A 57,671-nucleotide genomic window follows, 5' to 3' on the forward strand; every position below is an offset into this window, starting at 1 on the left:
CTGTATGTATTTTTCTTAAAGTCTAGATTTAACTTATTACCAAAAGTTTTTTCCCATATAAGAGTAAAACCACTTGCACTTATCTCAACAGGAATTTTTAATTGGTTTACGGTAGAATTAACAACAACGTCTTCTGGTACATTAATAAAGTTAACATTAAACTCAATTTCTTCCTTATAAACATCTTTATACTTTGAGATAAACCACAAACTAGCCACTACAATTACAACTAATGGAAAACCGACATATTTTTTATACCTCATTCTAATCTATTTAAAAAAAAGTTTTGGGAATGCTTTTTTCTCATCTTGACCTAAAAGTTTAATTTTTAACCAAGAATGTAAAAAACCTGTTCCATAACCCAATAACTGAATCATAGCTGCTACAGTAGCACCTAGACCTACTTTTAATCCATTTTTGATACCTGCATGTATAAAAATAGCGAGTACATATATGAGGTACAACAATATAGGGAACCCATATCCTAATGTACTTAAAATTAAAGAAACTATAAAAAAGAGGCTAAATAAGGTAGGGAACCAATAAGTTATTTTTCTAGTCTCTGGATGCCATTTATTTAATATCACCCTGACTTTACCAAATTTATTGACTTGCTTGTAAAACAATTTCCATGAGATGCGTCTTTCATGATAGACATAAGCATCTTTAATCAATACAGTTTTAAAACCCTTATTCCATAATCTAATACTTAAATCTGGGTCTTCACCTGGGTGGATTTTACCAAAACCTCCAGTAGCAATAAATGCCTTTTTACTTATTCCCATGTTAAAGCTGCGAGGCTGGAATTTACCTAACTGCTCACCTCCACCTCTTATACCTCCAGTAGTAAGAAAAGAGGTCATTGAATAATTAATAGATTTTTGTAAATCAGTAAATGTAGCATGTGCAGCATCAGGACCGCCAAAACAGTCTACATAATTTTGCCTTAAATACCGATCAACATTTTGTAAATAATCTTCTGGAAGTATGCAATCACTATCTAGAACTAAAAAATAATTGCCTATTGCATGATGCATACCATAATTTCTAGAATCACCTGGGCCAGAATTAGGTTTAAATATATAGTTAATGTTTACGCTTTCGCGAAAGCGAGAACAAACAGACTCACTACTTAAAGTAGAGCCATCTTCTACAATAACAACCTCAAATTCATTGTCAAAATTTAAAACAGAAATACTATCGAGAAGTTTTTCAATCTCGTCAGGCCTGTTAAAAACAGGAATTATAATAGAGTAATTAATCACATTCACAATGTCAAAAATAGTCAATAAAAAAAGGCCATTCTGTAAAGAATGGCCTTTTTATTATTTAAGTATAAGAATCTAATTTCTCAACACTTTCACCGTTTTGTTTTGCTCTCCAGATATTACCTCTATAAGATACATTCCAGAAGGGAAAGTAGATAAATCTATTCTAGTAGAAGTCGCATTAGGGTTTACAACTAATAGTTGTTGTCCTAACAGGTTTCTTACTACTAAACTATCAATAACTTGTTGACCATTAAAGTCAACTATATTATCTGTAGGGTTAGGATAATATGTGAAGTCTAAACCTTCTACATCATTAACACCAGCCGTACCATCTACAGTAAAGTTATCTACAAAGAAGTGAATATCTTCACCATCTGCCACAGTACCATTAGTAGCACGGAAACCAAATCTCACAACACCAGAATAAGCATTAAGAGGGAAAGTCTCTAATTGACCAGTTGCAGATACATTATCAGAAGCTTCAAAAGTTTCTATTATACTCCAAGTAACACCACCGTCTGTAGTAATCAAGAATTGAACCTGATCATCACTACCGAAGTTACTAGCAAATGTATCGTCAAACTCAGTTAACGCAACATCAAAACTAGCAGTAAATGAACCACCAGCAGCTCCTAAATCAATTTCTGGAGATACTAACCAGTCACCATCACCACCGTTGTTCCAAATATTGATACTTGCAGCTTGACCAAATACATTAGTTGGATCGTTTGCAAAATCAACATTAGTCCAATCACTATCTAAACCATTAGGACCGGTAGCTACATCTGTATTATCACCTTCTCCCCAACATACTCCAGGGAAAGTTGCAAAATCATTACCTGGTGCACCAGCAGTTGTTCCATAAGGCGCTACAAAAGCAACACAATCTGTAGAGAAGCTCTCTACTACTGACCAATCACTAAATAATCCACCACCACAGTCTGCACGAACATATACATCATACACTGTACTAGGAGATAGCGCGGTTACTGAATAAGGATTAGTAGTTACACTTGTACCACTACTTGTAGGCACTCCACTTCCTGAAGTTACAACAGCAACTTCCCAAGTTGTCGCATTACCATTTTCTGTCCAATCAACTATCGCAGAATCACCAGTGATAGCAGAAACAGAAACACCATCAGGAGCTAAACAGAAACTACCACAAGTTTGAATTCTCATTAAATCAACAGCAAAATCACCTTGGAAAGCAGTTTCATTACCAGGCTCTTCCGTACCAGTAATTTGGATATAGATCGTTTGACCTATTAAAGAAGAAGGTAACATTGCACCAACTTCGGCATAAGCATCAGTCTCAGCAGTTTGTAATTGACCAACATAAGAAAACACACTTGTAAATGGACCAGTAGCACTAGTACCATAAGCTACATCAAAAATAGTTTGATTTCCACCAAATGAATGAATGAATAAAGAAAGTTCTAATTCAGCATTTGCTCCAGTTGTTAAATTAATAGGAGGAGAAACGATAGATGCTGGACCTACATTTGTTGAAGATGTTTCAAAGAATAAATACCCTACTCCATCATGTGGACCACTAGGACCTGTACTACCTGAAGTTGTTGCACTTGTTCTACCAAAATTCCAATCACCACCTGTAGTACCTGTACCGACATCACCAGTCCACGCAGTAGCAATAGTATCAAAACTATCTTCCCAAACATATCCAGGAGCTCCTGTAGTACATGAAACTCCTTGTGGAGCAGCCGGGAACGTTCTCGCTGTTGTTGTATTACTAAGTGGGCTTATGTCCGTAGGACTACAAACTGCAGATACTCTTACTTCATAAGGAGAATTTGGAGTTAATCCACTAAGTATATAATTAGTATTACTCATAACACCAGTAACAGAAGTTGCCGTACCTGTACTAAAGTCAGGTGTTGCATATTCTACTATCCATTCCGTTTCTGATAAACCAGCATTCCATGATAAATCTAAGTTATCATCACCAGGAACATTAACTACAAGTCTAGTTGGATTAGGACATGATGGAATTAATTCATAATTAATATCATCTAAATAAATCGCATCAAATGTACTAGTCTGTATAGATCTAAAAGCAATATGTCCACCAGTTGTTGTAAGAGAATTAAAGTTTACAGTTTGCTCTTCATAAACATCGTCTGGCAAATCTGCATCTAAGAATGTTTGCACAACAGTAAAAGTTGTAAAATCATTAGGATCAGACATAACACCTACTTCTAAAGAACTATTATCTCTATCATAAGCAAAAAATCTAACACGTTTAGTAGCATCAAGATCAGAGAACTCTGGCATTACATAATAAACACCTGCAGAAGTATCATTACCATTATATAGATAAATGTGTTGATTACCACTATTAGCAATTAAATCCTCTACCTCCACTTCTGGCGGTGTTGTTGTCGCAGTTGTGATATCAAATACAGCATTATCACATACGAATAAACCATCTAATGGGTCTGACTCATAATCTGTAAAGTAAGGTGCCGTAAAAGGTAGACAATTAGTAGAAAACTGTAATGGCCCTATCCAATCACTTGATGCCGTAGCGTTACAAATAGTTCTATAATAGATTTCATACTCTGTACCTGGCATTAAAGAACTATCAGTAAAGGAAGTAGTCGCTACAGCTGTTCCAGCTGCAGTAGGCACTCCTGTACCATCAAGTTGTATAGCATATTCATAAGCACCTGCTGGTGTTCCTGCAGTATCAACAAAACTAAAGTCACCACCTGTGGTAGTTAAGTTAGTTACACTCATTGAATTTGGGTTAGAACAGAAATTACCACATGTTTCAATTCTCATAAAATCAAGAGCTAAATCTCCTGCAAAGCCACTATCTGAATCTGTACCTGTAATTTGAATGTGCACCGTACTACTTCCTAGAACTGAAGCTGGAAGCATTGCTCCAACTAAAAGAAAAGGATCAGCTTGCGCACCTTGTATTTGACCAGTAAAAGCAAATATAGGAGTAAAAGGACCAGTAGGTGAAGTACCTACCGCTACTTCTAACTCAGTAGGATCACCACCAAAACTATGAATGAAGAAAGAAAGTTCTGCTTCGTCTGTTGCATTAGTTAAATTGATTGCAGGAGAAACAATAGATCCTACACCAGTAGTTCCTGAAGTTTCAAAATAAACAAAACCAGCACCTTCTTGTTGTGCTAATGGACCTGTTCCAGTCGAGGTTGTAGTAACTCTACCAAAGTTCCAATCACCACCTGTAGTGCCTGTACCGACATCGCCTGTCCATCCAGCACTATTATCATCAAAAGTTTCTTCCCATGCAAAAGCACTATCATTATTAGGACATGAAACACCTTGTGGCGCGCCTGGAGCAGTAGTAAATGCTACTGGCCCAACCCAGTTAGAGAAGCCACCTGTTGCACAAACAGATCTTACATATACATCATAAGAAGTCGATGATGTAAGACCAGAAATAGCATTCATAGTATTATCTGCACTTGTTTGAATACCAAACACTCCTGAACCTTGAGTAAATCCAGAAATATCATACTCGTACTCCCAAGCCGTTGCCATTTCATTTTCTGTCCAACTTAAATTTGCTGAAATATCAGTTACCATATCTAATGTAACCGCAGAAACATTTGTACAATCTGGTATTGTTTCTACCAACACATCGTCAATAAAAATCTCCCATCCATCTTGACCAATTGTAGTAGGTACATGCCATGATAAATAAACAGTCCCGGTATAAGCAGATAAATCTATAACTTGCTCCACATAAGTAGTATTAGAATAAGTAGCTTGTGGTAAAATCACATTTGTAAGACCAGCTATATCCGGAGTTGTTGTTGATAATAGCACTTCAAAATCATCTGGCTCACTTGCACTTCTCACTCTATACTGGTAAACTAATCTTTCATTACCGGTTAAAGCAATTGCTGGAGAAATCAAATAATCATCATTATCACCTCCATTAAAATCGGTATCCATCATAGCTGATTGATCTCCTGAAAATGTATTAGCTGTATTATCTAAGTTCCATTCATCACCATCAGCATTTTCATTAATAACTGTCCAACATTGTTCACTACTACTAGTTGAATCAAAAGTTTCAAAAAATGGTAATCCAAACGTATCACATTGAGTTCTAACAGTTATAGGTCCTACCCATAAACTTTCATCCATAGCTCCACAAACCGTCTTCAAATAAGCAGAATAGAATGTTGCAGGAGACAAACCGGTTAATTGTGTGTTTAAAGTTGTTATACCGGATATTGTATTAATAAGTGTGGTTGCATCTCCTTGAACGTGTCCAAAAGTACCATACTCTACCTCATATCCTGCCTGAGCAAATGAATCATCCCAAGAAAGGTCTGCTGTTGTAGTTGCAGATAATGAGTTCTGAAAATTTTCAGGAGCGATACATGAAGGATTTAGTTCATAATTCACATCATCAATAAACATATCATCAAAAGCTCCATTAGGATTAAACTTAAATGCAATAAAGCCACCTGTGGTTGTTAATGAATTAAAATAAACTATTTTTTCTTCATAAACATCATCTGTTAGCTCAGCATCTGTAAAGGTTCGTAAAGAGTTAAATGTAGAAACATCAGAAGGATCTGTCATTGTACCTACTTCTAAACCACCATTATCTCTATCATTCACATTAAATCTTACCCTCTTATCAGAAGATAGATCTGAAAACTCTGGTAAAATGTAAAACAATTCTGCGGTAGCACCGCCTCCTTCACTAGACATAGTAATATGATTACTACCAGAAGCAGAAATAAAATCGTCTACTCTAACAAAAGCAGCCGTACCTGTCCCATTTGCAATAAAGTCATCACAATTATTTAAAGAATCAACAGCATCAGACTCATAGTCCGTAAAATAAGGAGCTGTCAATGCCACACAACGAGTTCTAAACTCAAATGGACCAACCCAGTTACTTGTACCATCAACTCCACAATTAGACCTTACATAAAATTCATAAATACTATCTGGAGATAATCCAGATGCATTATAAGGATTAGTTGTTGAAGAAGCTGCGATAATTGCAACTCCAGAATCTACTACAAAACCAACTGAACCTATTTCTAAATCCCAGTTAGTCGTTGATCCTAATTCCGACCAAGCTAAATCTGCTGAATTACTAGTTGATGAAAGAACATTTAAATCATAAGGATCTACACAAGGTGGAGATTCTAAAACTAATAAATTATCTATCGCCATATCACTAGTAAATGAAGTACCACGTGTACTTCTAAATATTACCTGAATATTTTGTGATGAAAATGCTGCAATAGGAATAATTACAGTTGTGAAAGGATCATCTTCATCTGTTTGTTGTTCTCCAGATAAAGTAAATACGGTAGTATCAACACCACCAGATCTAACTACGACATCCAACGTACCCATATCTGCACCATACATATGGTAGTCAAAACTAATTGCAGGAGTAGTAAGAGAAGTTAAGTCTATAGATGGAGAGATTAAATCAGTAACATCACCTGCCCCTCCTCTAGAAGCTTCAGTTATGAAATAATTTCCATTAGAAACACCAGGACCAGTAGAACCAGAACCTGTCACTGCTGTAGCTACAGCAACCCAACTATACGCAGAAGGACTATCTGCAGACCAGCAATTTTCTTCCTCAAAATTATCAGCAGCGGCTGGCGAGCCTGTAGCGCGTACTGTAAAACCAGTTTCAAAATCTTCACTAAATGGAGTTGTAAAAGCTAAGCACAAAGTAGAAAAAGATTCTTGAACCCAACTACTGTAATCTGGTTGTAAAGGATCACAAACCGCACGAATAAATACATCGTAATTTGAAGAATCTGCTAAAGCGTCAATTAAATGAGACGGGCTTGTAGGATTAGGAGAAACAGTCGTTCCTTGACCTGTACCAGGAGCAGTTATTGTACCTGCCAGAGCATATTCTACTTCCCATTCAGTTTCTGTACCACCTGCTGACCAAGAGATATCTAAAGACGAATCAGTAATAGTATTAGCCTGAATACCTGAAATAGCTGGACATGAAATTAACGTTGTTGTCATGTAAGGACCTTGCCAAAGACTAAAGTCTCCCATTCCACAGTCATATCTTACATAAAACGCATACTCTGTATCAGACATTAAGTTATCTACAGAAGCGAAAGTCCCAAAACTACCTGCTGCAGTTGTACCTGAAGGATCACCTTGATTAAATGGAGTTGGACCATAATTAACTTCATAATTAGGACTAGGATTCCCATTTGAATCCCAAGCAAACTGAACATTATTTGCCGTTTGAGTAATTGGTGAAAAATTAGAAGGAGAAGGACAAGATTCTGTAGTAGTAAAAGTCACAGGACCTACTGGATTACTAACATCTGAACCAGGTACACATACCGCTCTAATATAAACATCATAAGTACTTATACTACTTAAGCCAGTAATAGTAAATGGGTTTGTAGAAGCAGGAACAACCTGACCTCCTGATCCAGGAGTATAAGGGCTGATTCCATATTCTATTTCCCATTGAGTTTCTGAACCACCATTAGTCCAATCTATGATTGCCTCATTTGCGGTAACTCCTGAAAATCCAGGATTAACGATAACTGGACATGTAGGACAAGAAGCAGATCCAACAAAAATATCCATCATAGATACTTGTGCAATAGGAGTTTGATAAACCAATAAATCCTCAGAATCTATTAATTTAAATTCACCATCTCCAGAAAGATCTGGAGCACGGTAATCTATATCTATAGTAGACATATTGTTAACCGAAATAACATAAGTTTCGGTCACAGGATTACCTGTAGCACTGGCATTTAATACTCGATAGGTAGTTAAAACACCATCAATGGTGACATCAACTCCTGCGTTAGCGGTGGCATTATTCCCACTAACCCAATCATTACCAAAAAAATCTGTAACCTCTAACGTATAATTACACTGTGCTTGTGCATTAAATGAAAAGGTTAACAGAAATAAGGTAATTACAGTAACATAAATTTGTTTCATAATTATTATTTAAGGTTTTTTTTAAGAAGGCCCTTAAACTAAATAAATAAGTTCAATTAACCACCTTAATTGTTAATTTATCGTTAACCTGACTTTAATTTAGGTTAAAAAAAAAAGGATCACCGTTAAGTGACCCTTTTAAAATAAAGTTTAATTAGTACTACTCCTTAATAAATCTAAAAGTTTCAGTGGCTGTATCACCATTAATTTCAATTAGATATACACCAGAAGGTAGTTCCTGAACATTAATTTCTGCTCTATTATTTATTTCTCTAGACTTTATTAATTGTCCCACGAGATTGTAAATAGTCAGTTTTTTAACAGAAACATCAGCTTGCACATATAGTACTGTAGAAACTGGATTAGGATAGATTACAAATTCCGCTTTCGCGAAAGCGTCATTACTAGCAGTACCATCAATTTCAAAAACACCCACATGGAAATCATAATCTTCAGTGTCATCTATATCTCCATCACTAGCTAAGAATGCAAATTGAACTGTACCTGTATAAGAAGACAGATCAATAGTTGAGCTAGTTCCAGTAACAGCTGGTTGATTAGCTAGATTCCATGTCATTAAAGAACTCCATGTAACCCCATTATCTGTAGTTATTAATAGATCTACTTGATCATCAGACCCCATAGCATCAATATCATTTGCAGTAGAAGGACCTGTAAAGGAATAATCAGTAACCGCTACTTCTACAGTCAACACATCATTACTTGAACCAGACATATCAAATTGCTCTGAAATCAACCATTCTCTATCGACATTTTGCCATAGGTTTATAGTATTAGAAGGCACAGCTACACCAGCCGCATTTTCATAAGACCTTCCATCAGTCCAGTCAGAACTTCCTAATCCGATAGGACCGTCTACAATCTCACCGTCAATAGCCTCATCCCAACATTGATTAGGCACATTAGTTGTAAAGTCAGTAACGTATGGATACTGAGTAACAACATCACATAAAGTAGTAAAAGTTACTGGGCCAACCCAGTTTGAAAAATCACCTGATCCACAATCAGCTCTTACGTAAAGATCATAAGTAGTTTGTGCCGATAATCCAGAAATTACTTGTGGATTTGTAGAAGTAAGGTTTTCATAAACAGCACCAACTGTACCTTGAGCTACAGTTGCAGGTTGTACTTCAACTTGCCAAACTGTAGCAACACTTAAGGAAGTCCATGATGCATTTGCTGATGTAGAAGCTACTGCATCAACTACTAAACTTGTAGGCTCTAAACAAGAAGGAGGTGCAGAACAAGTATATAATGCTTCCCAACCTGCATTAGCTATAGAACCATCAGAAGTAAATCTAATAGTTATTGCGCCATCTGCATTATTAGCTCTAAAAGTAGCAGGACTTTCTAAATCATTAGTAAACGGAGTAGCTGTAACATCTATTCCATCAAAAACCTCTAACGTATCACAACAATTTTCTACATCTACCAAAGAAAAATCTAATGTTACTAGATCCCCAACATTATCAGGAAAATAAGTAATAGTGTAGCTCTCGTTATTTTGATAATTACCAGTTGAACCACCTGTATCATAAATAGTATCGCCACAAGCAGCAGTGGTTGTAAAACTCAAAGGTCCAGTAAATACACTTGTTCCACTACCACAGTCAGCTCGTACATAAAAGTCGTAAGCTGTGGCAGTAGACAACCCTGTAGCAAGATATGAAGTACTAGTAACTACATCAGTTGGAACACCTGTAGGAGTAATTCCTGCAGGAACAATCTCGACATCCCATGAAGATTCTCCACTTCCGCCAGAAATCCATGAAAAGTCTGCAGAATCGGATGTAATATTTGCCGCTGTTAAACCAGAAGGCTCTACACAAGCTGGTAAATCTTCAACAATAAATTCATCGATATACATGATCCAACCATCTGTACCATTAGGCGGTATTCTAAACGCTATATAAACATCACCAGTATAAGCAGATAAATTAATTACCTCTTCTTGATAAGTTGTATTCCCATACTGTGCTGTTGGTAATAATGTTACAGTAAAATCTGCAGCATCAGTTCCCGTAGTAGAAAGTAGCACTTCCATATCATTAGGTTCTCCAATAGATTGAGCTCTATACATATATCTTAACCTCTGAGCACCTGTTAGCGTTAGCGCTGGAGAAATTAAATAATCATCATCCACTCCACCATTAAAATCTGTATTAATAGAAGCCGCTTCGTCACCAGCTGCAGATGTTGCACTGTTAAGAATCCACTGATCACCATCTCCATTTTCATCTAGCACTGTCCAACATCCTTCTGTCGTACTAGTAGAATCAAAAGTTTCTGTAAACGGAACTGCAAAGGCATTACAAGCTGTCTGGAAATTACTTACCGCTGACCATGGACTAAAACCCCCTGAAGCACATGCTGATCTTATATAGAAATCATATGAAGTGTTATCAGTCAAACCACTTAAAGTGTAAGGATTTGTTGTTGCTGTAATTACAGTACCAGAACCTGGTATAAATCCTGGAGCACCATATTCAATTTCCCATGAAGTAGCAGTTCCTCTTTCTGTGAAAGCTATATCTACTGATGAAACTGTAAATCCAGAAGTATCAATCATTACCGGCTCGTCACAATCAGGAGTTATTTCAAAACGCACATTATCAATATACATTCTCCATCCATCTGTTGTTGTAGGAGGAATTCTCCATGCTACATAAACATCTCCTGTATAAGCTGAAAGATCGACGACCTCTTCAGCATATGCTTCGTTAGAATACAATGTAAGCGGCACTAACGTTGTAGTAAAATCTGCAGCAGCATTACCTGTAGTCGAAATTAAAACTTCCATTTCATTAGGTTCTCCATTTGATTGTACTCTATACTCATATCTAAGTCTATCAACACCTGTTAATGTAATAGCAGGTGAGATTAAATAATCATCATCTGCACCTCCATTGAAATCTGTATTCATTGCAGCCACCTGATCTCCTTCACTAGAATTAAACGCATAATTTAGATCCCATTGATCACCATCACCATTTTCATCCAATACTGTCCAACAATCTTGAGTTGAGCTAGTAGAATTAAAACCTTCAGTAAAAGGCACTGTGAATGCAACACAAGTAGTTCTTCCTGTAACAGGACCCAACCATATGCTTTCGTCCCCTACCGAGCAAACTGCTCTCAAATAGAAATCGTAAGGTGTATTTGCAACTAAACCAGTTACAGTTGCTGGGTTAGTTGTTACAGGAACTAAAGTACCTGAACCCTGAGCTGCCCCTTCATCTACATATTCTATCTCCCAAGCAGTTTCAGAACCACCGTTAGTCCAAGATAAACTTATACTATCAACAGTAGAAGAATCCACAGTAAGTCCTAAAGCTGCAGGACAAGATGGAGCTTCATCAATTGCAACGTTATCAATTGCTATGTCAGATTCAAAACTAGCTCCTCTTGTTGCTCTAAAAACAATTTGAAAAGTCTGACCTGAAAATGCACTTAACGCAACATTGAAATTAATATAAGGATCTGTATCCGCAAGTTGTTGCTCACCAGTTATTGTAGCAACTAGAGTCTCACTAGCTCCTGACTTTACCAAAATTTCTAAAGACCCTATATCAGATCCTGTCATATGATAATCAAAACTTAAAGCCGGAACAGTCAACGCGCTAGTATCAAAAGTTGCTGTAGCCAATTCTGCAATATCACCTGTGACTCCATTAGAACCCTCTGCATAAAAATAATTCCCTGTTGTAATAGATGGGGAAGGACCTGTATTTCCAGAAGCCGTAAGCGTTCCTGGTGCCGCAACCCATGCGTATCCGGAATTTATGGCAGAGTAACAATTTTCAGAATCAAAAGCTTCTCCTGCACCAGGAAAAGTACTTGTTGTAGTTGTAAAACCTGTTTCAAAATCTTCAGAATAAGGCGCTACAAAAGGATCACACTGAGTGCTTCCAGTTACAGCTCCTACTTGCGTACTTTCATCTCCAACACCACAAAAACCTGTGATATAAAAATCGTAAATAGAGTTTTGAGTTAAACCAGTTATCGTTACTGGATTTGTAGTAGAATTAACAACCGTCCCCATTCCTGGTGTGAAGCCAGTAATACCATACTCAATATTCCACTCTGTCTCAGAACCACCTGCGGTCCAAGATAGATCTGCTGTAGTATTAGTCGACCCATCAAAAGAAAAGTCAAAAGGCGCAGGACATGTAGGAGGCAAAGCACAGGTCACATCAGCTGTAAAACCAGCCAATTCTGTAAAACCACTTGATTGAAACACAAAAGTCAAGCAACCAGAAGGCAACTTACCTATTAATTGCATTCCCGCTAGATCACCTGTACCAGATCCATTATCCCAACACCATGTAGTCCCTCCTCCTGGAGGATTAATAGTAGCTGCAGTAGTGTCTGCACCATCGTAAATTGTCAAACTATCTGTACAACCAGTTGTAAAACCTGCTTGAACAACGAAAGTTAAGAAATCAACATAAGCCACATCACCAGCATTATCTGGACATACCGTATAAGTTATATTTTCATTTGAAGAATAATTACCAGTTAAACCACCGCTATCTATCAATTGATCACCATTACAATAATCTGCTGGTGTTAATAAACTATCACAAACTGGTGTAGACCTATCTGTAGGAGCACAAACTGCTATTACACAAATATCATATGATGTCCCAGAGGAAAGACCTGTTAACGTAAAAGGATTAGAAGTAGCAGTAACTAAAGTACTAATACCTGCGTCTGTAGTGTATTCTATTTCCCATTCTGTTTCTGTACCACCATTAGACCATGCAATATCAACACTAGTTTGATCAACATTACTAAAAGCTATTCCAGAAATATCTGGACATGATTGCAATGTAGAGGCAGTATAAGGACCTGCCCAACCGCTAAAGTCACCCATTCCACAATCTATTCTTACATAAAAATCGTAAGATGTATTTGAAGTCAAACCAGTTACTGATGCAAATGGAGCTGAAAAACCAAGAACAGTTGTCCCACCTGCTCCTTGCACATAAGGTGAAGGTGCGTACTCAATTTCATAATTGGCAGAAACGTTACCATTTGTATCCCAAGTAAACTGAACAGCATCTGCTGTCTGAGTTATAGGATTGAAAGCACTAGGTACTGGACAAGAGTCTGTAGTTGTAAAATTTAAAGGGCCCTGATTGCTACTTATATCGCCCATTCCACAATCAGCTCTTATATATACATCATAAGATGTGCTCGCAGATAATCCATCGATAGTCCAAGGATTTGTAGTTGCGTTATCAATAGTACCTGAACCTGGTGTAAAACCTACCGGTCCATATTCTACTTCCCAAGCTGTTTCTGTACCAGTTGCTGTCCATCCTATCTCTGCTCCTGTAGCAGTTAGATTATTAGAAGTTAACATGGTTACAGCAAAACATGTAGGACATGTAGCAGTTCCCACATAGATATCCATCATGGATGCTTGATTTATAGGAGAAGCATAAACCTCTATTCCCTCTGAATCAATAAATCTAAAACTACCATCTCCAGAAAAAGCTGTTGCTCTGTAATCTATATCGATTGCATCACCATCATTAACTGTTATGATATAATTCTCTACAGCTGGCGCACCACTAACTGCTGCTGGATCCATAACTAAATAAGTTGTAGTAATTCCTGCGATGGTTACATCAACTCCAGTATTTGCAGTTAAGTTTGCACCGGAGTCCCATTCGCTACCGAAATTATCGGTAAGTTCTAGTGTATAATCACATTGCGCCGTAGACACTGTTGTAATTAAAAACACTAATATTAATAGTAGTTTTTTTGTCATTTCGTTTTGGGTTAAATTATTGAGCTTCTAATGTAATGATTTTAGCATAATTAACATTAACTTAATAGTATATTTTAATGACTATATAATATTTTAACATTTACGCTTTCGCGAAAGCGTAAAAAACAAAAAAAAGCCTTATCATATGATAAGGCTTTTAATTATTTAAAATGAAATATTCTACTTAGAACTTTTCAATCACTTCTTGACTTACTCCAGTATTAGAAAAACCTCCATCATGGAAAAGATTTTGCATAGTAACTTTTTTAGTATAGTCAGAAAATAAAGTCATCGTATACTCAGCACAATCCTGTGCTGTAGCATTACCTAACGGACTCATTTTTTCTGCATAATTTATAAAACCATCAAATCCTTTTACACCACTACCGGCTGTCGTAGGTGTAGGTGATTGAGAGATAGTATTCACTCTTACCTTTTTATCTTTACCAAAGAAGTAACCAAAACTACGTGCAATAGATTCTAGATATGCCTTATTATCTGCCATATCATTATAATCAGGAAAAGTACGTTGCGCAGCCATGTAAGTCAGGGCTACAATACTACCCCACTCATTCATCGCGTCATTCTTATGTAACGTTTGCATAACCTTGTGAAAAGAAACAGCACTCACGTCCCATCCTTTTTCAGTGTATTTATAATTTTGATCTGTGTAAAGATTCCCTTTACGCACATTTACACTCATACCTATAGAGTGAAGGACAAAGTCTAATTTACCTCCTAATATCTCTACAGACTTATTTACTAAGTTTTCAAGATCTTCAATACTTGTCGCATCTGCAGGAATTATTTCACTTCCAGTTTTTTCAGCAAGTTCTTTAATTTGCCCCATACGCATAGCAACCGGCGCATTAGTAAGTACAAATGTAGCTCCTTCGTCATGAGCTAATTGTGCTGTTTTCCATGCTATAGAATTTTCATCTAAGGCACCGAATATGATTCCTCTTTTTCCTTTTAATAAATTGTAAGCCATAATTCTTGATTAGGTCGCAAATATATAAAACTAATTGAGTAGCGCACGAGCATTTTCTCTCGCAGCATCAGAAATTGTTCCACCACTTAACATCTGGGCTATCTCTTCTAATCTCGCCTCTTCATTAAGTCGTTGAATAGTACTCACGGTCTTATTATTTTCTGTTATTTTTTTTACGATTAAATGATCATTTCCTGATGCAGCTATTTGTGGTAAATGTGTAATTGCCATCACTTGCATTCCCTCACTCATAGATTTCATAATAACCGCCATCATAGTAGCTATAGAGCCACTGACACCGGTATCAATCTCATCAAATATTATAGTAGGTAATTTTTTGCATCTCGCAAGTATAGATTTAATAGCTAGCATTAACCTAGACAACTCTCCTCCAGACGCTGCTTTATCCAGCGACAATAACTGAGAACCTTTATTTGCAGTAAAAAGAAACTGTATTTGATCTATCCCTGTTTCTCCAAAAGTACCTAACAGCGTCATATCTACTTTAAATTGAGCATCTGGCATACCTAACGCCTTTACAACACTCAAAACTTCTTTTTCTAGAGCTGTTTTGTACTGACTTCTTTCCTTAGAAATTTCAGCCCCTAATTTTGTCAGATTTAATTCAGCATCATTTAATTTTTTTTCTTGCTGTTTGATTTTTTTATCAAGACCTTGTGAAACAAAGACTTTATCTGCAAGCTCATCTCTAAGATCTTTTAAAGAATCTACCGTATCTACTTGGTGTTTTCTATACAGGTCTTCTAATAATCGTATAGAATTATTAATTTGAATTAAACGTTCTGGATCTGCCTCTATCTTATCGGCCTCTACAGAAGATTCTTGATATATATCTTCTAGCTCTAAAAGAACTGAAGAAAGACGCTCCTTTAAAGAAGAATACACTGTAGAGTATTCACTTATTTTTGAAAAATTATTTTGCAAATGCCTTAATTGATCTAACATTCCTAGATCATCTTCAGAAATCGTGTTGTTGAATTCTGTAAAAACCTCAGTAATATTCTCTACATTACTCAACTGCTCATTCTCTTCTTCTAGAGCTTTTTGATCTAATTGATCTAAGCCAGCCTCTTCTAATTCTGATAATAAGAAATTATTGTAATCTAACTCTTTAGAAAACTGAGCTTCCTGACCCTGTAATTTCTTAAGCTCTTTCTTTGCTTTATTATAAACAAGTAATTCCTCCTTATAACTACTGAATATTTGGGATGCAGGCTTTTTTGAATCCTTTGTATTTTCAATAAGAAAAGCGTTCAACACCTCTATTTGAAAAGTATCCTTAGAAAGCTGTAATGTCTGGTGCTGAGAATGAATATCTATAAGACGCTTACCTATATTATTCATAACAGAAAGTGTCACAGGAGTGTCGTTGATAAACGCTCTACTTTTACCAGAAGGTAAAATCTCTCTACGCAAAAAACTTAAATTTTCATAATCCAGATCTACTTCTTCAAACAAATGCTTTAATTGTAAATCAGAAATATCAAACTGAGCCTCTACAACACATTTACGCGAGGTATCTCTTATCGCACTTAAATCTGCACGGTTACCTAATATCAATCCTAATGCACCTAACAAAATTGATTTACCTGCACCAGTTTCTCCAGTAATCATGGTAAGACCATTTTGAAGATCTAATTCTAGTGAGTCGATCAGTGCAAAATTCTCTATTTGAATATGTTTAAGCAATTTGTATACAGCTATTTAAGCAGTTAAAGAACTACTAGTTTATAAAACATAAATCTAGGTAAAAAGAAGGAAGTAAAAAAGAGGTTACACCTTAATATTGCGCCATTTTGAAGACTGGTTAGGCGCTAGTTTTTGTAGTGAGGTTTTTATATCTCTTATATCTACCGCCGGCCCTGAAGAATAAATACTCATTATCTCGTCTGCCTTTGCGTCAAAAAACGTGCGTTGCAATAAACTATTAGGCCTACGACTGTGCAATTCCTCAAATTGCATGATGTATTTCTTTAATAAGATCTTACCACTTTTAGAGTCTTTTGAAAAAGCATCTAACCCTTTAATATGATAATCATACATTACATCTCTATACTCCTTATAGGTATCTGAAAGCATATCATCATTAAGCCTAAACCTACTAAGAAGTCCATCACTAGCTTTCCAACCAGCTACTCCTTGTGAGCCTTGAGCTAGATTTACTATAGTCTGCGCTTGCTCGTGAAATTCTTGCCCACCTCTTTTTTCAAAAGTATCAGCATCTATACCTAAAGTAGTATAAGCATAAAAAGAAATAAGCGATATTAAATTATTCTCAAATTGATTTGCGTTGTAAAAAAACGGAGCATATTCTACATACTCAAAGGCGATATCATTATCCTTAAAATTGAATATAGGGGTCGTATAAGAAGAATTATAAACTGGTCTAGAGACAGATATTTGAAAATTACCACTGAATCTATCGTTATCATAATTAGTAACAACAAAAACTAGAGAAGCATTAATTTTTTCAATCTCCTTAAATTTTTGATCTGTCCACTTTGTATTATTTAAAAACTCTTGCATTGAAGTTTCTAAAGTCGTAAAAATAGTTTGATTAGGCTGTGCCACATTCTGCGCATTTACCTGTACAGTAAAATTAAGTTCTTGAGCATTTACAGTTGACACTGCACAAAATAAAACAAGAAAACTATAAAATCTTTTTAATAATTTCATCTACGATATCTTTTGCTACTTCGGTTTTCGGTTTAGTCTCAAATCTTGAAACATTTTTATTCTTATCTATAATCGCAATTTTATTAGTGTCTACACCAAATCCAGCACCTTTATCTCTCATAGAGTTTAATACTAGTAAATCGGTTTGCTTCTTTTCCGCTTTCGCGAAAGCGTGCTCTAATTCATTCTCTGTTTCTAAAGCAAAACCTACTAAAAATGGTTTTTGAGTCATAGCTCCAACACTAGCTAAAATATCTGGATTCTTGACTAACTCAATAGTTAACGTATTAGACTTCTTTTTTATTTTTTGATCAACAGGATTTGCTGGTCTATAATCTGCTACAGCCGCACTAAATATAGCAACATCTGTAGTAGCAACCATGGAGTGTACTGCATCATACATTTGCTGTGCACTTTTAACGTCTACTCTATCTATGAGTTCATGATCTGTCTTAACATGACTAGGCCCCATAATTAATTTAACCGACGCACCTCGATTTGCTAATTCTAACGCAATTGCAGCGCCCATTTTACCACTACTATGATTACCTATAAAACGTACAGGATCGATAGGCTCATATGTTGGACCAGCTGTAATTAGGCAAACTTTATCTTTTAATGGTAATTTACTAGAAATCTCTTTTTCAACAAAACTAACGATCTCTTCTGGCTCTGCCATACGGCCTTTACCAGACAAACCACTAGCTAGCTCTCCATCACCTGCAGGAATCATAAGATTACCGTAAGCGTTGAGTTGATCAAAATTATTTTGTGTAGAAGGATGTTTATACATGTCCAGATCCATTGCTGGAGCATAATAAACAGGACATTTTGCACTACAGTAAACTGCTAGCAACAAATTATCTATAGTGCCATTTACCATTTTACTCATGGTATTTGCGGTAGCAGGCGCTATAATCATTAAGTCAGCCCAGAGACCTAATTCTACATGATTATTCCACGTATCATTATCATCTTCTTGATTTGTAAAATGACTTAAAACAGGGTTTTTAGAGAGAGTAGATAAAGTAAGTGGTGTCACAAACTCTCTGGCAGCTGGTGTCATAACCACCTTAACAGCAGCGCCCGCTTTAACAAGCAGGCGCACTAGATAAGTAGTTTTATAAGCAGCTATACCACCGGTTACACCTAGCAATACATTCTTACCACTTAATACAGACATAATTTTATTAAATTAACTTTCAGTAGAACTTGTGTCTCTAAAATAGATTTTACCTTCTAACCATTCTTCAACTGCGATAGCAGCAGGTTTAGGTAAACGCTCATAAAATTTAGAAACTTCTATTTGTTCTTTATTTTCAAAAACCTCTTCTAGAGAGTCGTTGTAAGTAGCAAATTCTTCTAGTTTTTCAACAAGTTCTTCTCTTACATCAGTATTGATCTGTTCCGCACGTTTTGCGATAATAGAAATCGCCTCATACATATTACCTGTTGGAGCAGTTAATGCATCACGGTTATAAGTAATAGTCGTGTTAGGAGCTGTTAGGTTTTTAGTATCCATTGTTATATTTTACTTGTATTCTTAGAATTATAATCCTCTATTTTAGCGTGTATATTGTCGGCATCTTCTTTATACTCACTATCAGGATAGCGTTTTGCAAAGGTATCATAATATTTCTTAGCAAGAGCTAGTCTTTCAGGAACTAAGTTAGAAAAACTATTCATAGCATATTCATATTGAGATTCTAGCAGATAATACTGAGCATCATCTTGATATTCTGAACCTGGATGATCTACTATAAAATTCTCAAACGCACTTATTGCTGAAATATAACCACCTCTAAAGTTACCAAAATGATGGTACTGTTTTGCCGTCTCGTATGCTTTTTTATCTAGCTTAGACCTTAATTCATCTACCAGTAGGTTAGTCTCGTCAGCAAACTGACCAGAAGGATAAAGGTTAATATATTCCTGCAGTTTAGCAAGCGCTATATTCGTATCATTTTGATCTTTTGAATATATAGGAGACATTTGATAATGACTCTTTGCAGCCATAAACAAAGCAAGTTCTGCATTAGGGTTTGCTGGGTGAGATTGTATAAAACGCTCATATTGATAAGCACTATTTACATAACTTTTATCTTCATAAAGAGCCTTAGCATATTTAATAGCCATAGGCGCAGCACTATCTGTACCACGATAAACCGGTATAATTTGCTCAAAAAGCATTAAACTTTTTCCATACTTCCCTTTTGCAAACAATGTATCTATCATAGCTACTTTGACAGCGTTATCTTCTGACTTAAGAGCTTTTTGATAAGAACTACAACTAGCAAGGGTTATGGCTACAATTAATACTACGACAAGGTTTTTCATACTTAACTTTAATGGGCTGCAAATGTAACTTTTTCTATGGAAAAAGAAAGCCCGTTCACACTGCTTAACGTAATGATTTTAATTCTCGTATTGGTCTAAAAAAGATTTTAATCTTGAACTTAGGTCTTCATCTACTTTAACTAACGGTAATCTTACACTGTCGTCACATAAACCTAGATGACGCAATAATGCTTTTATCCCACAAGGATTACCTTGTTCAAAAATCATATCTATGCTCGCCGCTATTTTATAATGCAACTCATAAGATTCTCCTACATCTCCATTTAAAGAATAACGTATCATGTCAGAAAAATCTTGTGCCATAGCCTGACCTATTACAGATATAACACCTGCTCCACCTGCTAGTGTCATTGCGTTTGCAATCATATCATCTCCAGATATCACAAGAAAATCTTTGGGAGTATATTGAATCATATTCATAGCTTGTACCAGATCTCCTGCAGCCTCTTTTATAGCAACTACGTTGTCAAATTGAGACAATCTAACTACTGTTTCTACTGCCATATTAGAACCTGTTCTTCCTGGAACATTATACAAAATCACCGGTAAAGGACTAGCCTCAGATACAGCTTTAAAATGTTGGAAAATTCCTTCTTGAGTAGGTTTATTATATGCCGGCGACACAGATAACACTGCTACAAAACCTTCTAAATTTGCCGTTTTTAACTCATTAACTACCACAGCAGTATCATTGCCACCTACTCCTATAACTAGGGGTAAACGACCATCATTTGCCTTTTTAATAGTTTTAATTACTTCTTGCTTCTCTTCTTTAGAAAGCGTCACACTTTCTCCTGTAGTACCTAGCACTACTAAATAATCTACACCATTATCTACTTGATGGTTAACAATACGAGACAACGCCTCGTGATCTATCGCTCCTTGAGCGTTAAAAGGCGTTACAAGCGCAACACCGGTACCTATTAAATCTTGCATGTCAATTATTAAGAATTTTTAAATATTTCGCAATTTCGGAGATAAATAGCTCTTGATTAGTTAATGGAACGTTAACTGCAAGATCATAAGAACACTCTTCATGAGAAGGATAACCTACTTTAAAACCACTATTTAACTTTAAAGACACATACCTGGTCATTATACTAGGAGTTTCAAAATAGTTGATTTGTAAATCATAAGACGCACTCAAGATCTTTTTAAAATCTACTGATGAGATACCTCCACTCCATTTAACAAGGTTTTTATCAAACAAAACAGCTCCTTCTACACTATCATTCTTTGCGTCCTTAGCAAAACCTAGAAGTGTTAAATTTTCTATAGGAATATGTAAAGTTTGAGCCCACTTTTTAAAAAGCTTTATATCAGACACTTGATTCACATCAAAAACTATTACTAGCGTTTTAGGCCAGTGTTGCCTGCGCTCCCTCAAACTATTTTCTAATTTACGGAACTCTTTACGTAACCATCGCTTTTTTAAAACGTCAAAAATCATGTACTTTTACTACTTATTCTACTTCACAAAAGTAGCACAATAGCACGAAGCTTTATGAAAAAAAATAAGTTAGTAAACAGTAAGGTACTATTTAATTATTCCGCTTTCGCGAAAGCGGTATTATTATCCACCATCTTTCTAGTTTCCTGCAGTCAGAAAGGATACCAACTTAACAAAGTCTCAGGAAATCAAACAGCCGTAGACTCAAATTTAAAAAGCACTGAAGAAATCGAGGCTTTTATTGCCCCTTTCAAAAAGTCTCTAGACGGACAAATGAACGAGCAGATAAGCTACAACACTACTTCAATGCATAAGAATGACTATAAACTGAATACTCCTATAGGGAATATGATGGCAGCTATAGTCAGAACACAAGGAGAACCTGTATATAATTCTAGAACCGGCAAAAACATAGATATAGTATTACTTAATCATGGCGGTATACGTGCAGGGTTAAACGCAGGACCAGTTACCATGCGCAATGCTTATGAAATCATGCCATTTGATAACGAAATAGTTGTTGCAGAATTAAGCGGTAAACAGGTCAATGAAATGATTAATTACCTAATAGAACGTAAAAGCGCACATCCTATAGACGGTTTGCAAATTTTACTAAATACAGACGACTCCATCCATACCGTACTTATTAATAAAAAACCTCTAGACATTAATAAAATATACACCGTTGCTACTAACGATTATCTATATAGCGGTGGTGATAACATGAGTTTCTTTAAAGGAGCACCTATTACTAAAATAGATTATAAAATAAGAAATGCCGTTATTGATTATTTTAAAAAGGTAGACACGTTAAAATTTGAGAGAGATAACAGGTTTGACATCTTAAAGTAATTTTACCCCAAAGCAAATAAAATGGAAAGAAGGAAATTTATACGCAATACAAGCGCAGGAATTGTAGCAGGAACAGCTTTATGGTCTAATTATGCTCTTGCAAATGGCATTATTACAGGTCCAGAACTAGAAATAGGCACTAAAAAAATAACCATACTACATACTAACGACACTCACTCTCATATAGAACCTATCTCTGGCGGCCGTAACGATGGCCGTGGCGGCGTAGCCCGTAGAGCAGCTTTGATTAATACAGTAAGAGAAGAAAACCCCAATACACTACTTCTAGACTGCGGTGATATATTTCAAGGCACTCCATATTTCAATTTCTATGGTGGTGAGCTTGAGATTAAATTGATGTCTATGATGGGATATGATGCCGCTACCATAGGTAACCACGATTTTGACAACAGTATAGACGGACTATACAAACAACTGCCTAACGCTTCTTTTGACTTTGTGATTTCTAACTATGATTTTTCTAACACCATAATGGACGGTCATATTAAATCGAGAAAGGTAATTGTAAAAGATGGCGTGCGTATAGGGTTATTCGGTGTGGGAATACAATTACAAGGTCTAGTAGATCCTAAAATGTATAAGGAAACGATCTATAACGACCCTATAGAAATCGCAAAAGATCAGGCCAGGTTATTAAGAGAAGAAGATAACTGTGATTTAGTAATTTGCATGTCGCATTTAGGTTACTCTTATCGCGGTGATAAAGTATCTGACCTTGCTCTTGCTGCAGCTACATCTGGTATAGATTTAATTATAGGTGGTCATACACACACATTTTTAGACGCACCTGAAATTGTAAAAAATGCAATAGGAAAAGAAGTAATGGTAAATCAAGTCGGATGTTACGGTATCAACTTAGGACGTATTGATTTCTATTTAACAGAAGGAAAAATAGATAAAGGTGTAGATGTGGTTTATGAGGTATAACGATACCTTTTTTTATCAATACCAAATCAGAAAACCAGAACACAATTAGCCCTAAATAACCTAAAATAAGATATTCACAATTCTACCCCTATAAAATTATCATATCATCACCTAAAAACGCACCTAAACAACCCTTTACCCTACTTTAAATAGGGTTGTCAGCAATAAAACTGAATATTTAAGACTGATGTTCTATATTTGAAAAAATAATCAACCGATTTCAAAATGGGCAGAAAAGTCAATTTCATTATTCTTGCAGTATTAGTATTAATCAGTTTATTCTTCAGTAGTCCTTATACTGAAAACGGAGACATGAGCGCTATAGATAGCGGTGATACTGCGTGGATGTTAATCGCATCTGCATTTGTCCTATTAATGACACCAGGTCTAGCCTTTTTCTACGGTGGTATGGTGAATAAAAAATCGATGATCTCAACAATGTTGCAAAGTTTTGTAGCATTAGGTGTAGTGAGTATTCTATGGGTACTTGTAGGTTTCTCACTTGCTTTTGGAGAAAGCTGGCACGGAATCATAGGAAACCCTATGACTTTTTTCAACTTCAGAAACGTAGGGCTTGCGCCTAACCCAGACTTTGCGGGCACGGTTCCGTTTTTAGTATTTGCTTTGTTCCAACTCAAATTTGCTATCATAACACCAGCACTTATTACTGGTAGCTTTGCAGAGCGTGTGCGTTTTAGAAGCTACATATTATTCATGGTTCTATTCACCCTTTTCATATACACACCACTAGCTCATATGACATGGCATCCAGACGGTTTACTACGCAACTTAGGCGTTTTAGATTTTGCAGGTGGTACTGTTGTTCACATGAGCGCAGGATTTGCTGCCCTAGCAGGTGCTGTTTATTTAGGTAAACGTAAAAAAATAACACATGACCCTGCAAACGTTCCTTATATTATTTTAGGAACTGGCTTGCTATGGTTTGGTTGGTTTGGCTTTAATGCAGGTAGTGCGCTAGCTGCAAATGCAGATGCCGTTATCGCGTTTGCAAACACTAATATCGCCAGCGCAACAGCCATGATTACATGGATGTTTTACGAGAGATTCAGTAACCGTAAGATGAGCGCCTTAGGAGCCTGTATTGGTGCCATAGTTGGACTAGTCGCTATCACTCCTGCTGCAGGATTTGTAACTATATCCCAAAGTATTTTCATAGGTTTCTTTGCAGCTATAACTAGTAATCTAGCTATTTCATGGTTTTCAAAAACAGGAATAGATGACACACTAGATGTTTTTCCTAGTCACGGTGTTGGAGGAATAGTAGGGATGATTCTTACCGCAGTATTTGCAAAAGAAGTAGGACTTACAAGCGGCGAAACAGACACTTTTATGTGGCACATCATTGCTTTAATAGGAGTTTCTATATTTACCTTTTTCGGCAGCCTTGCACTTTATAAAATTGTGGATCTATTAATTCCTATAAGAGTAAGAGACGATCAAGAAGAGCGTGGTCTGGACGCAAGTCAGCATGGAGAAGAAGTAAGTTAATTGATTATAAAAATATTTTAATTCCGCTTTCGCGAAAGCGGAATTAAAACAAAAAGATTTCTTTAAATCATTAAATAGAGACTATTTCACCATATCAAGAAATTCTTGTTCACTTATCATAGTGATCTCTAATTTCTCTGCTTTCTCGAGCTTAGAAGGTCCCATTTTATCACCACGTATAAGATAATCTGTTTTACTAGATATAGAACTAGAGTTTTTACCTCCATTATCTTCTACCAACTTTTTAAGATCATTTCTAGACATTTCAAATACTCCAGAAATAACAAAGCTTTTACCAGTTAATTTCTCTGTTTGCCCTTCTAGCTGCTCTTCACTTAATGCTAGCTGTAATCCAGCTGTCTTTAATCGATCAATAAGTGCAATATGATAATCGTCCTGTATAAACTCTACGAGAGATCTAGCTATGCTCTCTCCTATTTCTGGTACTGCAGTCAGTTCTTCTATTTTCTTATCTGCCGCACTAGTAACATCTGCAAAAAGGTCTAAACCATTCTTTTCTGGCTCTGCAGGCATTTTTAAAAGTGCGTCTATATTTTTATACTGTTTAGCTAGTTTTTTAGCAACCGTTTCCCCAACATACCTTATTCCCAAACCGAATAACAATCTCTCAAACGGAACCTGTTTACTTGCAGCTATCCCATTAATCATATTCTCGGCACTTTTTTGAGCCATACGATCTAATGGCAAAACCTGCTCTACAGTTAGATCGTACAAATCTGCATAGTTATGGATCATTCCAGCCTCTACTAATTGATCTACCGTTTCAGAACCTATCCCATCTATATCCATCGCTTTACGAGATATAAAATGCTGTATACGTCCTTTTACCTGCGGTGGGCACGCCATCTCATTAGGGCAGTAATGCTTTGCATCTCCTTCACTGCGCACTAACTCTGTATGGCATTCTGGGCAGTGTGTCGCATAAACTGTAGGAACAGAATTCTCTGGTCGTTTTGATAAATCTACAGCGACTATTTTAGGTATGATCTCACCACCTTTTTCTACATACACCTCGTCACCTACTCTTATATCCAGTTTTTCAATCTGGTCTGCATTGTGTAAACTAGCACGACGTACTGTAGTTCCAGAAATCTCAACAGCTTCTAGATTTGCGACAGGTGTTATTGAACCTGTACGACCTACCTGATAAGTAATCTCTTCTAACTTCGTAGAAACTTGCTCTGCAGCAAATTTATATGCCATGGCCCATTTAGGTGCTTTGGCGGTAAAACCTAATTCATCTTGTTGGTCTAATGAATTGACTTTAATCACCACACCATCTGTTTCATAAGGCAATTCTTTTCTTGCCACATCCCAATGATTGATAAATTCAAAAACCTCTTCTATAGAATCAACTAATTTACTTTCTTTAGGAGCCTTAAAACCCCATTTTCTAGCATATTCTAAAGAGTCGAATTGTGTCTTTACTGGTAAATTACTTCCTGCAAGTGAGTATAATAAACAGTCGAGCGGTCTTTTTGCAACCTCTGCACTATCCTGTAATTTTAAACTACCACTCGCCGTGTTGCGAGGATTGCGATATAAATCTAAACCTTGTGCTTCACGTTCTTCATTCATCTTATGAAATCCTTCCCATGGCAATACAATCTCTCCTCGTATTTCAAATTTCTTAGGAATATCATCTCCCTTTAATTGTAATGGCACAGATTTAATAGTACGCACGTTTGCCGTTACTTCATCACCTTGATTTCCATCACCACGAGTTACCGCTTGTATAAATTTGCCATTTTCATAATGCAAACTAATGCTCGCGCCATCATACTTTAGCTCACAAGTATATTGAATATCACCATCAACAATCTTCTTAATACGCGTTTCCCAATCACGCAAATCATCAATGGAATATGAATTATCCAGCGAGTACATACGGTTGATATGCTTTACGGTATGAAAGTTTTTTGTTACCTCTCCACCTACACGTACTGATGGACTCGTTGCATCATAAAACTCAGGATGTGCAGCTTCTAGCGTTTTTAATTGCTCCAATTTTTTATCAAATTCAAAATCTGATATCGTAGGATTATCGTTTACGTAGTAATTAAAATTATGTTCACGCAATTCATCGCGCAAGGATTGTATTTGTTCTTTTGGACTCATAGAAAACGTGCTATCTATTGCTCTAATTATAAGATTGTAAAATACAAAAAGGGCTGCTTATTTATTAATTCTTTACGGTTTGATATCAACAATTTATTTAATTCTTAAAGCTCATTTTTATGAGCCTTCATCATTCTATAATTACCGTTTAAATCTTTATAAATTTGAGATTCAAAACCTAATTCTGTTGCTAGATTTTTCATCTCTTCTGGTAGGTATTGATTAATTTCAAAATAAAGGACACCATCTTTTTTCAAGGCTTTTTGAGCCAATTCCAATATTTTACGGTAAAAGATCAAAGCATCATGATCTTCTACAAACAAAGCCAGATGCGGCTCGTTTTCTAGGACATTATCATGAATTTCTTGCTTTTCTAAATTCCTAACATACGGTGGATTACTAACTATAACATCATACTGTTCTGGTAATTCTTCTAAAGTTAGTACATCTTCTAGAATAGTTTTTACAGGTGTCTTAAGTCGAGCAGCATTTGCTTGTGCTGTTTCTAGTGCCTCACTAGAAACATCCATCAACGTCACACTACAACTAGACATAGCAGCCTTAAGAGACAAACCTACACAACCGGTTCCTGTACCTATATCAATCATGTTGAGATAGGTATCTTTTTTATGATTCTCGATAATCATATGTACCAGCTCTTCCGTTTCCTGACGCGGTATTAAAGTAGCCGAATTCACCATAAACTCATGCCCGTAAAAATGAGCTTTACCAGTTATGTACTGTACCGGCTTTGACGTATTCAATTCTTTCAAAGCATTTTGAAGCACCTCTTTTTGAATGTGACTCACCTCTTCTCTATCATTAATTAAAAAGTCCGATCGAGACCAATTCAATAAATCTTCACAGACTATCTGTAAAATACTGTGAATTTCATTTTCTGGATATAATGGAGCGAGCTGCTCTTGATAAAGAAGCTTGAATTGATTTAAAGTCATTTTTTTTCAATTGAAATTGAATTCAAAAACTGAACTCAAAATGTAAATTTATAAGGATTAACTGTAAATAATTTAAATCAACTAAAACCTCTTCAACATTTGCACTGGACATGAAAAATGCCCTGTATCACCTAGTGGCGCTTTTAATAACTCAAAACCTACATGCTTATATAAACCTTGTGCCTTATACATATTATCCATAGTCTCTAGATAAATACTTTCAAATTTCAAGCTAGCTGCATACTCTAGACAGGTCATCATCATTTTTTTACCATAGCCTTTTCCACGAGCTTCTGATTTAAAATACATTTTTTGCAACTCACACACATTCCCTTTGTAGTTATCTAAAGGAGCAACACCAGCGCCACCCAACACAACACCAGCTACCTCTAACACATAATATGCACTACGCGGTTGTTGGTACTGCTTATACATAGCTTGTGTAGCGGCATCACTGTAGGCAGTCCCTACTTTAGGCGCCCCATGTTCAAGGATGGATTCTTGAATTATATCTTTTATAGCCTGATTATCTTCAGGTAAAATTTTGCGAATTTTCATAATGCGAATTTAAAGTTCCCTTTCCAAATAATATCTAGAGTTAGCAATATATTAGATTCTCTTCATTCACTCTTCATCCCACCGCTCGTTAAATTATTTTCTAATTTTAAAAGGATTTCTCTTTTTGATTTTAATTCAGCCTTACTTTTGTATCAATGACTGTAGATGAGAAATACATGCAACGCTGCATACAACTAGCACAAAATGGATTAGGTACCACATATCCTAATCCGCTAGTGGGAAGTGTAATCGTTTCTGAAAACGACGAGATTCTTGGAGAAGGATGGCATAAAAAATCTGGTGAACCACACGCTGAAGTTAACGCAGTGCTAGATGCTGAGAAAAATGGTTATGGTAAAGACGCTTTCGTGAAAGCGGTATTATACGTAAACCTAGAGCCTTGTTCTCACACCGGAAAAACTCCACCTTGCGCATCTATGATCGTAAAAAAAGGCTTTAAAAAAGTAGTCATAGGCTCTCTAGACCCACATGAAAAAGTAGCCGGCAAAGGTGTTGCTATATTAAAAGAAGTAGGCATAGACGTCACAGTGGGCGTCCTAGAAAAAGAATGCAATTTTCTTAACAAACGCTTTTTTACTTTTCATAGAAAAAAACGCCCTTATATTATTTTAAAATGGGCCGAAACTGCCGATGGTTTTATAGCGCCCGCAGAAAAAGACGAACAAAAACCAGTATGGATTACTAACTCCTATTCTAGACAATTATCTCACCGATTAAGAGCTGAAGAAAATGCAATCCTTATAGGAGCACAAACCGTGATAGATGATAATCCATCATTAACTTGCAGGGACTGGCATGGAATAAACCCTACACGCATCGTTTTAGATTCTAGAAATACTCTAAATAAAAACTACGTTGTGTTCGATAATCAAGCACCTACTATTACTATAGACTCTAACAATCCTGAAAACATAATTAAAGAACTCTATAACAACCAGATACAATCGGTTATTATAGAAGGTGGCTCCCGTACTATTCAACAATTTATCGATGCTAATTTATGGGATGAAGCGATGCAATTTATGGGAACCGAAATTTTATTTTATAACGGACTGCCAGCGCCAAAAATAAATGGCTACCACACAATTCTAGATAGAGTAACTATAAAGCAAGATGTTTTAAAAACATATCTTAACGCATGATCTGGTTATTCCTGAGTGTTATCACATCTAGTTTACTTTATGTAATTTTCAAATATTTTGAAATTTTTAAAGTAAACACCTTACACGCTATCATCATTAATTACATTATCGCGTGCATCACAGGTTTAATATCCTATGGACAAGTACCTAATATGGAAAACATCTTACAGGCAAACTGGCTGTATTATTCGTTTTTTATAGGCGCACTTTTTATCTTTATCTTTAATATCATGGCACTTACCAGCCAGAAAAACGGTCTAACGGTAGCCGCTGTATCTGGGAAAATGTCACTTGTTATTCCTGTTGTCGCAGGAATATGGTTATATCAAGAATCTATAGGATGGATGAAAATAGCAGGCATATTACTCGCTCTTGTTTCTGTATACCTTACTTCGGTTAAAAGTAAGGATGGACTTCAACTGGATAAAAGAACGCTTATTCTTCCTGTTATTTTATTTTTAGGAAGCGGTATCATAGACACCACTCTTAAATATGCCGAAATAAACTATGTCCCTATAGGAGAAGAATCCCTATTCAGCGCCATGTGTTTTGCTACCGCTTTTATAATAGGTATCATCATTCTTTTGTACGAGGCGACACAAAAGCGTTTTATCAATTTAAGGTCTATAATTGCTGGTATCGCGCTAGGTATTCCTAATTATTTTTCAATTTACTTTATAATCAAATCTTTAAAAAACGGCATGGAAAGCAGTGTGGTTTACCCTATTAATAATGTGGCTACCGTTCTTTTCGCTTCTATTCTAGGCATTCTTATATTTAAAGAAAAACTTATCCCTAAGAATTACATAGGTATTATAGTGGCTATAGTTGCTATTCTTATGATCGCTTTCGCGAAAGCGTAACACAAAAAAAAAGCCTCTCTATTAAGAAAGGCTTTGATTAATTTATAGGAATGCGTTTTATCTAGTAAAAGAAGCAAAACCTTCTATTTCTGTGCGCTGGCTAACACCACTTATTACCTGTGTCACATCTGAAGCCAAAGTAATTTCTAAATCTGTAGCAGTTAATTCTACGATGGTATAAACCGCATTTGCATCAAAAACGGTTCCAGCTCCATTAGCTGCAAAGGTGATATTTGAACCATTAATGGTATAGGTACCAGACTCAGCTAGAGTACTAGTGCTTTGTCCCTGAGAAGCTCCTGCAAGAAAAGTCTCTATAGTTAAATCACCATCAACCGTATAAGTTCCATCTGTATTAAAAACTAAAACTGCATCAGAACTCACGAACTCAATATCTACAGTAAGCGATATCGTATTACCCATCACAACAGATGTCGTTGTCGATTCTGTTTCTGTGTCTGCATAATCCCAAGAGCCTACTATCAAAGTAGTATCTACACTACCAGAGCCACTACCGCTACCTCCTGTAGCACCAGAATTTAAACTAGGGTCTAAAGGTTCGGTCTCACAACTAATTATTGCGGCTGATAAAAATAATAAGGCTAAGATCTTTTTCATTGGTTAAGTTTAATAGTTATTTTGCTAAAATATTCTAACTAATCGCTTTCACAAGTTCTTAAGATTGCTTTAACATAATTTTATAATTGGCAGATTCCTACAAAACAATAACAAAACCTACCACAGAGATCTTATATAAGGACAGAGGTAGTAAATTTTACGGCTATGCTTTTCCTATTACTAGTGATGAAGAGGTGAATGATTTAATAGCTCCATTGCGTAATAGACATCCTAAAGCTGGACACCATTGCTATGCATGGAAACTGGGCGCAGACGATAATAACTATAGAGCAAATGATGATGGAGAACCCAGCCACAGTGCAGGTGACCCAATATTAGGGCAAATTAATTCTTATGAATTGAGTGATGTTCTAGTTGTAGTTTCTAGAATATTTGGAGGTACTAAACTAGGTGTAGGTGGCTTAATAAGCGCTTATCGTGAGGCTGCAAAAATAAGTTTAGAAACCGCTCAAATAAAAGTACGCACCATCACCGCATCTATTGAGATAAAATTTGAATACCCACAAATGAGTCAGGTAATGAGATTTATAGATGAAAATAATTTTAAAATAGGAAAACAAGAATTAACTGCTAGCTGTGTTATCAACATTGATGTTCCAGCATCACGACAAGAAGCCGTCACCGCTCAAATCAATAAAATGTACCCTATAAAAGCAAAAACCATAGAATAAATGATTGTATGATTATCATCATTGATTTTATAAAACAAAAAGGAAAATACAGCGTTATTAACTAACAGAAATTGTTAAGAACCTACATAATTAGAATAATTGCTCACAAGCTTTAAGGAATTCTGGAATAGGTTTTCTAGGCCTAAAGGTTTTTGCATCGGTAAATACTAATGTTAGATCACATATTGCACAGAGAACACCACTGTTGTTAACTATTTCATACTCAAAAACAACCCTTGTGGTAGGCAGTGATTTCAGTCTGATTTTGACAGAAATTTCCTCCCCAAATTTGATCGGATTTTTGTACTTAATATCGATATTATATACAGGTAACAACACACCATTTTTTTCCATTTTAACATAGGAAAAACCTAATTGATTCAACCACTCTAACCTTGCTTGTTCTAAGTAAATCAAATAGTTAGCATGATGAATAATTCCCATTTGATCAGTTTCTGAATATCTAGGCTTTATGTTAATTGTGATAGTATCCATAATAATTTATAGTTATTAATTAGGTTTTAAAAAAAGAAATATCCTTGCGACTTTTTTTTCAGAAATCAAACCTGAAATAAATTTTTTTTAAGGTTTTTTATACACATATTTGTCATCGATTTTAACAACCGGATTTCTTTGTGATTTTTAGTTCTTAATCGACCCAACTCTAACTTGAAAAAAGTAATATATATGACACTGACTGCAGAATCGGTATGGGACAATTGTCTAGCTTTTATAAAGGATAATATTGCACCCCAAGCTTACAAAACTTGGTTTGCACCTATTAAGCCGGTAAAGCTAACAGATACTGCCTTAAGTATTCAAGTACCTAGTCGTTTTTTTTATGAATGGCTAGAAGAACATTATATAAAATTATTAAAAACTGCCTTAACACGTGAACTAGGCGAGGGAGCAAAATTGATCTATGCGATCAAGATGGAGAACCCTACAAAAGGTATGGAAGCCTTTACTGAAAAAATACCTAGTAGTAACCGCTCTATTAATAACTCGCAGTCTGTAGATGCGCCAGTTAGAAGTAAAAGTCCAGAGCTTAAGAATCCATTTATTATTCCTGGAATAAGAAATGTAAAGATCGAGTCTCAACTTAATCCTTCTTATAACTTTGAAACTTTCTTAGAAGGTGATTCTAACAGACTAGCACGTAGTGCTGGTATGGCTGTTTCTAACAAACCTGGTGGAACTAGTTTTAATCCTCTATTAATATTCGGTGGTGTAGGTTTAGGAAAAACACATCTTGCACATGCGATAGGTGTAGGTATCAAAGAAAACTACCCTGACAAAACAGTTCTCTATATAAGTGCTGAAAAATTCACACAACAATATATTGAATCTGTACGTAAGAATAATAGAAATGATTTTATTCACTTCTATCAAATTGTAGACGTTCTTATTGTTGATGACATTCAGTTCTTTGCAGGTAAAGCGAGTACACAAGATGTATTCTTCCACATATTTAATCACTTGCACCAAAATGGTAAACAAGTGATTCTTACAAGTGATAAGAAACCTGTAGACATGCAGGATATTGAACAACGCTTACTTTCTCGTTTTAAATGGGGACTTAGTGCAGAGTTGAATCATCCTGACTATGAAACTCGTGTTTCTATAATCAAGAACAAACTATATCGTGATGGTGTAGAAATGGATGATGATGTAATTCATTATCTAGCAGACAACATTAAGACCAACATTAGAGAATTAGAAGGAGCTATTATTTCGTTAATCGCACACTCTTCTTTTAACCGCAAAGACATTACTATAGATCTTGCTCGCAAGATTGTAGAGAACTATGTAAAGAACACAAAACGTGAGATTTCTATAGATCAAATACAACAAGTAGTAAGTGACTATTTCTCAATGGATGTAGAAACACTACAGTCAAAGACACGTAAACGTCATATCGTACAAGCGAGACAACTAGCTATGTATTTTTCTAAGAAACTTACTAAGGCATCTCTAGCAAGTATAGGTACTCAAATAGGTAAGCGTGATCATGCTACTGTTTTACATGCTTGTAAGACTGTTGATAATCTTGCTTCTACCGATAAGCAATTCAGTAAATATGTTGAAGATTTACATAAAAAACTTTCTAACTAGAAGCTATTATGACTAACATATTAATGATATGTTTAGGTAATATTTGTAGATCTCCTCTTGCTGAAGGCTTGATGAGATCTAAATTAAATTTTACAAAATTTAAGGTAGATAGCGCTGGTACTAGCGGTGGTCATAAAGGGCAAGCGCCTGATAAAAGATCCATTGCTATAGCAAAGAAAAACGGACTGGATATAACAAATCAAAAAAGTCGCAAACTCTTAAAAGAGGACTTTCAGAAATTTGATTATATCTATGTAATGGATCAGTCTAATTATGATGATGTAACCTCACTTGCTTCTACAGAAGAAGAAAAGAAAAAGGTTATCAAAATATTAGACGAAGCTTTTCCAGATGAAAATCTAGATGTACCAGACCCTTATTATGGCGGCACACAAGGTTTTGAAAGCGTATATCGTATGCTCGATAGAGCTACAGATGTTATTGCTAAAAGAATAGACAATACAAGAGAATAAAAAAAAGCCTTTAATACAACCAGTATTAAAGGCTTTTTACTTTTAAGGCTCCTATGAGTCTTTATCTATTATCTGAAAATAGTTTTTCTAAAACTACTCTCTTATCTATTTTACCAGTGTGTGTTAAAGCAAACTCTTTTAGAAAGTAAATTTCCTTAGGCACTTCAAATTTATCTAGCTTTTTAAAAGCTGGTTTTAGATCTCTTTTTTCGCCTTGAATTACAAGAATAACTTTTTGACCTAATTCTTCATCTTCCCTAGCAGATAAAAAGAAAGGTTCTAGAATATGTATTGACAACTTCTGTTCTACTTGTACTGGATGTACTTTTACAGATCCTGTATTAATAACATCATCTACCCTACCCAGTATTTTAAATTCCTTTTCGTTTATTAAATCTACTAGATCGTTTGTAACTAAAGATGTTCTCGCCAGTTCTGGAGCATGAATAACTAGCTTACCTTCATGATCTTTCTCAATAGTTACATTTTCTACAACAGAGTAATTCTCTTCATAAATAGGATACAATTGTCTAACTGCTATATGAGAAGCTGTTTCTGTCATTCCATAGGTATGAAATGCTTGCGTGTGCTTTCCATTTAATCTCTGTATTAAACCTTGAGAGACAGCACCACCACCTATAATTACTTTACGCACTTTATGAATATCGTCGAGAGATTTAGAAACTTGCAACGGTGACATGGCCGTAAAATCATATCGCTTTTCTACTTTCTTTAAAGGCGTAGTACTAGGTTGTACTAGATCTATGTGCCAGCCTAAAGTCATGGCACGCACAAGCATCATTTTACCAGCTATATAACTTAAAGGCAAACAACATAGCACATCTTTTTCTATTCCTATATCAAAGCGTTTACCTGTCATAACAGCACTGTTAATCATATGCTGTTTTTTTAGTTTATACTCTTTGGGAATACCAGTAGAACCACTAGTTTTAACCGTAACTACATCAAAGTCATCTAACCAGCTCAGTAAAAAATCACCTACTTGCTTTTCCCATTCTTCTCCTTCTTTAACATAACTGTAAGCTACAGTCATGATTCCTTCATAATTTAAAGAATGCCCATTTAATTTAAAACTGGGATGTATCTTGGGTATCATAGATTAATAGTTCTGAAATTGATCTACTTCAATCCTATTTTCTTCTAAAGCAAAAAATTCTTCTTTACTCATTACTCTGCCAAATAATTTTTCTTTCCAATCTTTCCATTTATAGATTTTACCTAAAATTATTAAAAGGATAGGATATCCTATAAAAATGGGTAATGTATCCATAATTCCAAATTCAGGAACTACAGATGTGTCTAAATAAACAGAGTCTGTCTGTATTGCTGTCCATGTTGAAGTCATTAGTAGAGCTGCTAAAATATTATTTGCAGCATGAAAACCTAATGCTAATTCTAATCCTTCATCAAGTAATGTCATAGCACCTAGAACAAGTCCTGTACCTATGTAAAAAATCATAATAATCGGACCTAACTTTTCAACCTCTGGATTTGCAGCATGCATTACACCAAATAATATTGAAGTAACAATCCATGAAACAGCTCTACTTTTAGTAACTATACCAAGACCTTGTAATAATTGCCCTCTAAAAAGATATTCTTCAAAACTGGTTTGAAAAGGAAACATCAATAGAGAAATTATTAATAATGGTAAAAACTTAGTCCAGTTAAATTGTAATTCAAAATTATCTGGTGCAACATATACAGCCAATAGAATTGTTATAGTAGAGTAAGTTCCCCAAAGAAAAAACATAGTAAAAATCCTTTTCCAGTCTATTTTTTTACGAGAAGTGGTAAAATTAGTAAGTGACTGTTGGTGAACAAATTTCACCCAAAAAAATATTACTAATAAACCTACTACAAAAACTAATAAGTTTATAACTAGAAAAATATTTTTCCCCATCATATCTATAAAACGACTCATCATCAACTCAACAGACTCTCCACTTTCTTCTACCATTATTTTTGTTGAGATGTAATTAAAAATCATAAGTAAAATAAACAATCCTGGAATTACAAAATAATTCCAAGCACCCAATTTACCTTTATAACCCTGTTCGATATACATATTTAAAATTTTAATTTATTAGTATCCCAATTGCCCGATGTGTTACACCACAACTGTCCATTTTTAATCTCTAGTGGCGCCTCGATATTATTAGTATATAGAGAACCTGTACCTAGACCTTGTGGCATTTTATTACCTAGCGTATACGTAAATTGTGCTATAGCATTAAGGCCTATGTTAGATTCTAGTGCACTAGTAATCCACCAGTCTATATTTCTTTCTGTAGCGAGATTTATCCATTCTCTACTACTTTGAAAACCACCTACTAGAGCAGGTTTTAAGATAATGTATTGCGGTTTAATAACATCTAGACAGGCTATCTTTTCTTCTATATTATAAAGACCTATTAATTCTTCATCTAGCGCAATATCTAGCGGTGTTTGCTCACACAGTCTTGCCATATCACCCCATTGGCCTTGTTTAATAGGCTGCTCGATGCTGTGTACATCGTACTTTGCAATTTCTTCTAGTTTACCCAATGCATTTTGAGGTGTAAAAGCTCCATTTGCATCAACTCTTATAGTAATCTCGCTTTCGCGAAAGCGAGAACGTATCAATTTTAATAGACTCATTTCTGCTTCAAAATCGATAGCACCTATCTTCATTTTAATGCAATCAAATCCAGCTGTTAGTTTTTCTTCTAGCTGTTGCATCATAAAATCTTGGTTTCCCATCCACACGAGCCCGTTGATAGAAATAGCATCTTGTCCTTCTGTAAACATAGACGGAAACAATGTAAAGGGATCGCTGGATTGCAAGGACCTCATCGCCATTTCATAACCGAATAAAATAGAAGGCCATTTTTTTAAAGCCTCCATCATCTCTACCGGTGATAAATTAATATGATCACAAGTCCATTGCAGTTGTTTTTCAAATTCTGGTCTGTCATCTATAGAAAGACCAGAAAACATATTCACCTCTCCTACACCTTGTTTATCACCATTATCGATAATAAGAAACCAAGTGTTTTTGGTTTTTAAAATACCACGAGAAGTTCCTGCCGGTTGTTTAAATTCTAAAACGTATTTCTGGAAATGTGCTTTCATGAAGTAAAAATAGAGAATAGAACCATTAAGGTAGGTATAAGTATGAAAACTTTACTAACTCCGAGAAATTTCCAGCAGATCCCAGATAAATTTGGAACTGACTATTTCTTTAAATCAACTAGACTCAAGCCAAATTTTCTGGGATGGTCAGAGTGAATAAACTACATGAGACAGCGCACAAATCAACCTGTCTACTGCTCACTGAGACTATAAACTACTTTCTCTTCACAGTCCACTCAAATTGAAATTCACTCACTTGTACACCGTCTTCATTTACACCTTGAGACGTCATCCATACCGTCTGTCCCTCGCCAGTTGCGACAGTTTTTTCTATCGCCTCTTTAATAGCAAGTCCATCGTGACATTTAAAGGTAATGCGGCCGGTAGCTTTTTTAGTAAAAGTTGCTTTATTATTAGCTACTAGCATAGAGACGCGAGCATCGCTTTTTTGAATATAAGACATAACCAGCGCACCTGTGGAAAGTTCGGCAGCCATGGCTTGTACAGCAAAATACATACTTTTAAATGGATTCTGATTGAACCATTTATGCTTTACGGTTACCGTACAGTTCTCTGCATCTATTTCTTTACACCTCACACCACTCCACCAGCAACTAGGTAATTTTAAAAATGTAAAGGCATTAATTTTCTTGGGCGTGATCATAAGATGGTGTTTAAATCGTGTTCGGGAATTTAATAATTAAATCGCTTTTTCAAGTTAAAAACCGAATTCTATTTACATTTTTTTGTATGCAATGAATAAGAAATCACTTCAAACAAACTAAATATTTAAAAAACAAAAACGAATTTTAAAAAATAAATTAAGATTACAAAAACTCTGAAAAGCCTTGTAATCATTACGCTTTCGCGAAAGCGGAACTTTAAAAATCAATAGGTTACAAAAAAATATATGGTACTTTGTATTGCATAATACTATCTTTTAACCATATATTTGCATAAGAAAATAATAGGCTATGGAATCAACGAACCAAAACAACCACAATAATATTGCTACCGGAATTCATTTATTGACATTCGGTAAATGGCTTTTCCCCTTAGGTAATTTTATTCTACCCATTCTTTTATGGATGATAAATTCTAAGAAATCTGATTTTATCGATAGACATGGTAAACAGGCCATCAACTTTCAAATAAGTATCACACTTTATACTATCGTACTGGCTTTTATAGGTGGCGGTATTATAATAGGATCTATGATTTCTGGCGGCCCTAGTTTATGGGAAGCAATGAATCATGGTCATGATTTTCCATTTTGGGATGATATGGGAATTTTTAGCACCGTAATAGCTAGTGGATTTATATGCGGTACTTTAATATTAATACTGGCAGTAATAGATCTAGTATGTACGATCAAAGCTGCTATAAAAGCGCATGATGGTCATGATTACAATTATCCTTTAACGATTAACTTCATACCTCATCATACTGAGGTAGAAGTACCTAATAATAACTAATATGAAGATAGAAAACACAAAAGCGCAAATGCGTAAAGGCGTACTGGAGTACTGCATTCTATCCATCTTAAAAGAAGATGACGCCTACGTGGCTGAGATTCTAGGAACTTTAAAAGATGCTAAAATGCTGGTGGTAGAAGGAACTATTTATCCATTACTCACGAGACTTAAAAATGCTGGATTGCTTAATTATCGCTGGGAAGAAAGCACCAGTGGACCACCACGTAAGTATTACGGACTTACTGAAACTGGTAAAATTTTCCTTACAGAACTGACCACAACCTGGGACGATCTTAAAAATGCAGTTAACCTAGTGACCATACCTAAAACTAAAAAATCATGAACAAGACCATCAATATAAACCTAGCTGGGCTGTTCTTCCATATAGACGAAGATGCCTATCAAAGACTGCAACGTTATGTGGCAGCGGTACGTAAATCATTTGCCGGTACTAGCGGCGCAGACGAGATAATGAGCGATATAGAATCGCGCATTGCCGAGCTTTTTCTAGAAAAAAGGGCTAATGAACAACAAGTAATCTCTATTCAACACGTCGAAGAAGTGATTAACATCATGGGACAACCTGAAGATTATGAGGTTGATGAAGAAATATTTGAAGAGCAAACTTCCAGAAGTAAATTCAGAACTCCTGGTAGAAACAAACAACTTTTTAGAGATACACAAAACGGTTATGTAGGTGGTGTTTCTGGAGGTATGGGATATTATCTCGGTATAGATGCTGTATGGATAAGAGTTGCTTGGGTTTTACTTGTATTCTTTAGTGTAGGATGGGCGATACCTATATATATATTGCTATGGATTCTTGTACCTGATGCGGTAACTACTAACCAGCGTCTAACCATGATGGGAAAGGAAGTAAACATCTCTAATATAGAAGAGAATTTTAAGCAGGGTTTTGAGCCCGTGGTCGATGGGCAGACTGACGCCGACCACCATATTGTAGGTCAAAAAGGTAAACGTGGTTCTATTAAATTCTTCGGTTTTTTGGGGAAATTAATCAAAGGCTTTTTTAAAGCTCTAGTTAAAATTATAGGGCTTATAGTTTTCTTAAGTGCTACTACTGCTCTTATAGGTCTTGTTGTTTCTTTAATTACGGCTAGCTTTATTGATGTAGATGGACAGAATTTAATTCACTTCTTTGATGTCGTGATACCCAACCATCAGGCTTCATGGATTTTATTAACGGCTATTATTTTTGCTGTCGGTATTCCTTTACTAGTACTCGCTATTTTAGGTCTTAAATTATTAGTAAATAATTTGAAATCTATCGGTATGCCAGCAAAAATCATTCTTGTGGTGCTGTGGATCATTTCTGTAATTGTACTTAGTGTTTCTGTTGCAAGAATAGCTGCGACACAAGCTTATGACGGTAATGTTATAGAGGTTCAAGAATTTTCTATCGATAAAGAAAAGGTGTTTGAATTGCAGTTATTGAAAGACGGTAATCTAGGAGACCAGACTTATGTAACTAGCAATGGTTTAAAAGTTGTTGATTATAATGGAGAAAAAGCCGTTCGAAAAAATAACGTTTATATAGCATTTGCTACGAGTAGAGATAGTCTAGCACGAGTGAGTGTTAATTTTAAGGCCAAAGGAGACTCTTTTGACACCGCAAAATTAAATGCAGAATCACTGGTCTATGATTATGAGATTACAGATTCTTCCTTTACTGCTCCTAGTTACTTGATTGTTCCTAAAGGTTCGGGCGTGTTCGGTCAACGAGTGAATGTAACCATCTATTTACCTAAAGGAACTAAAGTTAAGTTTAACAATAGCTTTAAAGACCGTTATGATTCCTGGATGACTGACGAAGCTTTAAGAATAGAAAAACGCTATGACGGTTCTTATGAGTATGAGATAAGTGATGGAAAAACAATATGTCTAGAATGTCCTAAAGATGGTAGTTTTAGATCTAGACACAATAATTCAAATGAAAACGACGCTCTAGATACTAATAGAATTATCGATTCTACAACTACAACAGATGGAAAATGGAAATATGAAGATGACGATGTAGAAAACGATGACAAAATTACAGTGACAACCAAACTAGATCTAGGCGGTATAACTATGGAGACCACAGATACTTATTAGATTATAATTTTCAGTTGACGTTCTACCCTTGTGATTGAGATGTAGAACTCTTAGCCGCTCCAATTCATGTTGGAGCGGTTTTTGTTTTACCTTTACCAAATAAATTAATACAATGAAAAAATTACTACTATTTGTGTTTGCATTAAGCACTACTATAATGAGTGCTCAAGATCTTATTAAGGTAAAAGGAAACCGTGAGGTTACTACCGAGATAAGCCCTATCGATCCCTTTGAGGCCTTAGAGATTAATGGTGATTATGAAATAGAAATTATTCCTGGAGCTTCTCCTCAAGTAGAGATCACGACAGATTCTAATCTACACCAGTATCTTGCTGCAAGAGTTATAGATGGTAAACTTGTGGTTACTACTACGGCTAAAATACGCTCTAAGAAAGAGATGAAATTCAGAATTATTTACGGTCCAGAATTAAATAAAATCACTGTAACTGATGACGCACAACTATCGTCTGTAACTAGTCTTCTTTTTGAAGATCTAGAATTGAACATAGAAAAAGATGCCGAAGTTTATTTAACCGCAACTGTAGAAAGATTAACTCTTAATGCAGAGCGTAGTACAGAGGCAGAATTGAACCTTACTGGTAAAAGAGCTGTTGTAAATCTAGACAACAACACGACTGTAAAAGCACTAATTAAATATGACGACCTAGAGTTAAACATGAAAGATCGTGCAGATGCAACCATAGAAGGTGATATTAAAACTGGTTATATACAGTTAAAGAGTAAAAGTAACTTTAAAGGAGAAAATTTAATCTTTAATAAATTAGATCTAAATATCACTGATAACGCAGACGCTGTTATTAATGTAAAAAACCAATTGAATCTTGAGTCTAGTGGAGATGCTAAAGTAGAGTTGCACAACTCTCCTAAAATCGATTTAAATAAATTTGCTGGTAAGTCTGTTCTTAGTAGAGAATAAAGATTCTTATTAAAATTAAAAATCCCCATTGAAACTTTAGTTTCAATGGGGATTTTTTTTTGCTTTATTGCAAGTCGATTTACTCTACGTAGTAATCACCAGCTTTAACCTCATCTACTACACCTACTTCAGCAAGGTAACGCTCTGCATCTAGTGCAGCCATACATCCTGTACCAGCAGCTGTAATAGCCTGTCTGTATATTTTATCTTGTACATCTCCAGATGCAAATACACCAGGCATGTTAGTCTTTGTAGAACCTGGAATAGTTTTTAAATAACCATCTTCACCCATGTCTAGCTGCCCTTTAAAGATATCAGTATTAGGTTTGTGCCCTATCGCGATAAAAATACCAGTGATAGCTATCTCGTGCTTTTCTTGAGTTTGATTATTTACAATACGTAAACCTTCTACTACCGTATCACCTAGAACTTCATCCACTTCAGAATTATAAAGTACCGTAATATTCTCTAAACTATTTACTCTATGTTGCATAGCTTTTGATGCGCGCATATGATCTTTACGCACTAGCATCGTTACACTCTTACAAATGTTTGCAAGGTAAGAAGCCTCTTCTGCAGCCGTATCACCAGCACCTACTATCGCAACATCTTGATTTCTATAAAAGAAACCATCACATACTGCACATGCACTTACACCACCACCACGTAATCTTTGCTCACTCTCTAAGCCTAAATATTTTGCCGTTGCACCGGTAGAAATAATTACCGTATTTGCTTCTATTTTAGTTTTACCATCTACAACAGCTGTGTGAATACCACCTTCTTCAGTAGCAAATTTCACCTCTGTTATCATTCCTATACGTACTTGTGTACCGAAACGCTCTGCTTGTTTCTGTAAATCTACCATCATTGACGGTCCATCTATTCCTTCTGGATAACCAGGGAAATTATCAACCTCAGTAGTTGTAGTAAGTTGTCCACCAGGCTCCATACCTGTATAAACTACAGGTTTCATATCTGCACGAGCGGCATATATAGCTGCAGTATATCCTGCAGGTCCTGAACCTATGATCAAACATTTTATTCTTTCTATCTTCTCTGACATAATTGTAAACTTTGAAATACAAATGTAATAGGATGCCGTCTCAATACCTTGATTTAATGATCACTATTTGTTATCAATTTATTAAGGATATACATGGTTGCTACTTTTTTGATAACACAAATGAATAGAATTTTTAGGTAGTACCTTTGACCTATGCCACAAGTATATTTAAATCCTGTTACCAAAGAAAAAGCTACTATACTCAAAACTAGCGCACAAACTAACGGCGCTTACACGCTTATAGAGGTAGAGTTACAACCGGGCGGCGGTAATCCTATTCATTTTCACGAGCAATTTACGGAGGATTTTTATCCAGTAATAGGTACTTTAGGCGTTCATTATTTAGGAAAAGAAATTTTATTAAAACCTAATAAAAATTTTAAAGTCCCTTTATTAGATACACATCGATTTTACAATCCTACTGATGAAATTATCGTGTTTAGAGCTCGATTAGAACCAGGACAGCCCAATTTTGAAAATTTTATGGCAGTTCTTTTTGGACTAGTCAGCGATGGTAAAACCTTTGGAAAGAACCAGATGCCGTACAATCCTTTTCACGCTATTTTATTACTCCACTGGGGTGATACTCAGGTAGATCATTTTCTATTTAGATGGATAAAACCACTGTTGTCTGTTATGGTTACGCTTTCGCGAAAGCTAGGATATGAAAAACATCTTCTCAAAAAATATAAAACGGTTTAAAATACAGTTTGCAACTCGTTTCACAAAATCGTAACATTACAGTTCATCAATTACCCTTATGGAAAGTCAAAATATCAACCAAGAAGACGAAAAAATCATTGAAAACAGAGAACTAAGTATTTGGGAAGCCTTAATTCCTGTATTTGCTCTAGTTGCAATGCTAGCGATAAATGTATACATTTTTGGTGATGACTCTTTAAGTGGTTCTAACCAATTTGTACTTCTATTAGGAGCTACTGTTGCTGGTATAGTGGGCTATTTTAATAAAGTGACTTATAAATCTATGGTAGAAGAAGTGGCTCAAAACCTTAAATCTACTACAGGTGCTATCTTGATTTTATTAATGGTAGGTGCTCTAGCCGGTACCTGGTTATTAAGCGGTATTATCCCAACGATGATTTATTACGGTCTAGATATCTTAAACCCTTCTATATTTTTAGCTGCTTGTGTAATTATATGTGCCGTCATCTCTGTTGCTACAGGAAGCAGCTGGACCACTAGTGCTACAGTAGGTATTGCGTTAATAGGTATAGCTGGTGCTCTAGATATAAGCGCAGGTATGACTGCTGGTGCGGTTTTAAGTGGTGCTTACTTTGGTGATAAATTAAGCCCATTAAGTGACACGACTAACCTTGCTCCTGCTATGGCTGGTACTGATTTATTTACTCATATTAAATACATGACCATTACTACTGTGCCTACTATTCTAATTACCCTTTTGGTTTTCATAATTATAGGTTTTAGTATAGACACTACAGGTGTAGCAGATGTTTCTCAATATCAAACAGCCATAGACGCTACTTTTAATACCAGCCCTATTCTATTTATTGTACCAGTGGTAGTTATTGCTATGATTGTTAAAAAAGTATCTCCATTAATAGCTTTATTGATAGGTACTTTATTAGCTGGTGGGTTTGCTTTAATATTTCAACCAGAATTAGTGCATGCTATATCTGGACTAGAAGAATACAATGCTAGTGCTATGTACAAAGGTGTTATGAATGCCATCACTGTAAAAACAGTTGTTGTACCAGTTACTGATAACCCAGAGATTGCAGAAAAACTCGCTGGACTTTTTGAAGGAAAAGGAATGGAATCTATGCTAGGGACTATATGGTTAATAATCTGTGCGATGGTCTTTGGTGGTATTATGGATGCAATAGGTGCTTTATCTCGTATAAGTCGTGCGTTACTTAACTTATTTGATTCTGTATTTGGGCTTTTTGCAAGTACGGTTGTGAGTTGTCTTGCTATTAATGTAACGGCAAGTGATCAATACCTAGCTCTAGTAGTACCTGGTAAAATGTATGCTAAGGCGTATAAAGAAAAAGGACTGGCTCCAGAAAATTTATCTAGAACGCTAGAAGATTCTGGTACAGTAACCAGCGCATTAATTCCATGGAATACTTGTGGTGCATATCAAAGTACTACACTAGGTGTAGATGTAAAAGATTACTTTATCTATGCGATCTTCAACTGGTTATCTCCTTTTATGACTTTAATTTTTGCTGCTTTTAGAATTAAAATAAAACAACTTGCAGCACCTAAACCTACCATGAGTACGATAGGTGAAGAGCCATCAGAGTTTTAAATGTTGATTCTTTTGTGATCTCTATAGTATAAATTCACTGCCAAATAAACAAAAATGAAAAAATTACTTTTTGCTATAAGCCTATTCACTGTATTAGGTACTAGCGCACAGAATAGATTTGACAAAGTAGAAATTAAAACACATGAGGTCACTGACAATGTGTATATGCTAGAAGGTGCTGGTGGTAACATCTTAATTCAAGTTCTTGAAAAAGAAGTGGTCATGATAGACTCTCAATTTGCACCATTAAGTGACAAATTAATGACTGCCATTAAAAAAATCACAGAAAAACCTATCTCTTTTCTTATCAATACCCACCACCATGGAGACCATACCGGTGGAAATGAAAATTTCAATTCAGATCAAGTAACTGTTATTGCACATGAAAATGTATTGAAGAGATTACAAGCCAGTGATAAAAACGAAGGTTTTTTACCAGAAAAAACCATAGAAGAGAAATTTGAATTAGTGCTAGATGATCACAATAACATGATTATCCATGTACATAACGCACACACAGACGGTGATAGCTTTGTCTATTTGTTAAATAGCAATGTCGTACATATGGGTGATGTCATGTTTAACGGTGGTTATCCATTTATCGATCTTAAATCTGGAGGTTCTATTACCGGTTATATAGCTGCACAAAAGCAAATATTAACTACTATCAATGAAGATACTAAAGTGGTACCTGGTCATGGACCACTAGGTAATTACCATGACGTAGAAAAATCTATTGCTATGCTAGACGATTTAAGAACACAAATTAGCGAAGCTATAACATCTGGTATCTCTCGTGAAGAAGTAGAAAAAGATGCAACCATCACTGAGAAATATGAAAAGGCAGGTTATGGAAATGGTTTTATCAATTCTGAGAAGATAAGAACTACTATCTACGATAGCTTATTACTAGAAGCAAACAAAGAATAACACCTATTTATGAGGGCATTAGTAATATCTGGTGGTGGTAGTAAAGGTGCCTTCGGTGGTGGCGTGGCTCAATACCTTAAAGAAGAATTAGGCTATGAGTATGATTTATACATAGGTACGTCTACTGGTAGTTTATTGATCTCACATCTTGCTCTAGATAAAATAGAGAAGATCAAAGAAATTTATACCAGTGTTAATCAATCTTCTATATTTAATAGACGCCCTTTTTTAGTCAAGAAAGATAAATTTGGCCAGGATCAAATAAGCATCAATCACTGGAATGTTTTAAAAAATTTCTATCGAGGTTCAAAAACATTTGGTGAGAGTAAAAACCTGAGAAAACTCATAAAGAAAACACTTTCTATAGAAGAGTTCAACGAATTAAAACAAAGTGCCAAAGATGTAGTCGTTACGGTATCTAATATTTCATTAAATGAAACCGAGTATAAATCGATCAATGATTTTGACTACGAAGACTTTGTAGACTGGATATGGATTTCTTGCAATTACATCCCTTTTATGAGCCTTGTTAGAAAAAACGGCTGCGAGTATGCAGACGGTGGTTTTGGTAGTATGGTGCCTATTAAAGAAGCTATAGATCGTGGTGCTACAGAGGTAGATGTAATCATTCTAGAGACTGAAGTAGCTTATTATAACAACTTACCTTCTAAAAACGTATTCTCCTTACTTTCCAACCTACACGGTTTTATGATGGACCGCATAGAAAAACAAAACATAACCATAGGTAAATATGTAGCAAATAAGAATGATGCTATTATCAACTTATACTACACTCCTACTGTACTGACTACCAACTCACTCATCTTTAAAAAACAAAAAATGAAACAATGGTGGGAAAGCGGTTATCAATATGCCGCGAGTAAAAATGTCGAGTTGAACGAGATTAAGCCTGAGGAATAAGGATTGATATTTTGATAGGAAAAAGCCTATCTAAGTGATAATAGATCGTAAATTATCCTATGAATGTTAAAACAAGTTTAATATTACAATGGTTGAACTAAAAACGAAATTCATAAATCACAATCACTCATAACTAAAAAGCTGTAATTTTATTCTAGGTATATATTCAGATTTGCTTGTACTAATAAATGGTTTTCGAAATTCATAAAACATAAGAAATGCTGAATTCAAATCTTTATTCTTATTTACTTTATTTTGGGAAATATTCAAAGATCCATTTACACATTGTAATCCATACATGATATATCCTTTTTCTGGAATTTTTATTTCTAATTCTGATAAATCCACATCTAGCCAGCCTCTACCTCTAAAATCAACTACATGACTTGTATTGTCATTGACTAGTTGAGTCATTTTCTCAAAATTAGAATCTAAAGAATGATATATGAGCACTTTAAACTGGGCTTCATAACTTTTTGTGGAGATAAAAAGACCTGCACCTCTAAAATGAAATTTTATTTGATCGACATTCATTCCCGAGCTCAAACTATCAATTTGGAAACTTAGAACACTAATCTGATTGTTACCTAAAGTATGAGGAATAGTCTTCCCCTTAGCTGGTCCGATTTCTGTGTAATACTTTTTAGAGTTTAAAACGATCTCATCTAACTCTGATTCAGTTTTAAACGGCAATGGTTTTGAAAAATTAAAATCCTTATTTAAAATTTGCTTTTTAAACTTATGATGAACAATAATTGAATCCGCTTTAGAAAATAATATTACTGGAATACATATTTCACCAGTGTCGTTATCATAAAGAACAATGGTTTTTGACTTATCATAAATTTTAATATAAAAATCCGTAATCTTTTCACCTTCCTGAAAAGAAACCATTGAGAATTTATCACAAGCCTCTTGTGCATAACAAACACTTGAAAACATCACAACAAAAAACAATAAAACTGACTTAAACATCATACGCTTTACCTTGAAGAGGGAAGATACTTGATTAGAATAAATTTTTAAGTAATTATAGAAGTTAAAATAACTTAGGATTACCAGCTATCATATTACCTTATTCAAATCTGCTATTTTAATAGTCAAAATCTATTATTATATTTATTAATGAGATGGAAATTATTCCGCTTTCGCGAAAGCGGACACTACATTTGCACCTTGAAAAAACAGACTAATTTTTAAATATTAAATCATGGCTATAGTAGGCAAACAATTTCCAAATCTAGATGTGGATGCAATGAATGAAATGGGAGATACATTCAAATTAAATGTATTTGAAGAGGCTAAAAATAAAGGTAAGAAAGTACTTTTATTTTGGTACCCAAAGGATTTCACTTTTGTATGTCCAACAGAATTACACGCTTTTCAAGAAGCGCTAGGTGAATTTGAAAAAAGAAACACTATCGTAATAGGTGCTTCTTGTGATACTCCAGAGGTGCATTTTGCATGGTTAAACACTCCTAAGGATAATGGTGGTATAGAAGGTGTTACTTATGACATTCTTGCAGATTCTAACCGTAATCTTTCTGGTACTCTAGATATTCTAGATGTAGAGGTAGAATACAACGAAGAGATCGATGATAGCGTTCTTGTAGGTGATAATGTTACTTATAGAGCTACTTACCTTATCGATGAAGAAGGTACTGTATTTCATGAAGGTGTTAACCACATGCCTGTAGGTAGAAATGTAAACGAATTCTTAAGAATGATAGACGCATATACTCACGTACAGAAAAATGGTGAGGTATGTCCTGCAAACTGGGAAGAAGGTAAAGATGCTATGGGTGCAAACCGTAACGCTACTGCTGAGTACCTTTCTAAAAACTAATTAGAAGTCACTTATTAATGGAGAAAGTAGACTTTGATCTACTTTCTCCATTCTTTTAAAAAAATTATTATGCAAACATTAGATCAAGATAATTTACAGGAAATCGTTGCTGGAAATGATACTGTAGTAGTACAATATATGGCGTCATGGTGCGGTAACTGCCGTGTGATGAAACCGAAGTTTAAAAAACTAGCTGGTGAGAATGAGAATACTGTCTTCATTCTAGCTGATGCTGAAAAGTTTCCTGAATCTCGTAAAATGGCTACGGTAGATAACTTACCTACGTTTGCTACTTTTAAAAATGGGACTTTTGTAAACCAGGTACAGACTAATAAATTTGAGAACCTTAAAGACTTAGTAAATGAAGTTACCAGTAATTAGACACCTGCAAAAAAATACTACTCCAGAGGCGCTAGAAGCTACTCTAGAAGTATTAGAAAGTTTTTCTGAACACAGATCTGTAACTGAAGAAGAGATGGATGTGGTAGGAGAATTAATCACAAACATATGTGGTGCTCTTGAAGTACATAACAATGTTGCTCAAGGCATGAGTGGTGTGGAAGCGGCAAATGCTTTTGCACAAAAAGTAATGGGTTCTATAGATAAGTAAAACCCTTTCTTAGAAATTAAAAAAGCAGGAATATCTCAGGTAGATGATTCCTGCTTTTTTAGTTTATAGTTTTATTGAAAAGAGGTTTTGGCAGGTCGCGTGTCGCCTAGCCTCATGTAGGTTGCGGTAACTGTACCATCTTTATCACCTATTTGATCTTCTAGCAACATGGTGTTACTGGAATATCCTTGAGCAAGAATTAAATCTGCATTGGCATCATTTCCTAATATAGTTTTCTTACTTACTTTATTAGTAATTAATAGAATGGTAAAAAAAGAACTGCCTCTTCTTATAGTAAAATAATTGTCTTTGGGTGTGCCTTTTAAAGTCATCGTATCGATGAGTCTGCCGAATTGATAAAGCTCTGCCGTGATGGTTTTATCTTCTCTGTACTCTATATAGACTTGATTACCTTCTAGTACATCATGTGACTTTTTAGGAAAATGTAGGCAGAGGTCATTCCACAGACTATTTTCCTGATCATCTGGGATTTTATTTTCATATAATCCGGTAAGCATGGTTTTAGTAAGAACTACAGGTTCTGATTCTACTCTATTGGCTAGACTTTGTGTAGTGTAACAACTCGTTAAAAGAAACGAGGCGACTAGCAGCGTTAAAAAATGTTTCATAAGATTGGTTTAGTTAATTTATCAAATTTTATACCATGATCAAACTATTGTTAATTCTTGCAGTCATAGTTTTAATATATCTTTGAACAAAATTAAACTCATGAAAAAAATTGCCTTTATTCTAGTTGCCATGATCACATTAAGTAGCTGTGGTAGCTTACAAGAAATCGTAAATAACTTACCACAAGGTACTGGTAGTGTACTATCACAAGCTGACATAGGTAACGGACTAAGACAGGCTCTAGATCAAGGTATAGATAAAGAGGTATCAAAATTAATGGGTACTGATGGTTTTTATAAAAATGATCTAGTTAAGATTTTATTACCAGAAGAACTTCAAAAAGTAGATGATGGTCTTAGAAAAATAGGTCTAAGCAGTGTTGCAGACGAAGGTCTTAAATTATTAAACCGCGCTGCCGAAGATGCTACAAAAGAGGCTTTACCTATTTTTGTAAACGCTGTTAAGGACATTACTTTTAATGATGCAAAAGATATTCTTTTAGGTGACCAAAGAGCTGCCACTGCATATCTAGAAGGTAGAACACAAGAAGAACTTTATACTAAGTTCTCTCCAGTTATTCAAAATAGTCTTGGTAAAGTAGGTGCTACAGATTTATGGAGCAATGCTATTACTAAATATAACACGATTCCTTTTACTAATAGTGTTAACCCAGATCTAACAGATTATGTTACTCAAAAAGCACTAGAAGGTGTTTTTAAGGTAATTGCTCAGGAAGAAATACAAATACGTGAGAACGTAAGTTCAAGAAGCACAGACCTATTAGTAAAAGTTTTTGCTTTACAGGATTAATTAATCATTTTTTCACGCAACCTATTTGCGTTTTAAGAGTCTTATAAATGTCCATATGGACATATTTAAGGGGTAAAAGCTATGGATGTTTACATTCATAGCTTTTTGTTTTTAAAGACAACTACGTATCAATGCTCTTTAAAAACCAATCTGTGTTATAAAAAAGCAACTAACTTCTTTAATATTACTTTAACCTAAGTCATCTGAAACTTAACAATTTACTAGAATAAAATAATTAGAGACTCTCTTAATTTTGTACACTAGAAAATTATGAAATGGAAAAAGATATCAAATCTTATGAAAGCAAGATAAAGGAGCTGCGTAGGTTAGAAAAACGATACAGCTGTTTAATGAAGCAAGCTTTTGAGGCTGGTGTAAATGATAGAGCTTATAGTGATAAGTTAAATCAAATAGCCTTAAAGATAAAACAACAAATAATGTTACTGCGCTCTAATTTACAAACGCATTAAGAAACTGTACTTTTAAAAAATATAAGAATGCTAAATCTAGTTATAAGGTTTAAGCATTTTTTTATGCTCCAACATTTCTTGATCAATGCGAATAAAACTTTAGACATACTTATGCGGTAAACAGTCGTTTTTATTAACACACAGCTTACTAAGTTTTATAAAAGTCCACGAGCTTTAATCTCTAGGTATTTATTTATGGTATTTACCGTCAGGTTTTGAGGTTCGGTAAGTATGGTTTGAATACCATATTTATTAAGTTCGTTAACGATTAAACGCTTTTCATAGATAAACTTCTCGGCAATGGTTTGTTGATAAATCTCATGTGTGGTGGTAGCAGGCTTTTTAACCAACTCTTTTAATTCTGTATTATCAAAAAATATAACCACTAATAAATGATTCTTTGCGATAGCCTGCAAGTATGGAAGCTGCCTGTGCAACGCATCCATAGTTTCAAAATTAGTATATAAAAGCAATAAACTACGTTGCGTTATCGTACGTTTGATATCTATGTAGAGTCTACCAAAATCACTTTCCTTAAAATCGGTATCTAGATTGTACAGCGTCTCTAGAATTAGATTCATTTGAGAGGCTCTTTTTTGCGCCATTACCTGATTAGATAATTTATCTGAATAACTAAACATACCAGCCTTATCGCCTTTTTTTAAGGCAATATTTGAAATAACTAGCGTAGCATTAATTGCATAATCGACTAATTTTAATTCTTCAAAAGGCATTTTCATTACACGACCTTTATCTATAACAGAGTAAACCGGCTGTGACTTTTCATCCTGAAATTGATTGATCATTAACTGGTTGCGTTTTGCACTCGCTTTCCAGTTGATATTGCGCACATCGTCTCCTTGAACATAATCTTTAATTTGTTCAAATTCCATGGTATGCCCTATTCTTCTTATTTTTTTAAGTCCAAAGTCTCTAAGCTTGTTAGTAAATGCCATTAATTCATACTTGCGCAACTGCAAGAATGATGGATAATTAGGCACCATAGCATCTTGATTAAAAGAAAATTTGCGCTGTGCTAGACCTAATGGACTACCTACAAATACCTGTAAGCCACCATAATGATACTCACCTCTTTCTGTAGGACGCACGGTATAAGAAAACGTCTTAGACTTACCTGCATCTACCTCATCTATGATTCTAAAATCACGCTCTTGAAACTGTATAGGTAACTCATCAATAATATTAAGAAATATCTTAGAGTTGTATTGATTTGTTATTAAAATCTCTACAGGATTCTTATCTCCATTAGATAACTTATCTGGTAAAACACGGCTTGCTTTTATAGCATCTCTGGTTCTATATAGTAATAAGATATCTATTAAAAGCAACCCTATTATTATAAATAAACCTATTTTAAGGTAATCTATCAATCGTTCAAAAAAGAACGCAAACACAAATAGCACCACTAGAATACCTAGTGCTATAAAGAAGCGTTTTTGCAAATAGAGGCTTTTAAAAAATTTCTTCACTATCTAGGGATCTCTATGTTTTCTAATATTTGTGCCACAGCTCTATCTGCTGTTAAGCCTTCCATTTCTCTCTCTGGGGTTAATATAATTCTATGACGCATTACCGCAGTAGCGATATACTTAATATCATCTGGCGTTACAAAATCACGTCCCATGATAGCCGCATATGCTTTAGAACCATTCATAATCGCAATAGATGCACGAGGTGAAGCACCTAGATATAGATTAGGATTATTACGCGTGTCTAAAATAATCTTTGCGATGTACTTTATAAGGTTATCTTCTATGACGATCTCCTTTACTGTTTTTTGATACTTTTCAATTTCGCTTGCAGACAGTATACCATTTACAGAAGATTCTGCATTTACATTTTTACGTGCGTGATGGTCAGTTAAAATCTGTATTTCTTCTTCTAGATTAGGATAACCTACATTAATCTTAAATAAGAAACGGTCTAATTGTGCTTCTGGCAGTCTATAAGTACCTTCTTGCTCTACAGGGTTTTGTGTTGCAAATACTAGAAACGGTGCGTTGAGATGGTATTCTTTACCATCTATAGTCACCTGACGCTCTGCCATTGCTTCAAATAATGCCGCTTGTGTTTTTGCAGGTGCTCTGTTAATCTCATCAATTAATATGATGTTAGAAAAAATAGGACCAGGTTTAAATTCAAACTCATTGTTTTTCATAGAAAAAACTGAAGTTCCTAAAATATCTGATGGCATTAAATCTGGCGTAAATTGTATACGCGAGAATTCTACTTGCATGGTTTTTGCAAGCAACTTTGCTGTTACCGTTTTTGCAACACCAGGCACACCTTCTATTAAAGAATGACCGTTTGCAAGAATAGACACGATTAATAAATCGATCATTTCTTCTTGTCCCACGATTACTTTGCGCAATTCTGTTTTGATTTTATAAACTGCCGCACTTAAATGATTCAAATCCAGTCTATTTTTAAATTGTAAAGAAGTAGCTGGATCTTCTACCTGTGGCTGTTGTGGATCTGGAATAGATGGTGGTTGTTCCGCTTTCGCGAAAGCGTTACCATCATTAACTTCTTCACCCTTATGAACATATTGCTCTTGCGCAGGCTGCTGTGGTTGCTGGCTAGGGTTATTATCTTGAGGAATCTGTGAGTGATTATTAGTATCTTCCATTTCTTAATCTTTAAAAAAGGCGTCTATCCTTTTATTGAGTTGTTTTAATTCATGCTCACTGTGCACTGGTTTACTGCGCAAGTGATTTATGTATTCTATAATTTCTTGAGTCTGGTCGTGTGAAACACCTGCTTTTACTGCTAGTCGTTTTATAAAAACATCATCCAGTTGTTGAGTGTTTACAAAGTATTTAGTTCTTAATTTTTCTAAGAAAAAATTGATTTTCTTGTTAATAATACCAGATACATCACCACTTTGATAATACAAATTACCTATAGTTTTAGTAAACTCTACGGTACTGTTTGCAAGTGGTTTAACGACTGGTATAGCACGTTGTTCTCTTTTTGCTTTAAATATAAAATATAATAAAATAGTCCCTAGTGTAATATACCACGCCCATTTTAAAGCGCCATTAGTGAGTATAAATCGCATAGGAGATGCTACAACTCTCCTACCAGACTTTCCATAATCATCAAAGTAAACTGGTCCATCATTAAGGTAAGAAAACATCTCAGTAACATACTGCTTTTTACCTTCTTCTAGCATGTAATAATTAGTGAATGCTATAGGATTAAGGTGGTAATAGATAGCACCATCACCTACTTTAAGTTCTATAAAATTAGCCTGCGGTACCTGTCTAGATTTAGATTTTTCAATGGCTTTTTCGATAATAGTTTTAGTAGAATCTGCCTGATCACCAAAGTCTTCTCCCAGGATATTTTTAAGATATCCCTTTACCGGTTCAAAAGGTAAAACCTCTCCTAGAACCGTTGTTCTCGTGGTATCATAACTTGTAAAATGACGGTAACTGCTCCCTTTTTGATAAATATAGCTGCGGTTTTCAAATACGGGATTATTTAAACGCACCCTTACCGTATCCTGCTCATAATAGCTATAAAAACGATTAGAATCTACTTTAAGAGAGTCTCCTAATGCACCGGTAACACTTTCTGTAGAAACAAAAACTTTATTACCACGCTCTGCAAATTCCATTAAATATCTCAGCTCTGTTCTATCAAAACCCAAGTAATTATTTATAAAGATATAGTTAGCATTTTCTACGTCTTCATGCTCTTTTAAAAAAGAGACAGGATCTATTTTAATGCTTTCTACATCATCTTCAAATAAATCGTCTAGTTGATCATAAAGTATGTAAGCACCAAAGGGTATTTTATCTCCACTGGTGTAACTCTCTTCCCAACTTAAGGGTTGCGGCGTTATTAATTCTAAGAATAATAAAATAGCTACAACACCGAATATGATATAGAGGTATATTTTTGATTTCTTATCCATTAGGCAGCTCTATTTTTGAGTGATTGGAACTCGGTTACTGCTTGTTTGTAGGTCTCTTCATCAATAGGAAACTCTCCATACCAAACATGATCGTATAGGTAAGATACTTTTTTAAAGTTTTCTCTAGTTTCTGGATTTTTAAGTTCGTGTTGGTAATCAGAATTGGTTTTTTGAAAATCCCAATCGATTAACTTTTTTGCACTCAGGCTTTTTAAAAGTGATAGGTATTGATAACGTATCGCGTTTCTATAACTACCTTCTCGCTCGCTATTTTCTATTAGTGTAGCAAAATCTATTTCTTCAATATGAGTATCTGCTATTTCTACATTACTCGATTTCTTTGCTGTTTTACCAAATAATTTTGAAGCGCTCTCATTACCTACTAATCTTACTATCATAAAAATAACCGCAGCACCTATGATAAAATAAAATAGATAGGTAAGGATTTTTATGGTTAATGGTGATAGTTGAAAACCAAAAACTCTTTGTAATCCATCCATCATCCAACTGAAGAATCTTGCAAATAAGTTCTGACTCGTTGCCGTGGTGCGTTCATAATTAAACTCGCCACCAGAATATTCTTCTTTAAGATCTTTATCGATCTTACGTACCGTTAATTCTCGAGTGTCGTATTTTCTATTTAATGTATCTACTATCTCTACAGGCTGTTCTTCAATATCTTGAATCACATTCTCTAGTATCTGGGCATTTCCTACATAAGAGAAAAGAATCCAAAAGCATATATGTAATAGATAGGTTTTACTCCTCATCTCTAACTCCTAATTTTGCAATACGATTCTTTAAAAACACATTATACTTCGTCTCATGGAGGTTAAAATATAAATACCCCATGACTAACATGATAAGAAAAAAGGTTAACGAACCAAGGATACTATTTATAGCATAAAAGAAAAACTCTACCGCTTTGATAAAAATATTGCTTTCTAGTTCCACATTATCCTCGGCACTGTTATAACCATAAAAGGTAACTATTAAAACAGGTAACAATTGAAAAAGTGTAGATGCTAAATAAATAAGAATAGAAGTCACAAAAGAAACACCTACCGCTTTCCAGAATTTAGAAAAAAGCATTTCCCAACCTTTACCTAGTGCAGCAACGGCATCCATGTGCTCATCATAAGCAAATGCAAACATGCTCAATCCTACCCAAGTAGCATATGCAATAAGAATAAGTGGTATTGCTATTATTCCGACAACCGTAATAGCACAAATAACAATAACAATCCATATTGGGATAAAAGCAATTCCACCTATTAAAACAATTAAGAACATACCTCCTAATTTCTTTTTGGCATAATGAAATACCTCTTTGTAATTAGGATTTCCTTCTCTATCTCTTTCATAGAGTCTTAAATATACACCAGCTAGAGATGCGTTTAATAAGATAACTATAATATTAATTACAATACCTATACCGCTGGCTATATAACTGGTTTCTAAAGAGCCATCCATAGCCTGGTCCATATAAGTACCATTTGCTAATGCAACAACACTGGACAGTCCAGAGTTTGCGATATAATTAGTTATAAAAAGAATGATTATAAAAATAAAATTATAGGTAAGAAACACCTTAAATAAATTTTTATGATCGCCTTTTAAAAAATCAAAATAGGCAGTTATAACACCACCAAAGTCCCTACGTAATCTAGGCTCTATATAATTGTTCATGTCTCTTCTTTACTATTCTAGGATAAATTCCATAATACCATATAATTAATGCAGCACTTCCTAGTACTATAATCCAGTTTAATAGCGCTGGCATAAATGCATACCTGGTAATAAATCCTTCTATAAAACCTGCAAGTATAAATAAAGGTATGGTACTCACCATAACTTTTAAACCTGCTTTGGCACTTTTTATAAAAGAATATTTACGTTGATACGTTCCAGGAAATAAAATACCGTTACCTAATATAATTCCTGCAGCACCACATACTACTATTATAGAAAGCTCTACCGTACCGTGTAACATGATAACACGCCATGCTTCTATGGTGACACCTTCTCTATAAAACATGGTAAAAAATGCTCCTACCAT

The 57,671-nt window shown here is 35.2% G+C and carries 51 protein-coding genes (2 of these 51 running past the window's edge); 21 read left to right on the forward strand and 30 right to left on the reverse strand.

What is annotated here, in order from left to right; genetic code table 11:
• The 12 genes from LY01_RS08425 to LY01_RS08480 all read right to left on the reverse strand — a co-directional run.
• Positions 1-263: the beginning of a YbbR-like domain-containing protein gene (locus LY01_RS08425; protein ID WP_104515404.1), read on the reverse strand. It extends 664 nt beyond the left edge of the window; only the first 263 of its 927 coding nucleotides appear in the window; its start codon is at positions 261-263; its stop codon lies off the left edge, out of view.
• Positions 264-269: 6 nt separating this feature from the next.
• Positions 270-1,271, reverse strand: coding sequence for a glycosyltransferase (locus LY01_RS08430; RefSeq protein ID WP_104515607.1), 1,002 nt, complete (start codon positions 1,269-1,271; stop codon positions 270-272).
• A gap of 72 nt (positions 1,272-1,343) precedes the next feature.
• A complete protein-coding gene (locus LY01_RS08435; protein WP_104515405.1) occupies positions 1,344-8,249 on the reverse strand; it encodes a T9SS-dependent choice-of-anchor J family protein in 6,906 nt (2,301 codons plus the stop codon).
• 160 nt (positions 8,250-8,409) lie between these two features.
• Positions 8,410-14,049 (reverse strand): T9SS-dependent choice-of-anchor J family protein, encoded by a 5,640-nt coding sequence (locus LY01_RS08440; RefSeq protein WP_104515406.1) that lies wholly within the window; start codon positions 14,047-14,049, stop codon positions 8,410-8,412.
• A gap of 184 nt (positions 14,050-14,233) precedes the next feature.
• On the reverse strand, positions 14,234-15,040 hold the full coding sequence (locus LY01_RS08445) for an enoyl-ACP reductase FabI (RefSeq protein ID WP_104515407.1): 807 nt from the start codon (positions 15,038-15,040) through the stop codon (positions 14,234-14,236).
• Between the two features lie 30 nt (positions 15,041-15,070).
• On the reverse strand, positions 15,071-16,750 hold the full coding sequence (gene recN, locus LY01_RS08450) for a DNA repair protein RecN (RefSeq protein ID WP_104515408.1): 1,680 nt from the start codon (positions 16,748-16,750) through the stop codon (positions 15,071-15,073).
• Positions 16,751-16,834: 84 nt separating this feature from the next.
• Entirely contained in the window at positions 16,835-17,737 is a 903-nt protein-coding gene (porD, locus tag LY01_RS08455; protein ID WP_104515409.1) for a type IX secretion system protein PorD, read from the reverse strand.
• Positions 17,712-18,920, reverse strand: coding sequence for a bifunctional phosphopantothenoylcysteine decarboxylase/phosphopantothenate--cysteine ligase CoaBC (gene coaBC / locus LY01_RS08460; protein WP_104515410.1), 1,209 nt, complete (start codon positions 18,918-18,920; stop codon positions 17,712-17,714). The genes porD and coaBC overlap by 26 nt, the downstream gene beginning before the upstream one ends.
• Positions 18,921-18,932: 12 nt before the next feature.
• Positions 18,933-19,259, reverse strand: coding sequence for a DNA-directed RNA polymerase subunit omega (locus LY01_RS08465; protein ID WP_104515411.1), 327 nt, complete (start codon positions 19,257-19,259; stop codon positions 18,933-18,935).
• A gap of 2 nt (positions 19,260-19,261) precedes the next feature.
• Positions 19,262-20,074 carry an outer membrane protein assembly factor BamD gene (locus tag LY01_RS08470; protein WP_104515412.1) on the reverse strand — a complete coding sequence of 271 codons (813 nt, stop codon included), beginning with the start codon at positions 20,072-20,074 and terminating at the stop codon, positions 19,262-19,264.
• Positions 20,075-20,152: 78 nt separating this feature from the next.
• On the reverse strand, positions 20,153-21,031 hold the full coding sequence (dapA, locus tag LY01_RS08475) for a 4-hydroxy-tetrahydrodipicolinate synthase (protein WP_104515413.1): 879 nt from the start codon (positions 21,029-21,031) through the stop codon (positions 20,153-20,155).
• A gap of 1 nt (position 21,032) precedes the next feature.
• Positions 21,033-21,545 carry a DUF6913 domain-containing protein gene (locus tag LY01_RS08480; protein ID WP_104515414.1) on the reverse strand — a complete coding sequence of 171 codons (513 nt, stop codon included), beginning with the start codon at positions 21,543-21,545 and terminating at the stop codon, positions 21,033-21,035.
• 54 nt (positions 21,546-21,599) lie between these two features.
• Here LY01_RS08480 and LY01_RS08485 point away from each other — a divergent pair, with 54 nt between their 5' ends.
• The 3 genes from LY01_RS08485 (at position 21,600) to LY01_RS08495 (ending at position 24,854) form a co-directional block, all read left to right on the forward strand.
• Positions 21,600-22,397 (forward strand): 5'-nucleotidase C-terminal domain-containing protein, encoded by a 798-nt coding sequence (locus LY01_RS08485; RefSeq protein ID WP_104515415.1) that lies wholly within the window; start codon positions 21,600-21,602, stop codon positions 22,395-22,397.
• Between the two features lie 21 nt (positions 22,398-22,418).
• Complete coding sequence (locus LY01_RS08490) at positions 22,419-23,345, forward strand: bifunctional metallophosphatase/5'-nucleotidase (protein WP_104515416.1); 927 nt, start codon at positions 22,419-22,421, stop codon at positions 23,343-23,345.
• A 225-nt stretch (positions 23,346-23,570) separates the two neighbouring features.
• Positions 23,571-24,854: an ammonium transporter gene (locus LY01_RS08495; RefSeq protein ID WP_104515417.1), complete on the forward strand. Its 1,284-nt coding sequence runs from the start codon at positions 23,571-23,573 to the stop codon at positions 24,852-24,854.
• An 81-nt stretch (positions 24,855-24,935) separates the two neighbouring features.
• Here the strand turns inward: LY01_RS08495 and ligA are convergent, their stop codons facing one another.
• From ligA to LY01_RS08510, 3 genes are all read right to left on the reverse strand, one after another.
• A complete protein-coding gene (gene ligA / locus LY01_RS08500) occupies positions 24,936-26,993 on the reverse strand; it encodes an NAD-dependent DNA ligase LigA (protein ID WP_104515418.1) in 2,058 nt (685 codons plus the stop codon).
• 104 nt (positions 26,994-27,097) lie between these two features.
• A complete protein-coding gene (gene prmC / locus LY01_RS08505) occupies positions 27,098-27,949 on the reverse strand; it encodes a peptide chain release factor N(5)-glutamine methyltransferase (protein ID WP_104515419.1) in 852 nt (283 codons plus the stop codon).
• Positions 27,950-28,030: 81 nt separating this feature from the next.
• Positions 28,031-28,507, reverse strand: coding sequence for a GNAT family N-acetyltransferase (locus LY01_RS08510; RefSeq protein WP_104515420.1), 477 nt, complete (start codon positions 28,505-28,507; stop codon positions 28,031-28,033).
• A gap of 155 nt (positions 28,508-28,662) precedes the next feature.
• On the opposite strand from LY01_RS08510, the gene ribD reads away from it, so the two are divergent.
• Together ribD and LY01_RS08520 are read left to right on the forward strand one after the other, a co-directional pair.
• Positions 28,663-29,670: a bifunctional diaminohydroxyphosphoribosylaminopyrimidine deaminase/5-amino-6-(5-phosphoribosylamino)uracil reductase RibD gene (ribD, locus tag LY01_RS08515; RefSeq protein ID WP_104515421.1), complete on the forward strand. Its 1,008-nt coding sequence runs from the start codon at positions 28,663-28,665 to the stop codon at positions 29,668-29,670.
• On the forward strand, positions 29,667-30,533 hold the full coding sequence (locus LY01_RS08520) for an EamA family transporter (protein WP_104515422.1): 867 nt from the start codon (positions 29,667-29,669) through the stop codon (positions 30,531-30,533). Before ribD ends, LY01_RS08520 begins: the two co-directional genes overlap by 4 nt.
• A gap of 57 nt (positions 30,534-30,590) precedes the next feature.
• Here the strand turns inward: LY01_RS08520 and LY01_RS08525 are convergent, their stop codons facing one another.
• Positions 30,591-31,151 (reverse strand): hypothetical protein, encoded by a 561-nt coding sequence (locus LY01_RS08525; protein ID WP_104515423.1) that lies wholly within the window; start codon positions 31,149-31,151, stop codon positions 30,591-30,593.
• 86 nt (positions 31,152-31,237) lie between these two features.
• Here LY01_RS08525 and LY01_RS08530 point away from each other — a divergent pair, with 86 nt between their 5' ends.
• Complete coding sequence (locus LY01_RS08530) at positions 31,238-31,843, forward strand: IMPACT family protein (RefSeq protein WP_104515424.1); 606 nt, start codon at positions 31,238-31,240, stop codon at positions 31,841-31,843.
• A gap of 90 nt (positions 31,844-31,933) precedes the next feature.
• On the opposite strand, the gene LY01_RS08535 is transcribed toward LY01_RS08530, so the two are convergent.
• The gene (locus tag LY01_RS08535; RefSeq protein ID WP_104515425.1) at positions 31,934-32,338 is read right to left on the reverse strand and encodes an acyl-CoA thioesterase; all 405 of its coding nucleotides are present in this window, start codon (positions 32,336-32,338) and stop codon (positions 31,934-31,936) included.
• 192 nt (positions 32,339-32,530) lie between these two features.
• Between LY01_RS08535 and dnaA the strand changes: the two genes are divergently transcribed.
• Positions 32,531-33,958 (forward strand): chromosomal replication initiator protein DnaA, encoded by a 1,428-nt coding sequence (gene dnaA, locus LY01_RS08540; RefSeq protein WP_104515608.1) that lies wholly within the window; start codon positions 32,531-32,533, stop codon positions 33,956-33,958.
• Between the two features lie 8 nt (positions 33,959-33,966).
• Positions 33,967-34,431, forward strand: coding sequence for a low molecular weight protein-tyrosine-phosphatase (locus LY01_RS08545; protein ID WP_245890661.1), 465 nt, complete (start codon positions 33,967-33,969; stop codon positions 34,429-34,431).
• Positions 34,432-34,492: 61 nt separating this feature from the next.
• Here the strand turns inward: LY01_RS08545 and LY01_RS08550 are convergent, their stop codons facing one another.
• The 4 genes from LY01_RS08550 to LY01_RS08565 form a co-directional block, all read right to left on the reverse strand.
• Complete coding sequence (locus tag LY01_RS08550) at positions 34,493-35,548, reverse strand: AMP-binding protein (protein ID WP_104515426.1); 1,056 nt, start codon at positions 35,546-35,548, stop codon at positions 34,493-34,495.
• Between the two features lie 3 nt (positions 35,549-35,551).
• Positions 35,552-36,520, reverse strand: coding sequence for a CPBP family intramembrane glutamic endopeptidase (locus LY01_RS08555; RefSeq protein WP_104515427.1), 969 nt, complete (start codon positions 36,518-36,520; stop codon positions 35,552-35,554).
• 2 nt (positions 36,521-36,522) lie between these two features.
• Positions 36,523-37,566: an o-succinylbenzoate synthase gene (locus LY01_RS08560; RefSeq protein ID WP_104515428.1), complete on the reverse strand. Its 1,044-nt coding sequence runs from the start codon at positions 37,564-37,566 to the stop codon at positions 36,523-36,525.
• A 214-nt stretch (positions 37,567-37,780) separates the two neighbouring features.
• Entirely contained in the window at positions 37,781-38,230 is a 450-nt protein-coding gene (locus LY01_RS08565) for a DUF4442 domain-containing protein (RefSeq protein WP_104515429.1), read from the reverse strand.
• Between the two features lie 310 nt (positions 38,231-38,540).
• Here LY01_RS08565 and LY01_RS08570 point away from each other — a divergent pair, with 310 nt between their 5' ends.
• The 4 genes from LY01_RS08570 to LY01_RS08585 all read left to right on the forward strand — a co-directional run bounded on the left by LY01_RS08570 (position 38,541) and on the right by LY01_RS08585 (position 42,093).
• On the forward strand, positions 38,541-39,041 hold the full coding sequence (locus LY01_RS08570; protein WP_104515430.1) for a DUF4870 domain-containing protein: 501 nt from the start codon (positions 38,541-38,543) through the stop codon (positions 39,039-39,041).
• A 1-nt stretch (position 39,042) separates the two neighbouring features.
• Positions 39,043-39,384: a PadR family transcriptional regulator gene (locus tag LY01_RS08575; RefSeq protein ID WP_104515431.1), complete on the forward strand. Its 342-nt coding sequence runs from the start codon at positions 39,043-39,045 to the stop codon at positions 39,382-39,384.
• The gene (locus tag LY01_RS08580) at positions 39,381-41,156 is read left to right on the forward strand and encodes a PspC domain-containing protein (RefSeq protein ID WP_104515432.1); all 1,776 of its coding nucleotides are present in this window, start codon (positions 39,381-39,383) and stop codon (positions 41,154-41,156) included. Before LY01_RS08575 ends, LY01_RS08580 begins: the two co-directional genes overlap by 4 nt.
• Positions 41,157-41,268: 112 nt before the next feature.
• Entirely contained in the window at positions 41,269-42,093 is an 825-nt protein-coding gene (locus LY01_RS08585) for a GIN domain-containing protein (RefSeq protein WP_104515433.1), read from the forward strand.
• A 79-nt stretch (positions 42,094-42,172) separates the two neighbouring features.
• On the opposite strand, the gene trxB is transcribed toward LY01_RS08585, so the two are convergent.
• Positions 42,173-43,159 (reverse strand): thioredoxin-disulfide reductase, encoded by a 987-nt coding sequence (gene trxB / locus LY01_RS08590; protein WP_104515434.1) that lies wholly within the window; start codon positions 43,157-43,159, stop codon positions 42,173-42,175.
• Positions 43,160-43,312: 153 nt separating this feature from the next.
• Here trxB and LY01_RS08595 point away from each other — a divergent pair, with 153 nt between their 5' ends.
• From LY01_RS08595 to LY01_RS08610, 4 genes are read left to right on the forward strand one after another with little or no spacing between them, the layout of a single operon-like run.
• The gene (locus tag LY01_RS08595; protein WP_104515435.1) at positions 43,313-43,861 is read left to right on the forward strand and encodes a cupin domain-containing protein; all 549 of its coding nucleotides are present in this window, start codon (positions 43,313-43,315) and stop codon (positions 43,859-43,861) included.
• 58 nt (positions 43,862-43,919) lie between these two features.
• Positions 43,920-45,452, forward strand: coding sequence for a Na+/H+ antiporter NhaC family protein (locus LY01_RS08600; RefSeq protein ID WP_104515436.1), 1,533 nt, complete (start codon positions 43,920-43,922; stop codon positions 45,450-45,452).
• A 54-nt stretch (positions 45,453-45,506) separates the two neighbouring features.
• Positions 45,507-46,382: an MBL fold metallo-hydrolase gene (locus LY01_RS08605; RefSeq protein ID WP_104515437.1), complete on the forward strand. Its 876-nt coding sequence runs from the start codon at positions 45,507-45,509 to the stop codon at positions 46,380-46,382.
• A 9-nt stretch (positions 46,383-46,391) separates the two neighbouring features.
• The gene (locus tag LY01_RS08610; protein ID WP_104515438.1) at positions 46,392-47,303 is read left to right on the forward strand and encodes a patatin-like phospholipase family protein; all 912 of its coding nucleotides are present in this window, start codon (positions 46,392-46,394) and stop codon (positions 47,301-47,303) included.
• A gap of 123 nt (positions 47,304-47,426) precedes the next feature.
• Here the strand turns inward: LY01_RS08610 and LY01_RS08615 are convergent, their stop codons facing one another.
• Positions 47,427-48,281, reverse strand: coding sequence for a hypothetical protein (locus tag LY01_RS08615; protein ID WP_146080402.1), 855 nt, complete (start codon positions 48,279-48,281; stop codon positions 47,427-47,429).
• Positions 48,282-48,513: 232 nt separating this feature from the next.
• Here LY01_RS08615 and LY01_RS08620 point away from each other — a divergent pair, with 232 nt between their 5' ends.
• From LY01_RS08620 to LY01_RS08630, 3 genes are all read left to right on the forward strand, one after another.
• Positions 48,514-49,149 carry a peroxiredoxin gene (locus LY01_RS08620; RefSeq protein ID WP_104515440.1) on the forward strand — a complete coding sequence of 212 codons (636 nt, stop codon included), beginning with the start codon at positions 48,514-48,516 and terminating at the stop codon, positions 49,147-49,149.
• 69 nt (positions 49,150-49,218) lie between these two features.
• Positions 49,219-49,530 carry a thioredoxin family protein gene (locus LY01_RS08625; RefSeq protein WP_394340830.1) on the forward strand — a complete coding sequence of 104 codons (312 nt, stop codon included), beginning with the start codon at positions 49,219-49,221 and terminating at the stop codon, positions 49,528-49,530.
• Positions 49,511-49,759 carry a DUF6952 family protein gene (locus LY01_RS08630; protein WP_104515441.1) on the forward strand — a complete coding sequence of 83 codons (249 nt, stop codon included), beginning with the start codon at positions 49,511-49,513 and terminating at the stop codon, positions 49,757-49,759. Before LY01_RS08625 ends, LY01_RS08630 begins: the two co-directional genes overlap by 20 nt.
• Positions 49,760-49,830: 71 nt before the next feature.
• Here LY01_RS08630 and LY01_RS08635 read toward each other — a convergent pair whose 3' ends face one another.
• Positions 49,831-50,388, reverse strand: coding sequence for a hypothetical protein (locus tag LY01_RS08635; RefSeq protein ID WP_245890663.1), 558 nt, complete (start codon positions 50,386-50,388; stop codon positions 49,831-49,833).
• Between the two features lie 100 nt (positions 50,389-50,488).
• Here LY01_RS08635 and LY01_RS08640 point away from each other — a divergent pair, with 100 nt between their 5' ends.
• The gene (locus tag LY01_RS08640) at positions 50,489-51,199 is read left to right on the forward strand and encodes a DUF4197 domain-containing protein (RefSeq protein WP_104515442.1); all 711 of its coding nucleotides are present in this window, start codon (positions 50,489-50,491) and stop codon (positions 51,197-51,199) included.
• Between the two features lie 275 nt (positions 51,200-51,474).
• Entirely contained in the window at positions 51,475-51,669 is a 195-nt protein-coding gene (locus LY01_RS08645; protein ID WP_104515443.1) for a Lacal_2735 family protein, read from the forward strand.
• Positions 51,670-51,824: 155 nt separating this feature from the next.
• On the opposite strand, the gene LY01_RS08650 is transcribed toward LY01_RS08645, so the two are convergent.
• The 6 genes in view from LY01_RS08650 to LY01_RS08675 are tightly spaced (at most 26 nt apart) and all read right to left on the reverse strand, a layout consistent with a single transcriptional unit that may run on beyond the window.
• Positions 51,825-53,132: a DUF58 domain-containing protein gene (locus tag LY01_RS08650; protein ID WP_245890665.1), complete on the reverse strand. Its 1,308-nt coding sequence runs from the start codon at positions 53,130-53,132 to the stop codon at positions 51,825-51,827.
• 26 nt (positions 53,133-53,158) lie between these two features.
• Positions 53,159-54,319: an AAA family ATPase gene (locus LY01_RS08655; protein WP_245890667.1), complete on the reverse strand. Its 1,161-nt coding sequence runs from the start codon at positions 54,317-54,319 to the stop codon at positions 53,159-53,161.
• Positions 54,320-54,322: 3 nt separating this feature from the next.
• Positions 54,323-55,612, reverse strand: a complete 1,290-nt coding sequence (locus LY01_RS08660; protein WP_104515445.1) for a DUF4350 domain-containing protein — start codon at positions 55,610-55,612, stop codon at positions 54,323-54,325.
• Positions 55,612-56,382, reverse strand: coding sequence for a DUF4129 domain-containing protein (locus tag LY01_RS08665; RefSeq protein ID WP_104515446.1), 771 nt, complete (start codon positions 56,380-56,382; stop codon positions 55,612-55,614). The genes LY01_RS08660 and LY01_RS08665 overlap by 1 nt, the downstream gene beginning before the upstream one ends.
• Positions 56,372-57,301 carry a hypothetical protein gene (locus LY01_RS08670; RefSeq protein WP_104515447.1) on the reverse strand — a complete coding sequence of 310 codons (930 nt, stop codon included), beginning with the start codon at positions 57,299-57,301 and terminating at the stop codon, positions 56,372-56,374. The genes LY01_RS08665 and LY01_RS08670 overlap by 11 nt, the downstream gene beginning before the upstream one ends.
• Positions 57,279-57,671, reverse strand: the 3' end of a protein-coding gene (locus LY01_RS08675) for a stage II sporulation protein M (protein ID WP_104515448.1). The gene runs 579 nt beyond the window's last position; the window shows 393 of its 972 coding nt (coding positions 580-972); its start codon lies off the right edge, out of view — the gene reads right to left on this strand; its stop codon occupies positions 57,279-57,281. The genes LY01_RS08670 and LY01_RS08675 overlap by 23 nt, the downstream gene beginning before the upstream one ends.

The sequence above is a fragment of the Nonlabens xylanidelens genome (assembly GCF_002934445.1).
GTDB lineage: Bacteria > Bacteroidota > Bacteroidia > Flavobacteriales > Flavobacteriaceae > Nonlabens > Nonlabens xylanidelens.

Coding starts and splice junctions, on each gene's coding strand:
- LY01_RS08465 (WP_104515411.1), bottom strand. CDS start 19,259: ATGGATACTAAAAACCTAACAGCTCCTAACACGACTATTACTTATAAC.
- LY01_RS08655 (WP_245890667.1), bottom strand. CDS start 54,319: ATGGAAGATACTAATAATCACTCACAGATTCCTCAAGATAATAACCCT.
- LY01_RS08480 (WP_104515414.1), bottom strand. CDS start 21,545: ATGATTTTTGACGTTTTAAAAAAGCGATGGTTACGTAAAGAGTTCCGT.
- ribD (WP_104515421.1), top strand. CDS start 28,663: ATGACTGTAGATGAGAAATACATGCAACGCTGCATACAACTAGCACAA.
- LY01_RS08670 (WP_104515447.1), bottom strand. CDS start 57,301: ATGAACAATTATATAGAGCCTAGATTACGTAGGGACTTTGGTGGTGTT.
- LY01_RS08485 (WP_104515415.1), top strand. CDS start 21,600: ATGAAAAAAAATAAGTTAGTAAACAGTAAGGTACTATTTAATTATTCC.
- LY01_RS08570 (WP_104515430.1), top strand. CDS start 38,541: ATGGAATCAACGAACCAAAACAACCACAATAATATTGCTACCGGAATT.
- prmC (WP_104515419.1), bottom strand. CDS start 27,949: ATGACTTTAAATCAATTCAAGCTTCTTTATCAAGAGCAGCTCGCTCCA.
- LY01_RS08665 (WP_104515446.1), bottom strand. CDS start 56,382: ATGAGGAGTAAAACCTATCTATTACATATATGCTTTTGGATTCTTTTC.
- LY01_RS08640 (WP_104515442.1), top strand. CDS start 50,489: ATGAAAAAAATTGCCTTTATTCTAGTTGCCATGATCACATTAAGTAGC.
- LY01_RS08550 (WP_104515426.1), bottom strand. CDS start 35,548: ATGATACCCAAGATACATCCCAGTTTTAAATTAAATGGGCATTCTTTA.
- coaBC (WP_104515410.1), bottom strand. CDS start 18,920: ATGTCTGTATTAAGTGGTAAGAATGTATTGCTAGGTGTAACCGGTGGT.
- LY01_RS08605 (WP_104515437.1), top strand. CDS start 45,507: ATGAAAAAATTACTTTTTGCTATAAGCCTATTCACTGTATTAGGTACT.
- LY01_RS08435 (WP_104515405.1), bottom strand. CDS start 8,249: ATGAAACAAATTTATGTTACTGTAATTACCTTATTTCTGTTAACCTTT.
- LY01_RS08580 (WP_104515432.1), top strand. CDS start 39,381: ATGAACAAGACCATCAATATAAACCTAGCTGGGCTGTTCTTCCATATA.
- LY01_RS08535 (WP_104515425.1), bottom strand. CDS start 32,338: ATGGATACTATCACAATTAACATAAAGCCTAGATATTCAGAAACTGAT.
- LY01_RS08625 (WP_394340830.1), top strand. CDS start 49,219: ATGCAAACATTAGATCAAGATAATTTACAGGAAATCGTTGCTGGAAAT.
- LY01_RS08610 (WP_104515438.1), top strand. CDS start 46,392: ATGAGGGCATTAGTAATATCTGGTGGTGGTAGTAAAGGTGCCTTCGGT.
- LY01_RS08445 (WP_104515407.1), bottom strand. CDS start 15,040: ATGGCTTACAATTTATTAAAAGGAAAAAGAGGAATCATATTCGGTGCC.
- LY01_RS08545 (WP_245890661.1), top strand. CDS start 33,967: ATGACTAACATATTAATGATATGTTTAGGTAATATTTGTAGATCTCCT.
- LY01_RS08565 (WP_104515429.1), bottom strand. CDS start 38,230: ATGATCACGCCCAAGAAAATTAATGCCTTTACATTTTTAAAATTACCT.
- dnaA (WP_104515608.1), top strand. CDS start 32,531: ATGACACTGACTGCAGAATCGGTATGGGACAATTGTCTAGCTTTTATA.
- LY01_RS08585 (WP_104515433.1), top strand. CDS start 41,269: ATGAAAAAATTACTACTATTTGTGTTTGCATTAAGCACTACTATAATG.
- LY01_RS08560 (WP_104515428.1), bottom strand. CDS start 37,566: ATGAAAGCACATTTCCAGAAATACGTTTTAGAATTTAAACAACCGGCA.
- LY01_RS08595 (WP_104515435.1), top strand. CDS start 43,313: ATGCCACAAGTATATTTAAATCCTGTTACCAAAGAAAAAGCTACTATA.
- ligA (WP_104515418.1), bottom strand. CDS start 26,993: ATGAGTCCAAAAGAACAAATACAATCCTTGCGCGATGAATTGCGTGAA.
- LY01_RS08470 (WP_104515412.1), bottom strand. CDS start 20,074: ATGAAAAACCTTGTCGTAGTATTAATTGTAGCCATAACCCTTGCTAGT.
- LY01_RS08495 (WP_104515417.1), top strand. CDS start 23,571: ATGGGCAGAAAAGTCAATTTCATTATTCTTGCAGTATTAGTATTAATC.
- LY01_RS08660 (WP_104515445.1), bottom strand. CDS start 55,612: ATGGATAAGAAATCAAAAATATACCTCTATATCATATTCGGTGTTGTA.
- LY01_RS08630 (WP_104515441.1), top strand. CDS start 49,511: ATGAAGTTACCAGTAATTAGACACCTGCAAAAAAATACTACTCCAGAG.
- LY01_RS08510 (WP_104515420.1), bottom strand. CDS start 28,507: ATGAAAATTCGCAAAATTTTACCTGAAGATAATCAGGCTATAAAAGAT.
- LY01_RS08440 (WP_104515406.1), bottom strand. CDS start 14,049: ATGACAAAAAAACTACTATTAATATTAGTGTTTTTAATTACAACAGTG.
- LY01_RS08525 (WP_104515423.1), bottom strand. CDS start 31,151: ATGAAAAAGATCTTAGCCTTATTATTTTTATCAGCCGCAATAATTAGT.
- porD (WP_104515409.1), bottom strand. CDS start 17,737: ATGAAATTATTAAAAAGATTTTATAGTTTTCTTGTTTTATTTTGTGCA.
- LY01_RS08555 (WP_104515427.1), bottom strand. CDS start 36,520: ATGTATATCGAACAGGGTTATAAAGGTAAATTGGGTGCTTGGAATTAT.
- LY01_RS08615 (WP_146080402.1), bottom strand. CDS start 48,281: ATGATGTTTAAGTCAGTTTTATTGTTTTTTGTTGTGATGTTTTCAAGT.
- LY01_RS08635 (WP_245890663.1), bottom strand. CDS start 50,388: ATGAAACATTTTTTAACGCTGCTAGTCGCCTCGTTTCTTTTAACGAGT.
- trxB (WP_104515434.1), bottom strand. CDS start 43,159: ATGTCAGAGAAGATAGAAAGAATAAAATGTTTGATCATAGGTTCAGGA.
- LY01_RS08600 (WP_104515436.1), top strand. CDS start 43,920: ATGGAAAGTCAAAATATCAACCAAGAAGACGAAAAAATCATTGAAAAC.
- LY01_RS08645 (WP_104515443.1), top strand. CDS start 51,475: ATGGAAAAAGATATCAAATCTTATGAAAGCAAGATAAAGGAGCTGCGT.
- LY01_RS08490 (WP_104515416.1), top strand. CDS start 22,419: ATGGAAAGAAGGAAATTTATACGCAATACAAGCGCAGGAATTGTAGCA.
- LY01_RS08520 (WP_104515422.1), top strand. CDS start 29,667: ATGATCTGGTTATTCCTGAGTGTTATCACATCTAGTTTACTTTATGTA.
- LY01_RS08575 (WP_104515431.1), top strand. CDS start 39,043: ATGAAGATAGAAAACACAAAAGCGCAAATGCGTAAAGGCGTACTGGAG.
- LY01_RS08620 (WP_104515440.1), top strand. CDS start 48,514: ATGGCTATAGTAGGCAAACAATTTCCAAATCTAGATGTGGATGCAATG.
- dapA (WP_104515413.1), bottom strand. CDS start 21,031: ATGCAAGATTTAATAGGTACCGGTGTTGCGCTTGTAACGCCTTTTAAC.